Origin of the sequence: Sphingobacterium sp. BS-2, from assembly GCF_046161205.1 — a bacterium.
Taxonomy (GTDB): Bacteria; Bacteroidota; Bacteroidia; order Sphingobacteriales; family Sphingobacteriaceae; genus Sphingobacterium; species Sphingobacterium mizutaii.
This window is the reverse complement of sequence record NZ_JBIXGO010000011.1, coordinates 1-57,671: the sequence shown is the minus strand read 5'-3', so window position 1 is coordinate 57,671 and position 57,671 is coordinate 1. Positions and strand designations below refer to the sequence as shown.

At 39.1% G+C, this 57,671-nt stretch carries 46 protein-coding genes and 5 tRNA genes (1 of these 51 running past the window's edge); 16 read left to right on the top strand and 35 right to left on the bottom strand.

What is annotated here, in order from left to right; translation table 11 throughout:
• Both ACK2WI_RS04765 and ACK2WI_RS04760 read left to right on the top strand, forming a co-directional pair.
• Positions 1-893, top strand: partial view of a TonB family protein gene (locus tag ACK2WI_RS04765; protein ID WP_409149955.1) — the 3' portion only. 292 nt of this gene lie to the left of the window's left edge; 893 of the gene's 1,185 nt are visible here — the last part of the coding sequence; the start codon falls outside the window, past its left edge; it ends in the stop codon at positions 891-893.
• A gap of 57 nt (positions 894-950) precedes the next feature.
• Complete coding sequence (locus ACK2WI_RS04760; protein WP_409149954.1) at positions 951-1,799, top strand: hypothetical protein; 849 nt, start codon at positions 951-953, stop codon at positions 1,797-1,799.
• Between the two features lie 42 nt (positions 1,800-1,841).
• Here the strand turns inward: ACK2WI_RS04760 and ACK2WI_RS04755 are convergent, their stop codons facing one another.
• The 3 genes from ACK2WI_RS04755 to ACK2WI_RS04745 all read right to left on the bottom strand — a co-directional run bounded on the left by ACK2WI_RS04755 (position 1,842) and on the right by ACK2WI_RS04745 (position 3,824).
• Positions 1,842-2,525 (bottom strand): phosphoribosylaminoimidazolesuccinocarboxamide synthase, encoded by a 684-nt coding sequence (locus ACK2WI_RS04755; protein WP_409149953.1) that lies wholly within the window; start codon positions 2,523-2,525, stop codon positions 1,842-1,844.
• A gap of 72 nt (positions 2,526-2,597) precedes the next feature.
• Entirely contained in the window at positions 2,598-2,873 is a 276-nt protein-coding gene (locus ACK2WI_RS04750; protein WP_093100743.1) for a chaperone modulator CbpM, read from the bottom strand.
• Between the two features lie 3 nt (positions 2,874-2,876).
• Entirely contained in the window at positions 2,877-3,824 is a 948-nt protein-coding gene (locus ACK2WI_RS04745) for a DnaJ C-terminal domain-containing protein (RefSeq protein WP_409149952.1), read from the bottom strand.
• 150 nt (positions 3,825-3,974) lie between these two features.
• Here ACK2WI_RS04745 and ACK2WI_RS04740 point away from each other — a divergent pair, with 150 nt between their 5' ends.
• Positions 3,975-4,529 carry a ferritin gene (locus ACK2WI_RS04740; RefSeq protein ID WP_312697836.1) on the top strand — a complete coding sequence of 185 codons (555 nt, stop codon included), beginning with the start codon at positions 3,975-3,977 and terminating at the stop codon, positions 4,527-4,529.
• 54 nt (positions 4,530-4,583) lie between these two features.
• On the opposite strand, the gene ACK2WI_RS04735 is transcribed toward ACK2WI_RS04740, so the two are convergent.
• From ACK2WI_RS04735 to ACK2WI_RS04665, 15 genes are all read right to left on the bottom strand, one after another.
• A complete protein-coding gene (locus ACK2WI_RS04735) occupies positions 4,584-4,775 on the bottom strand; it encodes a hypothetical protein (protein WP_409149951.1) in 192 nt (63 codons plus the stop codon).
• Between the two features lie 13 nt (positions 4,776-4,788).
• On the bottom strand, positions 4,789-5,565 hold the full coding sequence (locus ACK2WI_RS04730) for a hypothetical protein (RefSeq protein WP_312697834.1): 777 nt from the start codon (positions 5,563-5,565) through the stop codon (positions 4,789-4,791).
• Between the two features lie 2 nt (positions 5,566-5,567).
• Positions 5,568-5,921: a GntR family transcriptional regulator gene (locus ACK2WI_RS04725; RefSeq protein WP_409149950.1), complete on the bottom strand. Its 354-nt coding sequence runs from the start codon at positions 5,919-5,921 to the stop codon at positions 5,568-5,570.
• Positions 5,922-6,701: a hypothetical protein gene (locus tag ACK2WI_RS04720; protein ID WP_409149949.1), complete on the bottom strand. Its 780-nt coding sequence runs from the start codon at positions 6,699-6,701 to the stop codon at positions 5,922-5,924.
• Positions 6,698-7,516 carry an ATP-binding cassette domain-containing protein gene (locus tag ACK2WI_RS04715; RefSeq protein ID WP_409149948.1) on the bottom strand — a complete coding sequence of 273 codons (819 nt, stop codon included), beginning with the start codon at positions 7,514-7,516 and terminating at the stop codon, positions 6,698-6,700. Before ACK2WI_RS04715 ends, ACK2WI_RS04720 begins: the two co-directional genes overlap by 4 nt.
• 178 nt (positions 7,517-7,694) lie before the next feature.
• The gene (locus tag ACK2WI_RS04710) at positions 7,695-9,281 is read right to left on the bottom strand and encodes a M28 family peptidase (RefSeq protein ID WP_409149947.1); all 1,587 of its coding nucleotides are present in this window, start codon (positions 9,279-9,281) and stop codon (positions 7,695-7,697) included.
• A gap of 17 nt (positions 9,282-9,298) precedes the next feature.
• Entirely contained in the window at positions 9,299-9,736 is a 438-nt protein-coding gene (gene rpiB / locus ACK2WI_RS04705) for a ribose 5-phosphate isomerase B (RefSeq protein WP_409149946.1), read from the bottom strand.
• A 6-nt stretch (positions 9,737-9,742) separates the two neighbouring features.
• Positions 9,743-10,615 carry a twin-arginine translocase subunit TatC gene (tatC, locus tag ACK2WI_RS04700; RefSeq protein ID WP_093100727.1) on the bottom strand — a complete coding sequence of 291 codons (873 nt, stop codon included), beginning with the start codon at positions 10,613-10,615 and terminating at the stop codon, positions 9,743-9,745.
• A gap of 90 nt (positions 10,616-10,705) precedes the next feature.
• Positions 10,706-12,067: an acetyl-CoA carboxylase biotin carboxylase subunit gene (accC, locus tag ACK2WI_RS04695; RefSeq protein WP_093100725.1), complete on the bottom strand. Its 1,362-nt coding sequence runs from the start codon at positions 12,065-12,067 to the stop codon at positions 10,706-10,708.
• 67 nt (positions 12,068-12,134) lie between these two features.
• On the bottom strand, positions 12,135-12,617 hold the full coding sequence (gene accB / locus ACK2WI_RS04690) for an acetyl-CoA carboxylase biotin carboxyl carrier protein (RefSeq protein ID WP_093100724.1): 483 nt from the start codon (positions 12,615-12,617) through the stop codon (positions 12,135-12,137).
• 66 nt (positions 12,618-12,683) lie between these two features.
• Positions 12,684-13,673 (bottom strand): beta-ketoacyl-ACP synthase III, encoded by a 990-nt coding sequence (locus ACK2WI_RS04685; RefSeq protein WP_093100722.1) that lies wholly within the window; start codon positions 13,671-13,673, stop codon positions 12,684-12,686.
• Between the two features lie 5 nt (positions 13,674-13,678).
• Positions 13,679-14,617 carry a phosphate acyltransferase PlsX gene (gene plsX, locus ACK2WI_RS04680; protein WP_093100721.1) on the bottom strand — a complete coding sequence of 313 codons (939 nt, stop codon included), beginning with the start codon at positions 14,615-14,617 and terminating at the stop codon, positions 13,679-13,681.
• Between the two features lie 104 nt (positions 14,618-14,721).
• Positions 14,722-14,913 carry a 50S ribosomal protein L32 gene (gene rpmF / locus ACK2WI_RS04675; protein WP_093100719.1) on the bottom strand — a complete coding sequence of 64 codons (192 nt, stop codon included), beginning with the start codon at positions 14,911-14,913 and terminating at the stop codon, positions 14,722-14,724.
• Between the two features lie 15 nt (positions 14,914-14,928).
• Positions 14,929-15,465, bottom strand: a complete 537-nt coding sequence (locus tag ACK2WI_RS04670; RefSeq protein WP_093100718.1) for a DUF177 domain-containing protein — start codon at positions 15,463-15,465, stop codon at positions 14,929-14,931.
• A 74-nt stretch (positions 15,466-15,539) separates the two neighbouring features.
• Positions 15,540-16,190 carry an epoxyqueuosine reductase QueH gene (locus ACK2WI_RS04665; RefSeq protein ID WP_093100716.1) on the bottom strand — a complete coding sequence of 217 codons (651 nt, stop codon included), beginning with the start codon at positions 16,188-16,190 and terminating at the stop codon, positions 15,540-15,542.
• Between the two features lie 124 nt (positions 16,191-16,314).
• On the opposite strand from ACK2WI_RS04665, the gene ACK2WI_RS04660 reads away from it, so the two are divergent.
• The gene (locus ACK2WI_RS04660; protein ID WP_093100715.1) at positions 16,315-17,409 is read left to right on the top strand and encodes a hypothetical protein; all 1,095 of its coding nucleotides are present in this window, start codon (positions 16,315-16,317) and stop codon (positions 17,407-17,409) included.
• Positions 17,410-17,443: 34 nt separating this feature from the next.
• Here the strand turns inward: ACK2WI_RS04660 and ACK2WI_RS04655 are convergent, their stop codons facing one another.
• The 16 genes from ACK2WI_RS04655 to ACK2WI_RS04580 all read right to left on the bottom strand — a co-directional run bounded on the left by ACK2WI_RS04655 (position 17,444) and on the right by ACK2WI_RS04580 (position 47,870).
• The gene (locus ACK2WI_RS04655; RefSeq protein ID WP_373865690.1) at positions 17,444-18,304 is read right to left on the bottom strand and encodes a transglutaminase-like domain-containing protein; all 861 of its coding nucleotides are present in this window, start codon (positions 18,302-18,304) and stop codon (positions 17,444-17,446) included.
• Between the two features lie 47 nt (positions 18,305-18,351).
• On the bottom strand, positions 18,352-19,011 hold the full coding sequence (locus tag ACK2WI_RS04650; protein ID WP_185215986.1) for an ABC transporter ATP-binding protein: 660 nt from the start codon (positions 19,009-19,011) through the stop codon (positions 18,352-18,354).
• 153 nt (positions 19,012-19,164) lie between these two features.
• Positions 19,165-21,561 (bottom strand): FtsX-like permease family protein, encoded by a 2,397-nt coding sequence (locus ACK2WI_RS04645; RefSeq protein ID WP_409149945.1) that lies wholly within the window; start codon positions 21,559-21,561, stop codon positions 19,165-19,167.
• Positions 21,562-21,713: 152 nt separating this feature from the next.
• Positions 21,714-24,119, bottom strand: coding sequence for an ABC transporter permease (locus ACK2WI_RS04640; protein ID WP_409149944.1), 2,406 nt, complete (start codon positions 24,117-24,119; stop codon positions 21,714-21,716).
• Between the two features lie 109 nt (positions 24,120-24,228).
• On the bottom strand, positions 24,229-26,619 hold the full coding sequence (locus tag ACK2WI_RS04635; protein WP_409149943.1) for an ABC transporter permease: 2,391 nt from the start codon (positions 26,617-26,619) through the stop codon (positions 24,229-24,231).
• Between the two features lie 325 nt (positions 26,620-26,944).
• Entirely contained in the window at positions 26,945-27,127 is a 183-nt protein-coding gene (locus ACK2WI_RS04630) for a hypothetical protein (RefSeq protein ID WP_409149942.1), read from the bottom strand.
• 523 nt (positions 27,128-27,650) lie between these two features.
• Positions 27,651-30,098, bottom strand: coding sequence for an ABC transporter permease (locus tag ACK2WI_RS04625; protein ID WP_409149941.1), 2,448 nt, complete (start codon positions 30,096-30,098; stop codon positions 27,651-27,653).
• Positions 30,099-30,261: 163 nt separating this feature from the next.
• On the bottom strand, positions 30,262-32,655 hold the full coding sequence (locus tag ACK2WI_RS04620) for an ABC transporter permease (protein ID WP_409149940.1): 2,394 nt from the start codon (positions 32,653-32,655) through the stop codon (positions 30,262-30,264).
• A gap of 496 nt (positions 32,656-33,151) precedes the next feature.
• Positions 33,152-33,463 carry a GIY-YIG nuclease family protein gene (locus ACK2WI_RS04615; protein ID WP_409149939.1) on the bottom strand — a complete coding sequence of 104 codons (312 nt, stop codon included), beginning with the start codon at positions 33,461-33,463 and terminating at the stop codon, positions 33,152-33,154.
• A 665-nt stretch (positions 33,464-34,128) separates the two neighbouring features.
• On the bottom strand, positions 34,129-36,540 hold the full coding sequence (locus ACK2WI_RS04610; RefSeq protein ID WP_409149938.1) for an ABC transporter permease: 2,412 nt from the start codon (positions 36,538-36,540) through the stop codon (positions 34,129-34,131).
• A gap of 189 nt (positions 36,541-36,729) precedes the next feature.
• A complete protein-coding gene (locus ACK2WI_RS04605) occupies positions 36,730-39,120 on the bottom strand; it encodes an ABC transporter permease (protein WP_409149937.1) in 2,391 nt (796 codons plus the stop codon).
• A gap of 204 nt (positions 39,121-39,324) precedes the next feature.
• Positions 39,325-41,685, bottom strand: a complete 2,361-nt coding sequence (locus ACK2WI_RS04600; RefSeq protein WP_409149936.1) for an ABC transporter permease — start codon at positions 41,683-41,685, stop codon at positions 39,325-39,327.
• A gap of 1 nt (position 41,686) precedes the next feature.
• Positions 41,687-42,058 (bottom strand): hypothetical protein, encoded by a 372-nt coding sequence (locus ACK2WI_RS04595; RefSeq protein WP_409149935.1) that lies wholly within the window; start codon positions 42,056-42,058, stop codon positions 41,687-41,689.
• Positions 42,059-43,333: 1,275 nt separating this feature from the next.
• Positions 43,334-44,014 carry an ABC transporter ATP-binding protein gene (locus ACK2WI_RS04590; RefSeq protein ID WP_093098540.1) on the bottom strand — a complete coding sequence of 227 codons (681 nt, stop codon included), beginning with the start codon at positions 44,012-44,014 and terminating at the stop codon, positions 43,334-43,336.
• Between the two features lie 50 nt (positions 44,015-44,064).
• A complete protein-coding gene (locus ACK2WI_RS04585; protein WP_409149934.1) occupies positions 44,065-46,449 on the bottom strand; it encodes an ABC transporter permease in 2,385 nt (794 codons plus the stop codon).
• 167 nt (positions 46,450-46,616) lie between these two features.
• Positions 46,617-47,870 carry an efflux RND transporter periplasmic adaptor subunit gene (locus ACK2WI_RS04580; RefSeq protein WP_093098543.1) on the bottom strand — a complete coding sequence of 418 codons (1,254 nt, stop codon included), beginning with the start codon at positions 47,868-47,870 and terminating at the stop codon, positions 46,617-46,619.
• 570 nt (positions 47,871-48,440) lie between these two features.
• Here ACK2WI_RS04580 and ACK2WI_RS04575 point away from each other — a divergent pair.
• The 4 genes from ACK2WI_RS04575 to ACK2WI_RS04560 are packed head-to-tail and all read left to right on the top strand — an operon-like array spanning position 48,441 to position 52,924.
• Positions 48,441-49,748 (top strand): TolC family protein, encoded by a 1,308-nt coding sequence (locus ACK2WI_RS04575; protein WP_093098544.1) that lies wholly within the window; start codon positions 48,441-48,443, stop codon positions 49,746-49,748.
• 15 nt (positions 49,749-49,763) lie between these two features.
• On the top strand, positions 49,764-51,119 hold the full coding sequence (locus tag ACK2WI_RS04570; RefSeq protein ID WP_312698143.1) for a sigma-54 dependent transcriptional regulator: 1,356 nt from the start codon (positions 49,764-49,766) through the stop codon (positions 51,117-51,119).
• A gap of 2 nt (positions 51,120-51,121) precedes the next feature.
• Positions 51,122-52,441: a PAS domain-containing sensor histidine kinase gene (locus ACK2WI_RS04565; protein WP_093098547.1), complete on the top strand. Its 1,320-nt coding sequence runs from the start codon at positions 51,122-51,124 to the stop codon at positions 52,439-52,441.
• 24 nt (positions 52,442-52,465) lie between these two features.
• Positions 52,466-52,924, top strand: coding sequence for a hypothetical protein (locus ACK2WI_RS04560; protein WP_409149933.1), 459 nt, complete (start codon positions 52,466-52,468; stop codon positions 52,922-52,924).
• 44 nt (positions 52,925-52,968) lie between these two features.
• Here the strand turns inward: ACK2WI_RS04560 and ACK2WI_RS04555 are convergent, their stop codons facing one another.
• On the bottom strand, positions 52,969-54,021 hold the full coding sequence (locus ACK2WI_RS04555) for a BamA/TamA family outer membrane protein (RefSeq protein ID WP_313367956.1): 1,053 nt from the start codon (positions 54,019-54,021) through the stop codon (positions 52,969-52,971).
• A 404-nt stretch (positions 54,022-54,425) separates the two neighbouring features.
• Here ACK2WI_RS04555 and ACK2WI_RS04550 point away from each other — a divergent pair.
• From ACK2WI_RS04550 to nusG, 8 genes are all read left to right on the top strand, one after another.
• A tRNA-Thr gene (locus tag ACK2WI_RS04550) sits at positions 54,426-54,498 on the top strand.
• A 25-nt stretch (positions 54,499-54,523) separates the two neighbouring features.
• Positions 54,524-54,607 (top strand) — tRNA-Tyr (locus tag ACK2WI_RS04545).
• 58 nt (positions 54,608-54,665) lie between these two features.
• A tRNA-Gly gene (locus ACK2WI_RS04540) sits at positions 54,666-54,738 on the top strand.
• Positions 54,739-54,828: 90 nt separating this feature from the next.
• Positions 54,829-54,900 (top strand) — tRNA-Thr (locus tag ACK2WI_RS04535).
• A 72-nt stretch (positions 54,901-54,972) separates the two neighbouring features.
• Complete coding sequence (gene tuf, locus ACK2WI_RS04530) at positions 54,973-56,160, top strand: elongation factor Tu (RefSeq protein WP_093098550.1); 1,188 nt, start codon at positions 54,973-54,975, stop codon at positions 56,158-56,160.
• Positions 56,161-56,394: 234 nt separating this feature from the next.
• A tRNA-Trp gene (locus ACK2WI_RS04525) sits at positions 56,395-56,465 on the top strand.
• Between the two features lie 24 nt (positions 56,466-56,489).
• Positions 56,490-56,684, top strand: a complete 195-nt coding sequence (gene secE / locus ACK2WI_RS04520; RefSeq protein ID WP_093098552.1) for a preprotein translocase subunit SecE — start codon at positions 56,490-56,492, stop codon at positions 56,682-56,684.
• A 20-nt stretch (positions 56,685-56,704) separates the two neighbouring features.
• Positions 56,705-57,250 carry a transcription termination/antitermination protein NusG gene (gene nusG / locus ACK2WI_RS04515; protein ID WP_093098554.1) on the top strand — a complete coding sequence of 182 codons (546 nt, stop codon included), beginning with the start codon at positions 56,705-56,707 and terminating at the stop codon, positions 57,248-57,250.
• Positions 57,251-57,671: the final 421 nt, after the last annotated feature.

Below are 57,671 nucleotides of genomic sequence, written 5' to 3'. Positions count from 1 at the left end.
AACTGAATGTAAAGAATGAGGATAGCAAAATGATTCAGGAACATGAATACATTCATGTAAAACAAGGGCATAGTTATGATATTATGTTTATGGAGATAATCAGGGTTTTTAACTGGTTCAATCCAATTTTAATCTGGATAAGGGAAGAGCTTAAGTATCAGCATGAGTTTATCGTGGACGAGCAATTTTCAGGAAATAAGGTTGCTTATGCGGAATTGTTGGTTGCTTATGCGATGAATGTTCATCCGAATCAATTGAGTCATGAGTTTTCCAATAAATCACTTTTAAAGGAAAGAATTAATATGATTTTTAAAGATAAATCTAATACGAGAAATAGACTGTTTTACCTTTCTATATTGCCGTTAGCAGTGCTGATTTTGGGATTGGTGATTAATTGCAAATCGCCAAATAAGGAAAAAACTGAAAGTGAAGCTGTAATTGCAGAGAGTCCAACTACTGAAGCCTCGGGCGATAGCACTGTAATTATTGAAGAGAACAAAGCACCAACTGTTGCTGAGGAGGGTAATAGATTACCTGATCCTATTGTAACTGATCCTACTGAAGGTAGAGTATACCCTTTTAATGATGTTGAGGTTCTTGCTTTATATCCTGGAGGACTTGATCAATTTAGGAAAGAAGTGTCAATGGGAATCGTATATCCTCAGGCGGCAATCGATGCTGGAGTAAAGGGTAAGATTGAAGTGCTTTTTATGATCAATAGGGAAGGGGAAATCTCAAATATATCTGTATTGAAGGATATTGGTCATGGTACAGGTGAAGCTTGTGTTGCTGCTTTGAAAAAGACTAAAAAGTGGAAACCTGCAATAATGAATGGTAAACCTGTTGCTGTCAATTTTCTCATGCCAATTAGGATGGATCTTTCTCAGACGTAAAATTTCTCTTCTAATTATTCTATAAATAACTTAATAACAGATTTCCATTTAATTTTTATGGCGTTGATTTTTAGGGCTTTCATCAAGTTCCTACTGGGGATTCTTTTGCTTGTACTTTTTTCATGCAAAACGCAGGAATTTACCAAGACCGGCTATTTCACGGCTGAGGTTGATAAGTATTTCAATGAGAAAGAAAAAGTAAATGTATGGCTCTATCGTGCTTTTCAACCAAGTGATACGGGAAATACGGGGCTGAGGAAAGATAGCTTTTATCCCCTTGATCGAAGAATGATGAAAATGGCTGGCTTAGGGAAAAAGGGAGATAAGGTCTTGTTTTCGGTTGTCCCAGAAACAAATCCTCTGTATAATATGATTGCCATCAAACATAAAAAGAAAAGGTTTGATAGGGCAGATTTTGTCAGGAAAGAATATTATAAGGCTCCCTATTATGAAAAGGATTATTCCTCAGAAGGGATGGACATTAAGCATGTCTATATTCCATATGCGGAAAAAGAAGGGTTGAGCCTGTTGTTTTATGCATTAGAAGTGGAAGGCAGCCCTAAGGATAAGCCGTTGGATAAGTTTGAATACTTGGCGAAAATCAATGCCTTGGAACTGTTTGAGCAAAAAGATTATAAAACGACTTGGCAGATATTTGATTGTGAGGATGGAGAAAGGAAAAATTGGACGATACATCCCGATGCGGATTTACTAAAGGATCGGGAAACGATCTATTTAAAATTATTTGACATCTACGGTCCTAATAAGACTATTTCTTTTTTCAAACTGATCAAAAAGAATGATGTAAAAGAGATTCAATTGAAATTATGCCCGAATGAGTATGTGCTGGAATATTATGACGAGAAGGGTGTGATATTGGATAAAAGTGGCTTTAAGGTGTTTTAATTAGATTAGAAAGGTCCTTCTGGGAAGAAGGACCTTTGTTTTTTAGGAAAGAAACAACTTTTCAAGTTCCAATGGAGCGACATATTTGCCATCCTTGTAAACTCTCATGTTTCCTCCGGAAATTTCGTCGATCAGGATAATCTGATTGTTGATTTTATCATGACCGAATTCTAATTTGATATCGTATAGTTCAAGACCTTTTTTTGCAAGTTCATCTTTAACGATGCCACAGATTTTTTTGGTCAAGTCTTTTAATTCTTGATATTGTTGATGGCTCAACAAGCCCAACATAGCTAAGGCATCTTCGGAAATAACAGGATCGCCGCGTTCATCGTCTTTTATGGTTACTTCGACAAAGCTATCCAACGCTTGGCCTTCTTCGCAGTAAGCCGCATATCTTCTAAGAAAGGACCCAACGGCTCTATATCGGCAGATAACTTCCAAACCTTTACCAAATACTTTAGCATCCTTGACGATCATCTGTACTTTCTCGATGTCTGATGAAATAAAGTGTGTTGGCACTCCTAATTTATTCAGGACTTCGAAGAAATAAGTGGTCATTTTAAGGCCAGATCTTCCGGCACCTTCGATCGTTAATCCCACTGTATTTGCTCCAGGATCAAAAACGCCGTTTTCACCGGTCACATCGTCTTTGAACTGCAATAGGATTTGGTTATCACCCAGACTATAAACGTCTTTTGTTTTTCCTTGATAGATTTTTTCCATGATGGTTTCAGTTAATTGAGGCGAATTTATCAAAAATTGATAGAGATGCCTAAATTATCCTTAAAAAGTCCTTTACTTTTCTAGTTTTAAAAGTCGTAATTCACGTTGCAGTTCTTCAATTTTATCGATCAGGTTATTGACTACCTCTATGCCTTGAACATTGAGTTCGAGTTCATAATGCCAGGTAGAGAAACGTTCAACGTGCAGCACCTGTTCTTCTTCCAGAAACTCCTGTTCTTCTTGGATAATAATCTCAATAAGTCCGTTATTATGCAGTTCCTGGATAAAGGTGCGTTCAATATTATTGGTTTTGCAGATGTCGATTACTCTAAATAATGTCTTTTCCATGTCTTATTTCTTTAATGAATCCGCTAATTGTTCTACTATTTTCTTTTGATCCTCGGATAGGTCAGTTGGTAACTTCACCTGGATTTCTGCATATAGGTCGCCAAAGTCCCCATCTTTTTTATACACAGGGAATCCTTTTCCTTTAAGTCGGATCTTTCCGCCGTTTTGGGTTCCTGCTTTAATCTTAACGTTGATTTTTCCGGTTAAGGTATCGACTATAGTCTCGCCACCTAATAGAGCGGTTGGCAGGTCGATTTCAATATTGGTAAAGAGGTCGTTTCCCTTCCGTACGAACTTCGAATCAGGTCTGATGGAGAAAGTGATGTATAGGTCGCCTTTAGGGCCGCCATTGACGCCATCGCCACCTTGGCCTTTTAGTTTGATCTTCTGTCCGTCTTCAACTCCAGCAGGCACTGTGATACGGATGTTCTTGCCGTTGACCGTAAAGGTTTGCTTATGGGTTTGAGAGGCTTGGAGCAGGGTTAGATCAACTGTGGTTTCATAGTCCTGTCCACGGTAGCTTCCTCGTTTTCCAGAAGATCTTCCACCGCCAAATCTAGAGCCAAATAGGTCTTCGAAGAAATCAGAATATTCGCCAGTGTCGTAATTTCCATTGTAATTATTGAAGTCAAAGCCTTCAAAAGGATTTTGGCCAGCTCCTGCTGAACTGCCACGAGAGCCTCTGGAACGGGCATACTCCTGTTGGGCTTTTTCGTATTCCTCACCATGTTTCCAGTTTTCACCATATTGGTCGTATTTTTTCCTTTTCTCTGGATCGGTCAGTACTTCGTTGGCCTCGTTTATTTCCTGGAATCTTTTCTTTGCACTTTCGTCATTTGGATTTAAGTCAGGATGGAACTTTCGAGCCAGCTTACGGTAAGCTTTTTTGATGTCATCTTGACTTGCGGATTTATCCAAACCCAATACACTGTAATAGTCTACAAACGCCATATTGAATATTAATTTAAAAAAAGAACAAGTAGAGTAGGGTTTTGTTTATTAATAGCCTTTCTCAAATTTACAATGTATATGTGTAAAAGTAAAGGGAGAAAAGGTAAACAAAGTGGGATATGAAGTGTTAAAAGATAAAAAGGAATTATTATGGATACCAATAGACTTTCAAAAGCGATGGAAGCATCGTTGATTAAACAAATGACAAAAGAAAACCAAGCATCCCAGATCTATTTGGCTTTGGGTTGTTGGGCAGATACGAAAGGTTATGGCGGTGTTGCGAATTTCTTGTTTCGCCATGCTCAGGAAGAAAGAAATCACATGATCAAGATCATGATGTATATTCTTGAAAGAGGAGGGACACCAAAAGTTGAGGCGGTTGCCGAGCATACGAAGCTGCCTAAATCCATGTCTGAATGTTTTAATATGGTTTTTCAGCATGAGGTGGATAATACAAATGCCATCTATGGATTGGTAAACCAATCGATGGAGGAAAAGGATTGGGCGACTTGGAACTTTGCACAGTGGTTTGTTAAAGAACAGACCGAAGAAGAGAAATTAGCACTGTCCTTGATTGATAAATTGAAGATCGCTGGTGGTGATCGCGCAACGGACGAATCTCTTTTTGAACTGGATAAATACTTGGGAAATGCTCCTGATGATGTGCCGTTGGCAAGAGAATCGACGGCAGACAATCCGGAATAACAATATTTGGCGAATAGCTGAAAATGAAAGGGCAGATAATTTTCTGCCCTTTTCTTATTTATTGATTAACTGCAAGGAATCATGCCATTCCATTGGAGTTTCCATTTTTTGATGGACAGAAAATGTGTTTTTTTCATTGTCTTTGTCAGAGACTTTCTCATGATCAACATGGATCAAGGATTGGAGAAATGGATTTATAGCGATCAAGAGCATGCTGATAAACTTGAACAGGATATTGAAAAACATAGTTTCTCCTTTCTTATTTTGGTTTTTTCGAATTGTAATAATCCAAATTGCCTGAAAGTGCCATGGATTTTACACGTTTATCTTCTGGGTAATTTCCAACGATAATATTGCTGAGCCCTTGGAGTTCGGCGTTTAGGGAGTCAATATGGTTATTGTTTAAAACCTCCAGCATGCCATCGTTCAATTTCACATCAAGCTTACTGAAGCTGATGTTGTCAACATTTACCTTTGATTTTCCTGCTATTTGCATACTAAATGGATTGCTGAAATTTTGGCTTTCTCGAGAATAATTGCGAATTCTTATGGTACTGTTCTTGAGAACCGCAATTTTATTGAGGCCTTTGGCGATACTATCTGTTGGGATTATTTCAATAGATCCATTAAAATTTTCTAAGGTTATACTGTAGGCTTGATCAGGATTTAAGGTGAGTTCAACACTTGAAAATAACTTCTTGGTTGGAGTAACTTGTAATGTGTCGCCGATTTTTTTATGAACAAAGTTTATTACTTGATTACTTAGCTTTGCGGAAATTAAGGTTGTATCTGCATATCCAACGGATAAGAAAGTGTTTTTGTCAAAACCGATAATTTTTATGTGCTTAATGCCATCTAAGGATACTTTCTCTATTTTATCGGTCTGATCAAAGTTTTTGACAAATGCAGAGACCAAATCGCGGGGTTCACGGCTAAGGGGGTCTGCAAATACAATACCTTGCAATGGCTTTATGACTAAGCAGACCAACCAAAGAATGGCAAGGGCGCTAAACAATAATATATTTGACTTTTTCATAATTAGTTCGATTTATAGAGTTCGATTAATTCTTCTTCCGTGATCTTCAATAGTTTTGCTGTCTGGAAGAATTTTGGTGCTTCTACCTGGATGAAATTTTCCTTTTTTTCTTTTAGGATGATCTGAACGGCATTTTCAGCGACAAATAGTCCGAGTCCACGTTTATTGAATATGATTTCATCTTGTTGGAGCTTATCATAAGCTCTCATGACTGTATTGGGATTTACTTCCACAGAGGAGGCAAATTCTCGGACAGAGAGGATCTTTTCTCCAACCTGCCACTCATCTTTGAGGATCTTCTCCATCACGATGTCGATGATCTGCAGGTATATGGGTTTATCTGATTGAAATTGCATCTAGACCTCCTTTTCCTTTAAGAAATAATAAAAACCGAGATAGGTAATTAAGGCAGCGGCAAAGCTCGGTACCCAGCTGTAGAAAGTCATATAGGATAGGTTGGAAATATGATACGAATACCCATCCCAGATCCTTGAACTGATAAAAACTCCCAAAGCCACTCCCGTGAGCAAAATCGCAGCTGAAATTACTAGGCTGTATTTTCTGAAATAGAGTGCAGCAAACAAGAAATAAGGATAAAAAAGGAAGAACAACAATGCCATCGGAGCAGATATGATCGTGAAGCTGCCGATATAAAAGATGCTGTATTTTGAGATTTCAGTGTAGAGTTTGCCTTGGCGGTCTAATGCCGCTATAACCTCATCCCAATACTGTTGCCTGAAATATATTTCAATGATATAATTGAGGCCAAGGATAATGAGGTAATTATATAAGAGAATGAATAGTCCGATCAATAGGTAAGCAGTTAGTTTCTGCCAGGAATTCATCGGAATAGTGAAATCATAACTTTTATAGAATAAGCTAGAAATAAAGGTTAAATGAATGAAAGGCAATCCTACAATCAATGCAAAGCTCCATTTGATATTATTGCTATCCACAAGATTGATCAACATATTGTCATCGATTTCGCTTTTAGGTATCAAGAGGTAGGTTGAAATATCATTGCTAACAAATATCAAGCATATAGAATAGGATATGATTGCAATAACCGGAATCGAAATCAACAAGTATCGATGGGATGCAAAAATGCTGTTTAGATATTGGGAAACTGTCTTCATAATTCTATTGGTTTAGGATTGTTGGTGAATGCATTAAAGAGGAATTCAATGTCCAGTTTGGATTCGTTTTCTGAATGGTTTTTCACTAAATAATAAGGTCCTGATAGTTCCTCTTGGGTGAATAGCGCCTGTTCCGCATCGGTTGTTGATTTGCTGATCTTGAATTTCCTGGATAAATGATAGATGTTTTCATCTAAAACCAGGCTCCCACCTTTCATAATCATCAAATGATCAAAAAGCGTGTCAACATCGCGGATCTGATGGGTTGCAATTAAGAAAATTCGCTCATCATTGATGAACTTAGTAAGCAACTTCCTGAACACAGCTTTGGAAGGGATATCCAATCCATTGGTGGGTTCATCCATCAATAAGACGGAGCTGTTGCAGGCCAAGGCAATGGAAAGATGGACCTTTCGGTGCTGTCCTAAGGAAAGTGCTCTGAGCCTATTGCTGATCGGAATATTGAACTCTTTGATACAGTCCAAGTATTGTTGATGGTCGTACTTGCTGTAGAACGCTCCATAAAGCTTTCCGAATTGTTCGATCCTTAGGTCAGGTAATTTGCTGTGATCTGGTAGGAAATAAACCTCGTTCAGGTAGGCTGCGATTCGTTCGGAACTGCGAAGTCCATTGAATTCAATGCTTCCATCCTTGGGTAACAACATGCCCACGATCAGTTTCAATAAAGTGGTCTTGCCTTCTCCATTTAAACCTAATAAGCCATATATGTTTCCAGGCTTTAAGTTTGTGTTGATATTCCAAAGAATATTCTTGTTCGGTTTATAATAATACGATAATGATTTAATGGTTAACATAGCGTATTGTTTTAGTGTATTAATGTGGTAGTACACTACAAATATACAATCGTAATTTTTATCTGCAAGAAAAAAGTGAAAATATTTTGAAGGATAATTTTCTAAGGGAGAGTTGATTGCATAAAAAATGGGCAGAATTGATATTCTGCCCATTTTTGTATTTTATTGCTCTAATTGCTTATTGTGCTGGAGCTGGTGTTTTATCCACCACTAATTTTTTGTCTCGGTTAGCGATTTCCCAAGCTGTATGGAACACTAGCTTTTCGCGTTTAGCCATCATAGGGAAGTCGATCTTATCTACCGTATCATTTGGTGTATGGTAGTCTGGATGTAAGCCTGAGAAGAAGAAAATGACAGGAATACCATGCTTTGCCAAGTTGTATTGGTCAGAGCGGTAATAGATACGCATTGGATCTTTTGGATCATCATACATGTAATCTAATTCCATTTGTGTGTAGTCCTTATTGGCTTTCTCATTGATCGCTTTCAACTCAGAACTCAACATATCCGACCCAATAGCATGGATGTAATTGTGGTTTCCATTCAAGTGTTTATCATCGATACGACCGATCATATCCATATTCAAACAGGTAACGGTGTTGCTCAATGGGAAGATAGGATGCTGCGAATAGTAGTTTGATCCTAATAGGCCTTTTTCTTCGGCTGCAAAAGCCATGAACAAGATCGTTCTTCTTGGACCTTTTCCATCCTTTTTAGCTGCAGCAAATGCTCTTGCTAATTCCATCACACCTACTGTTCCTGAACCGTTGTCATCTGCACCTGGGAAGAAAGTCCCATCAGGAAGGATTCCGTCATGGTCATAGTGACCTGAGATAATCACAACCTCTTCTTTAAGGTCTGTTCCTTCGATAACTCCTAATACGTTTGGATCATGGAACTCCTCTTTTCTCACGCCCATGGTAGCATCTACTGATGCTTTAAGGTCAAAAGAATTTGGTTTTCCAGTATTGTTGATTGTTTCTTTGATGTTTTCTACTGTGCTGTTTTTAGCTGCTAAGATTTGATTGGCAGTTTCAACAGTAATGTTTGCAACCGGGATATCCATTGTAACCTGGTTGGTCTGGTTTTCATTCGATTTCAATGTAAAACGACCTCCAGTCAAACGGCTTCCAAAACGGCTGATCATCTCAGCATTCTGGGAACTCACAGCTAGGATCATCTGTGGTTTAAGTTTGCTCAATTCCTGGATTCTTTTAAAGCGGCTGGTTGACCAATCAGATGGGGTGGCAGTTCCAGAGATCAAGGATTTGCCGTCTTTAGTTGGTTCGCCTTCATTGATCACCAACACGACTTTACCCGCAATATCCAAGCCTTTAAGATCATTGTATTCATTAGATTGAATGCCGTATCCTACGAAGACAATATCAGAAGCTTTGAAGTCTCTGCTGTTGTTGTTGCCTTGGATAAATAGATCTTTTCCGTTTTCAAGAGCTTTATTGTTGATCGTAAATTTATCTACGACATAAGAGGTTCTTTCCAATTCTACAGGTTGGAAATAGGAGCCGCTTACAGCTGGTTTTAAACCTAATTCTTTGAATACATTCGCAATGTATTCAACGGTTTTTTTACCACCTTCTTGTCCTGTCCCACGTCCTTCAAACTCACGTGATGCAAGAATCGTAAGGTGTTTTTTTGCTGATTCTTCAGTTAACAGGTCAGCATATTTCTTTTGATTTGCCTGTTGAGCTACCGAACAGCTGAAAAGTGTCGGTATCAAAAAAGAAAGAATAAGTAATTTTTTCATTATTGATTTTAAATTGGTTATGCACAAGAAATTTTGTTGACACGATTAGCATGACGACCTCCTTCGAAGTCAGTTGTCAAGAATGTGCGAACAATACGTTTTGCTAAGTCAAGATCAATAAAACGAGCTGGAATACAAACGATATTGGCATCATTGTGTTGACGGGCTAAAGCTGAAATTTCTTCCAACCAGCAAATCGCAGCACGAATGCCTTGGTGTTTGTTCGCTGTGATGGCAACTCCATTTGCACTGCCACAGATCAGGATACCTAACTTATTTTCTTTGTTCTCTACACTTGAAGATACCGGATGGGCAAAATCTGGATAGTCAACAGAATCTGCAGTAGCAGGACCGAAATCCTGAACAGTATAACCTAATTCGTTTAAGAATGTGATTAATGCTGTTTTATATTCAAACCCAGCGTGATCACTGCCAATTGCGATTTTTTTAGACATGATGTGTTATTTTGTATTATAAAATTCTTTTTCCGCGAGTTCCTTCGCTTTTTTGACGTTCGCCGATACCATGATACTCAATTCGTACAAGATAAACATCGGAGCACTTACTGTCAATAATGTGATAACGTCCGCTGTTGGAGTAATGATAGCCGCAATGACCAAGATAATGACGATGGCATATCTACGGCTCGCACGCATAAACTCTGGCGTCATGATACCAATTTTCGAAAGGATAAAGATCAGAATAGGTAGTAGGAAGATAATTCCACAACCTAATGTTAAAGTCGCAATAGTTGATAAATAAGAGTCAATGGTAATCTGGTTAGTGATTTCCTCACTCAAGGATACGTTCGCAAGGAAATTAACCGACAACGGAACTACGATGTAGTAACCAAATAAGGCCCCAATAATGAAGAGCACAGTAGCATAGAATACAAAACCTCTAGCTGATTTCCTTTCTACATCCGTAAGGGCAGGTTTAATGAATAACCAGATTTCGAATAGGAGGTATGGGAATCCCAAAGCAACCGCCATCAAAAGACAGGAGTTGATTTGGAGCATAAATTGCCCCGCCAACTCTGTGTTGATGATATTGAAAGGAATCTTCTCTACACAGAACCCTTCCAGATTCAAGGCTGCTCCAACTTTACACATCATGCGATAGGTCCAGAAGTCCAAGTTCTTCGGGCCCATGATGATCTGGTTGAAAACAAAATCGTAAAATGTAAAGGAAAGGATAGCAAATACGGTAATAGCAATTACAGAACGGATGATATGCCACCTAAGGATTTCTAAATGATCGAAGAAGGACATTTCAGCTTCGATGTTCTTTCCTTTATTCTTAATTGCCTCTATAAGTTTAATATTCTTGGACATGTAGTTTTAATGCGGTGATCTAATCGTAAGAAAACAAAAATACCATTCTTCTCTCGAAGAATGGCATGTTTTGTATATGTAAAGTAAATTTTATACAACCTCCTCATCAGGATACTCCGTAAGGTCGAAAGTTTCCATGAATTTAGTCGTGAAATTACCTGCCCTAAAGTTCGGGTCACGCATTAAACGAAGGTGGAGAGGGATGGTTGTCTTTACGCCCTCAATAACGAATTCACTTAGCGCACGCTCCATGGTATTGATAGCCTCTTCACGAGTTTGTGCTACACAAATCAATTTCGCGATCATTGAATCGTAGTTAGGAGGGATTGTATATCCTGAGTAAACGTGTGTATCTACACGTACACCATGACCTCCAGGTGAATGGAAGTTGGTAATCTTACCTGGTGACGGACGGAAGTTGTTGAATGGATCTTCCGCGTTGATACGACATTCGATTGCATGCATAGTAGGTTCATAGCTCTTTCCAGAGATAGGAATTCCAGCCGCAACTTTAATCTGTTCTTTGATCAAGTCAAAGTTGATTACTTCTTCAGTTACAGGGTGCTCTACTTGAATACGGGTATTCATTTCCATAAAGTAGAAGTTGCGGTGTTTGTCAACTAAGAATTCGATTGTTCCAGCACCTTCATATTTTACGGCTTTAGCACCTAAGATGGCAGCTTCACCCATTTTAGCACGCAATTCTGGTGTAATAAATGGAGAAGGAGCTTCTTCAACTAATTTTTGGTGTCTTCTTTGGATTGAACAGTCACGTTCAGAAAGGTGACATACTGTTCCATATTGGTCACCGATTACTTGGATTTCAATATGACGAGGATCCTCAACAAATTTCTCTAAGTACAAGCCATCGTTTCCGAAAGCAGCACCAGATTCTTGACGTGCAGAATCCCAAGCATTTTCAAACTCTTCATCTTTCCAAATGATACGCATTCCGCGGCCACCACCACCGGCAGTAGCTTTTAGGATTACAGGGTAACCCATGTCCTTAGCGATTTTCAAACCAGTTTTTACATCTGGTAATAAACCGTCAGAACCAGGGATGGTTGGAACACCAGCTTTTTTCATTGTCTCTTTAGCCGATGCTTTATCTCCCATTTTTTCAATCTGGTCAGCGGTAGCACCGATGAATTTGATGCCATACTCAGCACAGATTGCGGAAAATTTAGCGTTTTCGGATAAGAAACCGTATCCAGGGTGGATTGCATCAGCATTTGTAAGTTCAGCCGCTGCAATGATATTTGGAATATTTAAATAGGAATCTTTACTAGCAGGTGGGCCGATACAAACAGCTTCATCCGCGAAGCGAACGTGTAAACTGTCGCGGTCAGCAGTAGAATATACTGCAACACTTTGAATTCCCATCTCTTTACAAGTACGGATAATTCGAAGTGCGATTTCACCTCTATTGGCAATTAATATTTTTTTGAACATAATACTCTTTGATGTAACACTTTATCTCTTAGCACAATAAAAAAAGTTTCTGGAATTACTCCAAAAACTAACTAGGGTCTACTAAGAATAAAGGTTGGTCGTATTCTACAGGTTGAGCATCATTTACCAAAATCTTAACGATCTTTCCTGATACTTCAGATTCGATTTCATTGAACAACTTCATTGCCTCAACGATACAGATAACCTTTCCAGGAGTAACCTCATCACCTACATTTACAAATGATGCTTTGTCTGGTCCTGGAGAACGGTAAAATGTTCCGATAATAGGAGACTTAATAGTAATATATTTTGAGCTTTCGTCAGCAACAGGAGCTTGAGCTGCAGGAGCAGCAGCCACTGGAGCAGGAGCCGCAACAGGAGCAACTGCTGGAGCAACCTGAGCTGCTGGAAGTGTTGCCGTTACGTAAGTAGGCTCTTGATTAGTCTTTATCGTAATTTTAAAATCTTTCTCTTCGATCGATACTTCATTCACACCCGATTTGGAAACGAATTTGATCAGATCTTGAATTTGTTTAATATCCATACTCATATGCTAGTAGGTTTGTTTAATAATTTTAAAAAATAAATAGCTATAAAGGTAATAATAAAATGCAGATTAATACGCCCATCTCAAATAAATAGAGCCCCATGTAAACCCACCGCCAAATGCCGCTAGGATTAGATTGTCGCCCTTTTTAAGTTGGCTTTCCCACTCCCATAAACACAATGGAATGGTCCCGCTAGTTGTATTTCCGTATTTTTGAATGTTTACCATTACTTTTTCCTCAGGTAGTCCCGCACGTTCTGCAGTGGCATCAATGATGCGCTTGTTTGCTTGATGTGGAACTAACCAATTAACATCTTCCGAGGTCAATTTGTTTCTTTCCATAACTTCAACAGCTACATCAGCCATATTGGTTACTGCAAATTTAAATACGGTACGACCTTCTTGGTAAGCGTAATGAAGGCCTGCGTCTACTGTTTCATGAGTAGCTGGGTTCAAAGAACCACCGCCTTTAATGTTTAGGAATTGACCGCCAGATCCATCTGTTTTTAAAACAGCGTCGATCAGTCCGTTTCCTTCTTCATTTGGTTCCAGTAATACTGCTCCACATCCATCTCCGAATAGGATACAGGTATTTCTGTCTTTATAATTGACTACTGATGACATCTTATCGCCACCAACAACCAGTACTTTTTTGTGTTTTCCAGATTCAATGAATTGAGCTCCAGTGGTCAATCCGAAAAGAAATCCTGAACAAGCCGCTTGAAGGTCGAAACCCCAAGCTTTCTTAGCACCAATTTTGTCTGCCAAGATGTTTGCTGTAGCAGGGAATAACATATCCGGTGTGCTGGTACAGAAGATTATTAAGTCGATATCCTCAGCAGAAATCCCTCTTTTCTCCAATAGGCCATTTACCGCTGGCACTGCCAAGTCAGAAGTAGCTTTTCCTGGGTCTTTTAATATTCTTCGCTCACGGATTCCTGTGCGGGTTACGATCCATTCGTCGTTAGTGTCTACCATTGTTTCCAACTCTTTGTTGGTCAGGATATAGTCCGGAACGTAACCATGTACTGCAGTAATAGCTGCGTGAATTTTAGACATATTTTTTAGTTAAATGCAGATTTGATCCTCTCAATGAATTTTGAGGCAATCATATCTCTCGACAATAATACCATATTTTTTATAGCCTTTGGAGTTGAAATACCGTGGCCAATGATTACAGGAGCATTTACCCCTAAAATTGGGCTGCCGCCATATTGCTCGTAATTGAACCTGTCAAAGAATTGGTCCTTGAACCCTTTCTTGAGAGTAACTACATAAAATGATTCAGCTAGCTTCAGTACTACATTTCCAGTGTAGCCATCGCAAACAATTACATCGGCATGATCACTGAACAGATCACGTCCTTCTGCATTTCCGATAAAATTGATCTTGTTGTTTTCTTTTAAAAGAGGGTAGGTTGCGATGGTTAGGTTGTTTCCTTTTTCTTCTTCTTCACCAATGTTCAGCAAGCCGACTTTTGGTGAGGAAATGCCGTATACATGTTCAGCATACAAGCTTCCAAGGATAGCAAATTGGTTCAGCATTTCCGGCTTACAGTCTGCATTGGCCCCAACGTCCAACAGGATCCCAAAGCCATCCTTTAGCTTAGGAACATTGGTCGCGATTGCAGGGCGCAAGACACCTGTAATAGTCTTTACGCTGAACATGGCGCCTACCAGCATTGCACCGGTATTGCCTGCTGAAGAGAAAGAATCAATCTCTCCGTTTTTCAATAAGTCAAATCCCTTGGCTATAGAAGAGTTAGGTTTTTGGCTGATTGCTTTTGTGGGATGTTCGTGCATACCGATGTTCTCAGGTGCATGAACATAGTCAAATTTTGAGGGGTCAGATCCAGCTTCAGCAATAGCGTTTCTAGTGGCTTCCTCATCACCAAAAAGAACAATCCGTTGCGAATCGTCCAGCTGTTTTTGAGCTTCAATCGCTCCTTTGATATTAGAATCAGGAGCAAAATCACCTCCCAACACGTCTAATCCAATCTTCATTCGTTATTATTTATATTATTCAATAATACGCAAAAAACATCCCAAGTGAAAGTTAATAATATAAAATATTATACTTTTTTGGGATGTTTTTAAGAAAGATGTCGTTAGACAGCAGCGGTGTTCTCAATAATTAATTTACCGTTGTAGTATAAGTTACCGTCTACTGTATATGCGTGGTGAGGTCTGTGCACCGCGCCAGTTTCTTTACAAACAGTTAAGCTAGGTAATTCAGCTTTATAGTGTGTTCTTCTCTTGTCTCTTCTAGATTTAGAAGTTTTACGTTTTGGATGTGCCATCTCGTATCTTTTGTTTTAGTTATTTTTAATATTCTTCAATGCTTCCCAACGAGGGTCAATGTTTTCATTGTCCTCCTCAGACGAGCTTTCTTCTTCATTTTGTATTCTGTCCAACATCTCCGGATCACATGCTATCCCATCTCCGTTTTCATTACACTTAGGATAGGGTGGTACTGCTACATTGATGTATTCATACAGCAAAGGAGCAATGTCCAATTCATAATCGTTCTTGGATAAGGTGATCACTTCTTCCGTGTCCTCGTTCCAATCTTCGTCGATGAATTTTACCAAAGCACGTTCCTTAATGTGAACGGGCGAATCAAAGGTCGATAGACAAACATCGCAAGTCAGTTTTATGGTGCCTTGAATGTCGAAATTAGCTATCAACATGTTCTCCTGTTTCTGCAAGTCGACAACCGCTTTCAGATTGCCTTCCTGTATCAAGGAATGTTCGTAACATGCAAAGAACTTCTCGTCGATTTCAAAGTCAAAACTGTGCTTACCTGTTGAAAGACCTGAAAATGGTATTCTGTATTTTTTTAGATACTTCACAATCTTGCATTTGAGCCTGCAAAAGTAACGATTAATTAAGTATAAATGAAATTTATTTTAAAAAATCGTCTAGGCTATTCGTAATAATTTTTTCCTAATTCAATTTTCGGACGATCGTTCGCCATCCTCCATTTATTGGTGTCGCGCAATGAATAAGCACAACCGCAATATTCCTGCATATAAAACCTTTCTTTCTTGCTGATTTCCAACATTCTCGCTGAACCGCCTTTCTTGCGCCAGTTGAATGTCCAATATTCCATGTTCGGATATCGTGAAGCCGCTCTTACCCCACAATCATTGATCTGGCTCATCGTTTTCCAACGCGAGATACCAAGTGAACTCGAGATCACATCAAAGCCATTTTGAGCAGCATATTCAGCCGTTTTCTCAAAACGCATATCAAAACACATGGTGCAGCGAATCCCTCTCTCAGGTTCATGCTCCATGCCTTTTGCCAACTCAAACCAGTGATCTACATCGTAGTCGGCATCAATAAATGGAATATTGTGCTTTTCAGCAAATCGGATGTTTTCCTCCTTCCTTAGATCATACTCCTTCCGTGGATGAATGTTAGGATTATAGAAATAGATCGTAAAATCTATGTTGGAAGCAATCAATGCCTCCATTACCTCACCAGAACAGGGAGCACAGCAGGAGTGAAGCAAAAGCTTTTTCCCTTCGTTGGGCAATTCCAACTTCTCTCTTACAAATTCTTTGTTCTCCATTGCTTTATTATCTATTCTGCAATTTTACGGAAAACCATCTATTTAACCAACTTTAACAATCTTAAAGCCCTGAGAGCACGCCGACAAACGATTATTTTATACATTTGTAATAAATTGATTATTTATGAAACTTAAATACGTATTTGCGCTACTCGCCATTGCCACCCTCATAGGATTTTATTCCTGTGAAAAAGATGATGATGAGCCTACGACAAGCAACTCGATCTCAAGACTATATATATCCTACTCTGATTATAATGAAAACCCTGAATTAACGCCTTTCAACAACGTTGTGTTGTTGCCTAATGCAGATGAGGAAGAGGACATGAGCCTTCGTGCCACTCCTTTTTTAGGAAATGTAAGGGGCGGAAATTCAATCTATTTCAACCCAAGTGCACGCATTATTTTTCAATCTTCATTAAATACCACTGTTACAGACACCTTTGTCTACAAACTGAATATTGGTGAAACTGGCGCTTTGAGCAATGACAAAAATCAAATCCGCCAAGGCGTTTTAAAAGGAGTGCGTGGTTTGGTCTTCCATCCAAGTCTAGATAAGTTGTACACCATCTCTGTTGGTGGCGATGAACCAAGTTACTATGTATTCGACAGACCTCGTGGATTGTCCGAATTCAGAAAACCGGGACAGACCTATCGGTTTAAAAATAATATAGACCCTTGGGATGTGACCATAGTGAAAAGCGGATTGGTGGTGAGTAAATCTGGAACGAATGGGGGAGTTGAAATTTACGACAACTTGGTTATTTCCCGAGATTCCACTGTTGCTTCGGTGGAGCCTTCCAAAGTACTGACCGTTGAGAATGCCAGCAATATCCGTGGTATGTCAGTCGATACGGTAAACAATATGCTTGCGCTGACCGATTTCGTACAGGTAGGAACTGGAGCATCGGCAACTTACCAGGGAAAGATCCTCATCTTTGATGATTATGCGAAAATCAGTGCTGCAACAGGTGTTATTAGTCCTTCACGTATTATTACAGGGATAAACACCAAATTACAGCAACCGGTGGATGTTGAGCTTGATTTCAGAAAAGACAGCAAGTTTATCTATGTGGCTGATCCTGTTTCAAAAGCAGTTTATAGATTTTTAAAGACTGATAATGGAGATGTTGCGCCAAATGCCACTTATCAATATCAGCAAGCTGGTAGGAGCGTTCCTTCGACTCCAAGAGGGATATCCTTAGATGCCAGGAATTAAATCATAAAATAAAAGTATTTGTAGGAAGACGAGGTTAATTAATCTCGTCTTCTTCGATTAAGGTCAGCAGGGTTTCCACCTCCAGTTTCTTTTCCGCGTTATCAACATGCTCATAAGCTGCAATCAGGTTTCTCAATACCCTTTTTATGATTGCGATATTATCACAGGGCAGGGTGTAATTATCAGAAAGCGGTAAATTGAGCTGTCTCAAGAACGCATAGATATCTTCCTCACGCATGATCTGCCCGCGGTTGAAAACATTGATATAAAATTGGACTTTATCCTGATTTTCGCCATCCACATAGGCCAAAACAAAATGTTTGGGAAGATTGACACCATAGATTGGAATATCCAGTTTCTGGGCCACCAAAGCATATATACAGGCCAAACTGATTGGATTCCCTTTTTTTGTTTCCAGCACTTTATGGATGAAGGAATTTTGAGGATCATGATAATTAGAAGTATTGCCAGAAAGCCCAAATTCACGGAATAGGATATTATTCAACAACTTTACCTTCTCCACGGGGCTCATATCATACATCAGGTGGTACCAGGCATTCCTACGGAGTTCCGCGAGTTGGTAGTATACCTGTTCTTCATGAAGATTTGGATATTGGTATCGGTTGATGATCAGCAGGCCTTCCAAGAGGTCCTCGGAATTATTGAGCTTCCATAATTGCAGGTCATTCTTGACCTGGTCATATTGGATTCTATGAATGATATTCTCAATCCGGCCTTGTGAAAGCGGGTCAAAAGAAGATTCCCACGAGTGTTCCAATAAAGGTATAACCTCAGGCCCACATGTGATTAGTTTGTGCTCTATCTCTTGAAAAATCTCCCGGTCGGGATCATCCAAAAGATAGATGAGTGCCTTAATTTCTTTTTCATTCACAATGAAATTTACGAAATAAAAGGCAATCCCAAAAATCCTTCAGCAAATTGTTATTTTAATTGACCATCCAACATATTGATGATGGACTTGCCGTATTCTGCATTCTTCTCAGAGTGAGTCACTTGTATAATGGTCATGCCATCATCGTTCAGTTGTTTGAACAGCTCCATGATTTCCTCCCCTTGTTTCGAATTCAGGTTTCCGGTAGGCTCATCCGCTAACAGCAACCTTGGCGATCCTGCCAATGCTCTAGCGATTCCGACCACTTGTTGCTGTCCACCAGAAAGCTGAGCAGGGAACAGATCCTTTTTGCCCACAATGTTAAAACGGTCCAACATATCTGAAACAATGCTCTTGCGCTCTGAAGACGAAAGGTTCTTGTAGATCAATGGCGTTTCGATGTTTTCATATACCGTTAACTCATCAATTAAATGATACGATTGGAATACATATCCGATATGCGATTGAAACAATTGCGATCTCTTTTTCGCCTTCATATTCAGCACATCCTCGCCCATAAAGTTGTAGCTGCCTTCATCCGGCTCATCCAACATCCCAATGACGTTCAATAAGGTCGACTTTCCCGACCCCGAAGGACCCATAATAGAAACAAAATCACCCTCATTGATCTCCAAATTGATGTCCTTTAAAATAAAGTTTTTGGCCCCGCCAACATTGTACCACTTAAATATGTGTTCTAATTTTATCATGTTTTTTTTATAGTATTTAGTATAAAGTATTTAGTATTTAGACCTTTCCTGCTCCACAGGATCGTCTTAAATCATCTTATCCTTTCCAATCAGGTTAATATCTCATATCTCACATCTCATATCTCACATCCATTCAAGGGCACAGCCCTTGAATTACTCATCCCTCAAGCTATCCACCGGATTCTCTGTTGCTGCCTTTAAAGATTGGAAGAATACGGTAATAAAAAGGATCAATAATATGCTTAAAATGGCAAGACCAAAATACCAGAATTTTATTTCTATATGATAGGCAAAATTGTTCAGCCAAGATTCAATTAAAAGGTAAGCAATTGGCACAGCAATTACGGTCCCAATGATGAATATTTTAAAAAATGGTTTATTGAGTTGGAAAAAGATAGAAGCGATGGAAGCCCCTAAGACCTTCCGGATACTCATTTCTTTTCTTTTGATTGAAACCTGATAAGCCGACATGCTAAACAAGCCCAGACAAGCAACTATGACCGCCAATAACGTAAATCCATTGAATGCCTTTTGCAGCTCTATTTGTTTCTTTTGCAAGCTGGCATAACTTTGATCCATAAACTCATAATCCAAAGGCAATGATTCAGCAGCAGGGTTTTTCAACCATTCCTTTTCCATGGTTTTTATTGCATCCTCAGTTTTTCCTACAGCAGTTTTTACAATAAAGGCTGTTTTAAATCTACCCTTTCCACATTCATCCTTATAGGAGTAAATTGTTGGTTTCACCTTGTTTTCAAATCCATAGGCAATGCTGTTTTGTACCACTCCTACGATTTCAAAATTAGCATCACAACCAGCGATGGTATTACCTATAGGATTGTCTATGTTCCATGCTTTTGCTGCAGCCTCATTAATGACAGCATAATGTTTGGCAGAATCCGTAATTAATTTATCCATAGAGGGACTGTTTCCACCAGACAAGAAATTGATGTTTAATGTCTGGAAAAACTCAGGGTCTATGCCAACATGGTCCAAGTCCTGTTTTTCAGTGTTATAATTAAATTCAAATTGAGGGGGCAATTCCCTAGCCCCAGGAATGGTCGTTGCTCGTGAAGCAGAGATAATACTAGGATTTTGTAGCAATCGCTGCTTGAAATCATAAAAAGTCCCATCAACCTTATTATCATAATACATGGAAACCCCGATAAAATTGATAACCTGTGAAGGTTCAAATCCTTTGTCAGAATCCTTCATGAAATTGACTTGCTGTCGTACGACAAACATGCCAGTTACAAAAATGATCGCAATAATAAATTGGGATATGATTAGAATATTCCGAAGTCGGTTATTCATACCAAGGGAAAGGTTGTTTCCCTTCAATAATCTCACAGAATTAAATCCAGATAGCGAAATCGCAGGATATATTCCAGATATCAAGGTGCAAACTAAAATCCCAATCAGTAGTTGACCTAAAGTTTGAATATTCAGGATATAACTCATCAGATCATCATTAAACCAATTCTGCAAGGAGTTTCCAGTGATGATGAGCAAAACAAAAGATAAGATTGCTGAAAAACTAGTAAGTATCAAGACTTCCAAAAGCAATTGCCGTATCAAAGCAAATCTTGAACTCCCCAAGATTTTCTTGATGGCTAATTCTTTCAGTCGTTGATTGGCTTTTGCCATCATCATATTGGCGAAATTGGCACAAGCCAGGACCAAAATAGTGATTGATAGAACAGCAAGAATCCATACGATGAGGTAATTCGTATTGCTGCCAGCTTTTGGTTTTAAATATAGATTTTGAAGTGGATCCAAATAGACCTTACCTTTAGCAAAGGCCGAACTTTGAATTCTTTCCTTCTTGGAAAACTTGTTGGTAAACAGGTCATTAATTTTACTTGTTAATTGGTCGATATCAGTACCCTTTTTTACTTGGATAAAGGTCTGAACTAGATAAGGGTTACCCTCTTCCTCTGTATCTATTTTTCGAATATAGAGGACATCGCCATCGATAATCGATAGCTTTCTTTCTTGAATCAATCCATAGAACGTATCATGAACCCCCATGGCAAGACTGAGTGCAGGAACTTTCTTGGGTTCACTAAAATCTTGATATTCCTTAAAAAGCAATTTTGCAATCGGCTCTTTGATTAGGTTCGCCTCATTCTGCTCAGCATTCTTGTACAAAGGACCGTTCTTACTTTCGATTTGAAATATCCTGGCTAGCGAAGAGTCTATTGCAAGAGCTTTTTTAATATTGACTGTTGATTCTCCAAATAATGGATAAATACCCCAAGTGAAATCAATCTTTCTTCCGGCATATTGTATTTCTGGGAAATTATCTTTCAGCGTCTGCGCCATCGAAGGGAGCATATCAACACTGTATTCTCCATTGGCCTCCAGTCCAACTTGATAAATTCGATCATAATTGGGATTCCATTTATCATAACTGCTTTCCCTATTAATAAACTGATAAGATAAAATAAACCCTGCAAAACCTAAGGTTAAACCAAGAATATTCAACAACGAGAAACTTTTGTTATTCCATAGATTCCTCCATGCTATTTTCAAATCGTGCTTTATCATATCTTATGCTTAGTATTTAGTATCAAGTAAATAGTATTTAGACCTTTCCTGCTCCACAGGATCGTCTTAAATCATCCTATCCTTTCCAATCAGGTTAATATCTCATATCTCACATCTCAAATCTCACATCCATTCAGGGCACAGCCCTTGAATTACTCATCCCTCAAGCTATCCACCGGATTGGCCTTGGCCGCTTTCAAAGATTGGAAACTCATCGTCAAGAAAGCAATAACAACAGTCGCCAGCGCTGGAATCACAAACATCCACCAAGTTATGTCTATTTTATAAGCAAAATCATCTAACCACTTATTGGATGCCCACCAAGCAATTGGAGAAGCAATCAAAATGGAAATTAAGACCAGCTTAATATAATCTTTTGAAAGTAGACCAACGATTCCTGAAATGGAACTTCCCAATACTTTGCGGATCCCAATTTCTTTAGTTCGTTGGGCGGTAGAGATAGTCACCAATCCGATTAATCCGAGGCAACTCAATAAGATGGTAACCCCAGTGGAAAGGTTGATGATTTTAGAAAACCTATGGTCTGATTCATACAGCTGACGGATATTTTCATCGTAAAATTTAAAGGCAAATGGAGCATTTGGGTAAATATTCTTCCATTCTTTTTCGATCGTCTCTATGGAAGACTTCCAAGTTTTTGGATCAGCATGCAGTTTGACGGAAATGACTTGAAGTTGACCTCTATTCTTAGATATCAACATTGCCACCCCTTCTTTTTCTGTATGAAATGATTTGCTCGTATAATTTGAGGTAACACCTGTAATCGTTCTATCCCTGTCATAGGCACTTACTGCTTTTCCTATTGCTTCTTCGGGACTTTTGAAGCCCATTTCTTCAATAGCCAATTCATTCAGGATGATTCCCGAACTGGTATCCGCCATATTCAAATTTCTTCCTGCTAGCAACTTAATTCCATAAACATCAAAATAATCTTTGTCCACAAACTTGAAAGGTACATTTACCTTCACTACTCCAGTGTCCGCAGTTGAAGAAACAAAGTTCCCCCAATGGTTATCGGACAATGGTAAATGACCTAATGCAACTCCAGCAACCTGACTATGTTTCAACAAAGCATCCTTAAATACATAAGGGTCGACATCAGCATTTTGATCGACCTTATAAGGTAATTGCATCGTAATCAATGCTTGATGGTTAAATCCAAGGTCAGAGGTCATGGTATGTTTCATTTGCATCCCCATGATAAAAGTGGATACGACAAAGCCTTGTGCAATGACAAATTGAAATATGATCAATACCTTTCTGATCGAAATACTACCCACTGATAATTTTCCAATGCCTTTCATTTTGATGACCTCAGAGATCTGAACCTTGTTGATCAGGTAAGCAGGGTAAATACTCGAGGCAATGCTAATGAAAATGACTAAGCCTAGTATGAAAATGCTTACAGGCAAAATATCTGAAAATGAATTCAGGTTTGCTGGTAAATAGGATTCAAAAGCTTTCTCGAAAATTTTCGTCAAAGGCCAAGAAAGCAATAGTGCGCAAATGCAAATACAAAAAGTTTCAATCAAAAAGGATTTGGTAACATCAAAGGGTTGTTCACCCAAGGTTTTCCGGATACCAATTTCCTTGGCTCTATACGGTACTTGGGCTGTAGTCAGGTTGATGTAGTTGATGGTCGCCAATAAGAGTAAAAATACACCTATGCCGATGAATCCATAGACTACTTTAATATTCGAACTATTTTGAAGGTTCTTGTCAAAATGTACCTCGGCAAGCGGAGTTACACCGGCTCCGGCCTTGGTATTCATTTCAGCGAAATCCTTTTTAGTCATTTCATGGATTTTCTTGCTGACTTCGTTGACAAAAGCATCCCTATCATTCGGCGACTTTAATTTTACAAATAAAGTGAAGTTAGACATAAAGGAAACCCAAAGGTCTGAATTCCAATTATCGTCCGATACCTTTACAAATTCCTTCGCCAAGAAACTACTTGGACTTTCCAGATCCTTAACAACCCCAGATACAGAATAGAGAGTCGTGTCATACATTAAGGTCTTTCCCACAACCTCCTTAGGGTCTATATTCGGGAAATATTGGTTCGCTCTACTTTTGGTAAGTATGACCTCATTTGGATGCTGCAATGCTTGTTTGGGATTCCCCGCCAACCATTCATAAGGGACCATTTTGAAATAATCACTTGTGGTTTCAATGATGTTTTCTTGATCCTCAATCTTAAAACTCTCTTTGGAGTCTATACTATTCGTGATTTTCGGAAAATATTTTCTATAAACTGGAACTGAAAGCTCTACGCTCGAAAGGTTCTCCTTAATATATCTGGCTAATGGAGTTGGAACCCCATCAAACCGATCTGTAGAAGCAATCTCCTCGAATACCCCATATACCTTGAATATTTTCTCGCCCTCCGCGTGATTCTTGTCAAAACTCAATTCGTAGTTCACCAGCCTAAAAACGATCCAACAGGCACTGATCCCAATAGCCAAACCAATAATATTCAGGAAGGTAAATAACTTATTCTTCCATAATTTCCTAAAAATCAAATTCAAATTCTTCATAATCTATGCTAAATCAAAAAGTAATTTATTTATTCGCCATCATAACCTTTCCACTATCTCATATCTCACATCTAAAATCTCATATCTATTCAAGAGCATAGCTCTTGAATCATTCATCCTTCAAACTATCCACCGGATTTGCCCTAGCTGCTTTAAATGCTTGACCTCCAATAGTCATAAAGGAAATAACAAGTGTAATCAAACCGGCAGCAAAGAATATCCACCATTCGATATGGATATGGTAAACAAAGTTGCTCAGCCATTTATCCATGGCCCAATATCCTAATGGGATAGCAATGATAAAGGCCAAGACCACCAATTTTATAAAATCAGAAGTCAATAAAGCCACCAACTTACCAACTGAAGCACCCAGAACCTTTCTGATTCCAATCTCCTTAACGCGTTGTTGTGCGGTATAAGCAGAAATCGCAAATAGACCTATACAGGCAATTACTATAGTTACAAAAGCAAAGAGTTGCATAATCTTGGTAGTCTGTTGTTCCTGTTTATAAAGGGCAGCATAATCATCATCCAAGAAATGATAGTTAAAGGTTGTATTTGGTAATATTTTGTTGAATGCCACCTGTATATCCTGTAGGGATTGTGTCGTATTGGCGCCTGCATTTATTTTTACAAAGACATTTCCGAAATAGCTGTATTCAGGAAATAACGCTACTGGTCGAACTTCCTCTTTCAAAGAAGCAAAGTTGAAATTGTCTACCACGGCTCTCACAGGTCCCCTTCTTCCATTGATATTGACGGTCTTGCCAATTGCTTCCTCTGGAGTCCAGCCGATTCTTTCTGCTGCCATCTTATTGATGATGATAGCAACGGAACGGTTTGCAGATGTGTCCCTTGCTTTAATGATGTCCGTTTCGTTCAATGGTTCCCCAGCGAGGATTGGGATTTCAAAAGTCGACAAAAAGTCCCTTTCAATCGGCAATGCTGTAATATCCATACTGAAATTTGGATTCTTACCTTCAGAAGTTTCCAAGGAATATCCACCCTGTACATTGACCGGAGAATCATAGGATGCCGATATATTCTTGATAGACCGATTGTTTCTAAGTTCATTCTTCAGGTTTTCCAGCCCCTTTGTTTTTAATACATCACCGTCTAATACGACAATTTGGGAACGGTTTAAACCTGTATCCATGGTTTGGATAAACTGCATCTGCCTATAGGCAAACAAAGTACAGATTACTAAAAAGATCGAAATGCAATATTGGAAAGTTATCAAGATCTTGGCAATTGGAAACTTTGTCTTATTCGTCTTGAGTTGCCCCTTGATCACGCTGATCGGCTTAAATTGTGCAATGACCCATGCTGGCCAGCCCGAAGCAATGAAATTCAATATGATGAAGAAAACTATAACCGCTAAATAAAAATATGGATTGGTCCATACCTCAAGTTTCATAGGGACACCTAAATACATGCTGAATACCGGCAATAAAAGCCAGGCAAGTAGTATCCCCAGTGCCAAAGCTATGCCTACCATCATTCCGCCTTCCACAATAAATTGATTGAAAATCCCCTTTTTATGAGCACCAATTACTTTACGGACAGCAATCTCTTTAGCTCTCTCCGTAGCATGAGCAAGGGAAAGGTTCGTGAAATTGACCGCCGAGATCAATAGGAGGGCAGCTGCTAAAAAGCCGAAGATATATAGGTACAATAAATTCCCCGAACCAGCTGCTTTTGAATGCAAATGCACCGTTTCAATATTTTCTAGATTGATCTTTATGGTATAACCAGCATCATATTGCTCTTTCAATTGCTGCTTCATAAAGGCATCTACCTTTTCTTGTAATGCCTGCTGATTGACATTTGCTTTCAACAAAATAAAAGTGATGTCATTTGCTGATCCCCACTGCGGTTCTTCTTGATATCTCTCCAAGCCCTTGTTCGACAGCAAAGCCGAGAAACGTATTTCAGTATAAGTCGGCAGATCCTCTATAACTGCAGTTATTTTCCATGGATTTTTGTCAATCAAGATTGTTTTACCGATTGGGTTTTCATTGGCAAAATATTTTTTCGCTAATGATTCAGTTAATACAATCTCATTGGGGTTAGCTAATGCGGAATTTGCATTTCCAGAAAGAACCTTATAATCTAGGACTTTTAAAAAATCCGCATCCACATATTTTAGACCGGACTCTTTTATTGATTCCGAGCCATTTTCAATCAAGGCGGCATTATTGTAGGTATACATCCTGACAGCTTTCTCGATCTCAGGAAATTCCTTTGCAAAGACCGGAGCAACAGCCGTGGGAGTTACCCTCCAATAAGTAAAATCAGCATCCTCCGGAGATTTCACCGAAGAGGTAACCAGCGAAACCCGATCTGAATTGGACAGATATCGATCATAACTCAACTCATGGTAAACATAAGCCAACAGCAGTAAAAAACAGGTTATACCTAATGCTAAACTGCAAATATTGATAATCGAAAAACCCTTGTTTTTACGAATGTTCCGGAAAGCTATTTTTAGATTATTCATGTTAATATTGGTAATGTGTTTCCATTGGAGTACAGGTCTGTTTTATGGAAGCCTTGACTCACAAAAATTGAAATACAATACATTTGCCAGTAATGTAAAGTGCTGGAAAATAGAGTAATGTAATAATTTAAGGTGTTAGACATGTTCGATATCGAACGTTTTTTGTTCGGTACTGAACGGTTGGGGTTCTATAGACATCTGACAATAGACAATAGACACAAGACCCTGGAAAGAAGAGAAATTTGAATTTCACAAAAGGGAGTAATTCTTGGATATTGATGTTTTATCGGTCAATTGCCAATTCAACCCCTAAATGGCAAAGTCATTAAGTTAATAAATAACAAAATTTAGATTCTTCGTTACTTTTGGAGCCCAAAAGTAACCAAAAGGCTTCGGCCCATTTAAGGTGGCTTTTCGCACAATCTTCCGCACATGGATAGAATGCCTTGGTGTCGGGAATATCTTTCAATAGATCATCCCTTTTAATGGGATGATCTATTGAAAGCATTCCAAGGCCAATCCCATCGCGCAGGGCATCGGCATTCTTTCCATTTTTCCGCCACTGGAAATGAGCCGGGGGGCTAAAGAACTTCCTTCGGAAGGATGAAGTTTGTTAACTTTCCGAACCCCCAGTGAGATGAAATATTTTTATGAAAATCCCCTTCTGAATTTATTTCCAATTCTGAACGATCAGTGAAGAATCTGTACGGTTCTCCTCCAAACTACCTTGTCATCCTTGACCGAAGGTCAAGGAGCTGTTCGCTAATACAGCGATGGATGTTTTTCTTTTTCAAGGTTCGCATCTCTCAGAGATGCTTCGTTCCTCAGCATGAACACAAAAAACCTTAAATAATGACATGGCCCTACAGGGTGATATGTGCACTGTATGTTCTAATGTTTTTAATAAGATATTATCAATTATATCTCATTCATAGATCTTGGTCCATCCTCCCATCCTCGTTGGGTGAGCTGTTCCCTGAGCGGAGCCGAGGGGGAGTCGAACCCCAATCCTGGTTCAATTCCCCGTCTACCTACTCCTCTTTCAAGCTATTCACAGGATTGATCCTTCCAATCCTAAGGGCATGATAACAGATGGTTCCAAATGCAATCAGCAAACTCAAGCCTCCAGCTGCTAAGAATACCCAAGGATGGATATCAATTCTATAACTAAAATCTTGTAACCAATTATTCATAGCCCACCAAGCTATTGGAGAAGCAATGAGAATGGCAACTAAAACCAGTTTTATAAAATCTGTAGACAACAATTTAATGATTCCTGGTAGGCTTGCCCCTAGGACTTTTCGGATACCGATTTCTTTAGTCCGTTGTTGGGTAACAAAAGCAGCTAAACCGAACAATCCCAAGCAGGCAATGAAAATGGCGAATACAGCAAAGGTTGAAACGATCGCTTGAGTGCGTTGAACATCGGCATATAGTTTTTCAAAACCTTCATCTAAGAAGGTGTATTGAATTTTCTGATTGGGAGAGAAGCTGCTCCATACTTTATTGATTTCAGCAAGGGTCTGTTCAAGGTTGTTGGTATTTAGCTTAATGGAAATCATATTAGGGCTACCACCAATCATCAAAGCCAATGGTTTTACCGCATCGCCTTTCATATCGCCAAAAATAAAATCTTCAACCACCCCGATGATGGTAAAGGTTGCGAAATTGCGAATCTTCGCTCCGATTGGATTTTTTATACCGAGTTCCTTAACCATACTTTGGTTAACGACGACAGCTGCCGAATCTGTGGGCATCTCCATATTAAAATTCCTACCCTCAATAAGTTTGATGCCAAATGTTTTCAGGTAATCCACATCAACCACCCAGTTCTGTCCCCCAATTCCGACATCCTCATTCTGCCGGCCATCAATCCAATAGGCATTGCCATTCCGTCTTACCCCATCCATCATAACGGGTAAATAATCTCCAACGGAAACCGATGAAACGCTGGAAATACCTTTCAATTCTTCCTTCATCGCCTTTTGTTTTCCATCCAAAGTACTCGTTCCGCGTAAAACCAAAACCTGTTCCTTGTCAAATCCTAAGTCTTTATGGAGTATATATTTTACTTGTTGATTGATGATTAATGTTCCGATAATCAGGATAATGGATGTAGAAAATTGAAAGATTACTAATCCATTCCTGAACCAGTTATTGCCAGATTTTAAATTTAATTTTCCTTTTAATACGGCAATCGGTTTGAAGGATGATAGATATAATGCGGGATATACCCCTGAAATAATACCTATAAAACAACCAAAAAGTAGGAGCGAGGGGATAAACACTAAGTTCTTCCAAGGGAATGACAATGATTTTCCTGCAATTCCATTAAAAGAAGGTAAAAGTAAATAGGCAATGGCGATAGCAATCAATATTGATATTAAGGAATATAATAAAGACTCGGTAATAAACTGCCAGATCAAAGACTTGCGATCTGAACCAATTGTTTTTCTTACACCCACTTCTTTGGCGCGGGTGTTGGCATTTGCTGTGGAAAGATTGATAAAATTAATGATAGCGATGATCAATATTAAAGCTGCTATTCCGGCAAAGATATAGACCAATTGGGCATCACCTCGATTCTGGTTTTCAATCTTATTATTTTGAATGCCCTTTGAATGTAGGTGAATATCCTTTAAAGGTTGCAAGGTCATCTTTGCAGACCTCCATATTTCCTCATTCACTGCCATGCCGGCTTGCATGACCGCAGGACGATAATGATCATCAATATATGATCTGGTTAGTTTTTTCTCTAGTTCAGCGATGTCACTACCATCTTTAACCTTGAAATAGGTCGAATAATTGGAAGCCAACCAATTCTGTTTCTCGCCAGGGTAAGGTTCATGACCACTTAAGGTCATAAAGAAATCAAAGCCGTAAAAATTCGAGTTCGTCGGGATATCATCGATTACAGCGGTAACAGTATAGCCCTTAGATTTATCATTGTTTAGATAAATAGTCTTTCCAGTAGGGTCTCCTTTGAATAGTTTCTCGGCCTTACTTTTAGTAATAACAACCGTACTGGGATTATCCAGAGCATGATTTAAAGTACCATATACTGTTTCCATCGGAAACATGTCCATTATGCCCTGGTCTACATAACAAAAACCTTCCTCACTAAACAATTCAGGGTTTTCATTCGTCGCAACCTGATTACTACCCGCACCAAAAAGCGGATTCGATAATACACGACCAAAAGCTGTAATTTCAGGGAACTCCTCCTTCAATTCAGGCCCAGCAGGTGCAGGCATAGAAACACCCTTCTGTACCACATTATCTCTTGTAATTACCCCTACAACCCTGAAAATCTGATTAGAGTCCTTATAGAACTTATCATAACTCAACTCATGCTGTATATAAAGCACTATCAATAAGCAAATAGCCATGCTAAATGCAAATCCCCCAATCTTGATAAAAGAATAAAACCTCTGATTCTTGAGGTTCCTCCAAGCGATTTTTATATTGTTTTGAAACATTAAAATAGTATTGAGATTTGAGAATTGAGATTTGAGAAGCATAGTTTCAAATTCAATTCAACTAATTAATTAATTTCCTGTTTTCAATAAGAAATATAAAGCTATACCTCTCTCATATCTTATATCTCATATCTCATATCCATTCAAGGGCTTTGCCCTTGAATCACTCATCCCTCAAGCTGTCCACAATATTGGCATTGGCGGCTCTAAAGGCTTGCCAAGCGATGGTAGACCAGGCAATGACAATGGCTAGACCTGCTGCTAGTGCAAACATCCACCACTGTATATCGATGCGGTAGGCATAGGTCTGCAACCAATTATTCATGACCCACCAAGCTAATGGTGCTGCCAGCAAAAAGGCGATGAGGACTAATCTTATAAAGTCTTTTGAAAGGAGTATAATGATACTGGATACCGAAGATCCTAGAACCTTACGGATGCCAATCTCTTTAACCCTTGTATTTATAGTTAGTAAAGCTAGAGCGAATAAGCCTAAGCAAGATATAATAATAGCTATACTTGTTCCGCTTATGACAATTTTTGAAAATGTCCGCTCAGATTGATACAAGTTCTGCGTATTTTCATCAAGGTAGGATGGTTCGACCTTAGCCTTTGGATTTACCTTTTTCCATATCACATTCACCTTATCCAAGGTTTCTGCAAGTTGTTGGGTTTCGACACGAACAAAGATGTATTCCACAGTGAAAACATTAGGATTCACTGAAATGGTTAAGGGTTCGACTTGGGCCCTAAGATCTTGAAAATTGAAATCATCCATAATGCCGATTACGGTACTTTTACCGTTCAGGTCGATTTCCTTACCTAAGATTTTATCAGCACCGCCAAATTGTGCCGCCATCTGTTTGTTGATAACTACAGCATTCGTATCGGTCCCAAAGGAACGGTCAAAATCCCTGCCTCCCAATAATTTGATGCCTAATGTATTTAGGTAATCATAGTCAACCCGGATGAAATTGGTTTGAATTTCCTTGTTTTCATGTTCAAAACCAAAAATGCTCCTTTGCAAAGTGCCATCGCGGCCCTTACCAATATTTACATCCGCTGCACTGACGTTCTTTACCCAAGTTTGTTGGCTTAACTCAGCACGCATCCTTTGAACCATATCTTCTTTATTGACCCCAGCACCAATTGGAATACTGATGACCTCAGTCTTGTTAAATCCCAATGGTTTATTCGAGATATAATTCAATTGGGTGCTGATTACAATGGTCGCTATGATCAAGATAATGGCGATCACAAATTGCAATACTGTTAATGAACTTCTAAGATTTGAAGTTTTTATTTTATTGGATCCCTTTAGAGACTGGATAATATTTGTCCGTGCAGCTTTAAAGGCTGGTAAACCGCCAGCAAGGAGAGAGATTAGCAGAAAAGCCACTAGGAAGATAACCAGGTTCTTGATATTAAATAGATCCATTATTTTCAATTGGTAATTCATGTTGGCATTGAACTGCGGTAAGACCAAATAGGCTATGATCAAACCAACCAACAAAGCAATAAGGCATAAGATAAAAGATTCTAGTGTCAACTGCTTTACAATATCCCAAGTCGTTCCACCTAATGTCTTGCGGGTGCCGATTTCTCTATTTCTACTGATAGCATTAGCTAAGGAGAGATTGATGAAATTGGATGAAGCGATAAACATAATTAAACCCGAGATCAACAATAATATCCAAGGATAGTTGGATGATAAAGAGGCCGCAGGACCAAAATCATTCAGGTGTACTTTTGCCATTGGCAATAGGTGAAAACTGAAATAACTTCCATTGATATCTGCTTTTCCGCCATCACGTTTCAAGCGGTCTATATCATTTTTAAAGAATTGCTCCGTAAAAGCTTTGGTTTCCTTGCTGAAGGTCGCATCATTGACTGCAGCTTTCATTTTTACATAAACTTCATGGTCTGAGTTGTCCCAGGCCTGCATCTGTTCCAGGTAACCAGGTCTGTTTTCAAATCTATAGAGTGAGTTAAAACGAAGGCTTGAATTGCTCGGTAAATCTTTCAGGACCGCGCCAACGGTTGCCGCCTTCCAAACTCCATTTAAATTAACCTCAATCTGTTTTCCTACAACATCGGTTGAGCCAAACAGATTCTTTGCCATATTCTCGGTCAAGACCATATTGTCAAGACCCGAAAGGACATTCTTATTACCTGAAATAAACGGGAAATCGAAAATCTTGAAAAAATCCTCATCTACAAATCTATTGGTTGATGTAAATTCTTTATCACCATTTTTCAGGACTAATTTGCTATTGGCATAACGTGTAATACCTTCAATACTCGGAATATCCTTTTTCAACTGGGGAGCCAAGGGTGAAGGCATCGAAGAGTCCTCTCTTTTTCCAGTTTCCGGTTCTGAACTTTTATAAAGAAGCGCAATCCTCTCTCCATTAGGATGAAAATTATCAAATGACAACTCAAACATTGCTGTCAAAAACAAAACCGTTGATGCTGCAATGGCAATAGCCAATCCTATGATGTGAATAGCACTTAAGGATTTGGTCTTTAATATCGATCTCCAAGCTGTTTTAAGCATTTTAGTAGTATTGAGATTTGAGTATTGAGATATGGAGATAGCAAATTCCATATCATTTTTTTTGCTTTAAACAGCAATTCAATTCATTTGCCATAATTGTAATATGCTGATTACCTGCTGATTGTGTATATCAATAAAGATTGATATGTTCATTATCGGACGATTTGTTGTTCGCAAATGAACGTAATGGTTTGAACCAGGATTGGGGTTAGGCTAAACCAACGGGATTTGAACCAGGATTAAAGGGATGGGAGGATAGACCAAGATCTGGGTAAGAACCAGGATTGGGTTCGGCTCCCTTTCGGCGGTTAGCGAAGCCGAGATGTCGCTCAGCCGTAGAGTATCAGTGGGGTCTAGGTGTTCCTTATTTCTGAGGTGTTCCTTACATCAAAGTCGAGGTGTTCCTTACATCAAAGTCGAGGTGTTCCCTACATCAAAGTCGAGGTGTTCCTTACATCAAAGTCGAGGTGTTCCCCGAGCGGAGTCGAGGGGGGAATTATCCCTTCTTCATATTTTCACAATTAGTTGAATTAATACATTTTGCAGCATCCTTTAATTCATCCAAACACCCGTAGATTAACAACATTTTCTTTTTATTGCTCCAGCCTTGAACTTGTTTTTCCCGTCTGTAGGCATCTCCAATTCTTGGGAATATCTCAAAATAAACCAATTCGACAGGTAATCTCTTCTTTGTATAATTGGCTCCATTGCCAGATTGATGTTGTTCTAATCTGAAGCCTAAATTTTTTGTAGATCCAGCATAGTAGCTGTTATCTGAACAAAGTAATATGTACATATATCCTGTCATGGAAATAAAAATACAATTCAAAGAAAATGTGGAGTTTTCTTTAATGTTAAGTTTTTGATTGTTGTTGGTTGATGTACTCGGCTTCGACTCCGCTCAGCCATCGGAAGGGGTTGGTTGATGTTCTCGGCTTCGACTCCGCTAGCCATCGGAAGGGGTTGGTTGATGTATTCGGTTTCGACTCCCCTTCGAAGGTTATCGAGCGAAACCGAGATATCGCACGGGGCATCGGCATTCTTTCCATTTTTCCGCCACTGGAAATGAGCCGGGGGCTAAAGGACTTCCTTCGGAAGAATGGTGTTTGCTTAGGTAGGCAACCCCCAGCGGGGGTGACATCTTTGTAGAAAATCGGATCGTTAATCGGATAACCCGCAGCGTGGGTGAAATATTTTTCTGAAAAAACCTTACTGAATTCATTTTCAATTCTGAACGATCAGTGAAGAATCTGTACGGCTCACCTCCAAACGACCTTGTCATCCTTGACCGAAGGTCAAGGAACTGTTCGCCAATACATTTATTAAGAGATATCTAGTCTGTCAATTCCCCCCACAATAACCCCCTAGAAAGGTCTTAAGTCTTATGTCTGTTGTGTACAGCCATGCAGCCTTTCCACTCTCTCAAATCTCATATCTCACATCTCATATCTTTCCAAGGGCAAAGCCCTTGAATTACTCATCCCTCAAGCTATCCACTGGATTTGCTTTGGCGGCGAAGTAGGTTCTAGAGGTCAGCACCAGTGTAGCCACTGCCGATAGGCCTATTCCTGCGAGAACAAAAATCCACCATGAGAGCTCGGTTTTATAGACAAAATCGTTCAGCCATTCATGCATAAAATACCAGGCAATTGGGAATGCAATAACAGAAGCGATAATAACAAGGAGCATTAGGTTTTTCAATAGTAAGAATATTATTTGGCTGATAGATGCTCCTAGAACTTTACGGATGCCGATTTCTTTTACACGCTGGTTGGTGATGAATACCGCCAAACCAAACAATCCCAGTGAAGCAATGCTGATGGAAAGCCAAACAGCCCAACTCAGTAGCTTAGATAGGTTCTGTTCGGTTTTATAGAAATTGGCAATAATATCATCGACGAATTTATAGTCAAATGTTTCCTCAGGGTAGAGGCTTTTAAACTTGCTTTCGATTTTACTAATCGCATTTTTCCAAGTTTCAGGGTGGTTTTTATCCAAAGCCACATGCATCATATAGCCCGAATTACTGCTCCAGTACATCGTAGGTCTTACGGCTTCGCGAGCAGAAGAAATATTAAAATCCTTCATTACCCCAACAATGGTTGTTTGGCCATTATTGAATGTTTTGCCAATGGCGTCCTCAGGGTTTTTCAGACCCAGAAGTTCCAACATCTTGACATTGATAATACTTTCTGAAACAGAGTCAAGAACTCGGACGTTTCTTCCAGTTATTAGCGGAATATTATAAACCTTAATAAAGTTCTCATCGCCGTTTCTAGCATCGAAGGTTACCATTTTCTTGTCCGAAGTATTTTGGTCATACGCCATTCCGGAGCTCATGTAACCATTGAATGCCGGCGATTGATTGCCAAAACTAACCGCATTTACTTCAGCTAAATTTTCCAATTCGGTCTTTAGGACCTTTCCCTTTTGTTCACGGTCGAAATTTGGAACGAAAAAGGTCACTACAGCATCCTTATTGAAACCCATATCCATATTAATAGCATAATGGATCTGCTTGGATACCACCAATACGGCAATCAAAAAGACTTGCGCCAGAACAAATTGGAAAATGGTCAATCCTTTTCTTACCCAGGCGCTTCTACTCAGATTACTGTTTTTTGTGGCTTGATTTTTCAAGGCCATAATAGGAGAGTATCCCGTTAGTACCCATGCCGGATAAAAACCCGCGATACAGGTAATAACCAGCAGTTGAAGGACCAAAAATCCTATGATTTCCAAAACTGGAATAGATGAAACGGTAAATCCTTTAGGAAGAAATCCTGCGAAGGCCTGAGTCAGGATAGGAATTAATATTACGGATAATATCGTAGCAAATCCTGCAACTAAAAATGTCTCCAATAGAAATTGTTTTACCAGATTTGACTTCTTTCCACCCAATGTTTTCCTGATTCCAATCTCTTTAGCACGCTCTGTAGATTGAGCCGTAGAGAGATTGATAAAATTAATAGCTCCTAAAGTCAGTAGGAAGACCGCTAACAAGATTAAATTTCTTAAGGTGGATTCTTTTACCGCATTGTAATTGAATTTAATGTCAAAATGGACATCCTTTAAGGGTTGAAGGATAAAATTATCCTTCCAATCATAATCATTTTGCTCTTTGTTCTTACTTAAGATCCCAGCAATTACCTTTTCAATATTTTTAGGCGAAGTTCCAGCTTTTAATAAGAGAATACATTGATTGCCACCATTATAATTACTCCATTGATCCCAAGATTTTATCACTTTCAAGGAAGCATTGTTTTCAACCGTTGAAACAGAAATAATTCCATCATACTTGAAATCAGAATTCTCTTTCATATTAGCTACGACAGCTCCAACAGTCAATTGTATGCTATCAGCAAATAAGATGTTTTTCCCTACCACTTCACTAGCATTAGCCTTTGGGAATAGAACCTCGGCCTTACTTTGGGTAAGAACAATAGTATTAGGCTCTTTTAGGGAGTTGATATCTCCCGCTAAAGAAGCATGTGGAAATATGCTGAAGTATTTTTCATTGCTAAAGGTCAAACCTTCTTCATTTGGAAATACCTTTTCTTCCTGACCTGCTTCCTTTTCGATTTTCAACTTTGCAGTCCCTAATTCCAAATTCGGAACAACTGCCTCCACACCCGTCAATTCCGTTTGCATGGCCCGTATCAATGGAACCAATACCGCGTCGCCTTTATAACCTCCATCACTTACAACCTTATATACACGGTCTCCATGTGGCAAATGTTTGTCAAAACTAAAGTCATAGCGCACCATTAAAAAAATGATCAAGGTCGCACAGATCCCAATGGCCAAACTGATTACACTAATAGAGGTTACCAGTAAATTTTTCTTTAAGAATCTCCAAGCCGTTTTAAAATGATTTCTTAACATTTTGGTCAATATTTAATTTAATATCTTCTTTATTAATTTCCCTAGCAATACCCCGCCAGAATTTCTGTTGTCTTATGTCTATTATCTTATGTCTACAGCCATGTAGCCTTCCCTCTCTCTCAAAACTCATATCTCACATCTCATATCCATTCAATCATCTCATATCCATTCAAGGGCAAAGCCCTTGAATTACTCATCCCTCAAGCTATCCACCGGATTTGCTAGCGCAGCTTTTATAGATTGGAAACTAATAGTTGCCAGAGAAATAAAGATGGCTGCTGCTCCTGCGATCACAAAATAGTACCATTCCATATGGATGCGGTATTCAAAATCTTGAAGCCAGTTGTTCATTGCCCACCAGGCAATTGGTGAAGCAATTAAGATGGATATTAAAACCAGTTTGATAAAGTCCATGGATAGGAGAGAAGTGATCTGAGGAACCGAAGCACCTAAAACCTTTCTTACGGCAATTTCCTTCATTCTAGTTTCCGCCATATAGGCAATCAAAGCAAGAAGCCCCAAACAGGAAATAAAGATGGTCAGTCCAGCAAATAGCATGGCAACCGTCCCTACAGCTTGCGTTTCATTGAATTTACTCTCAAACAACTTATCAATAAAATGATAGGAGAAGGGATATTCTGGATTGTATTTTTTAAATATGCCTTCAATGGTTTTTAAGTTGCCACTAGTTGAATGCGCTGGATTAAGACGATAATGAATGACGTCAAACCATGCATGAGGTCCTAAAATAATGGTTGGTTTACTGTTGTCAAATGGGGAGTCCATGATAAAATCTTTGATTACTCCAACTACAGTCCATTTTCCTCCTACTCCCTCAATAATACTTCCAATAGGATTTTCCAATTTCAAAGCTTTAACGGCAGATTCATCCAATATGATTGCTGAACTGTCCGTCGGAAATTTATATATGTCAATATCTCTACCAGAAACTAAGCTAAACCCAATGTTTTTAATGGCATCAGCATCCGAACTAAACCAGAGATAATTTATTCTTTTGTCCTCTTCAGAAGAAGCGTTCGAAATTATTCCTTGGCCTGATGAATAATAATCTGTAATTGGAGACATGTTCTTGGAAACAGAAATTACTGCTTGACTTGACAATAACTCATTCCTTATATTCAGATAATTTTTAGCAATATTTCCTTCTATTTCAGTGTATAACAAACCATTGGCTTGGTATCCCTGGTCACGCTCCTTACTATATTGAATCTGGTTTGTAACTACCACTGTCGCAATAATTAATATTATGGCGAATGAAAACTGAATGACAACTAAAACAGAACGAATATTTACACCTTTTTTACTGGCGTTAAATTTTCCCTTCAAGGTGCTGATGGGTTTAAATGCCGATAAGAAAAATGCAGGATATGCTCCGGACAATATTCCAGTTAATAACGCAAAGGCAATTAAAAAGAACCAAGTATTTAGCGTAAAAAAGCCAATACTAAGATTTTTTGAAACGAGTTCATTGAAATAGGGCAATGCAATGAAAATAATGATAATAGAAAGTACTAAGGCAAAGAAGCTTATCAAAATACTTTCAGTTAAGAATTGGAATACAAGAGTTTTCTTGTTAGCTCCAATCACTTTTCTGACACCAACTTCTTTGGCTCTTCGTTCTGACTTTGCTGTGCTTAAATTCATGAAATTTATGCAGGCAACTAATAATATAAAACCACCAACCCAAGCAAAAAGCTTAACCAAATCTATCCGACCTGATTCATAATTCCCTCCCTTGCCATTATTATATAAGTAATAGTCCTGAAAAGGGAAGGCAAATAATTCGACTGTACTCTTAGAACCACTCCGAATCATATCTTTATCGGCATTGATGTGATTTCTTGTGAAAGGTTTTATTTTTTCATTAAAACTAGCTAACGAAATTCCTTCTTTCAATAAGATGAAAGTCTTAATAGAATTATTACCCCAGTTTTCATCATAAAAACCTATTTTTTTTCCATATTCCCAAGAAATTAAACCTTCAAAATCAAAACTTGAATTACTTGGATTGTCTTGAATTACAGCTTGAACTTTTACTTGGTTGACTGAATCTATTTTGATAATCTTTCCAATGGGATTTTCTGAACCAAATAGGGCTTTTGCTTTTTTCTCTGTTAATACGATTGAATTTGGGTCTTTTAATAAACCAGTTTTATCACCTGAAATAAAGGAGAAACTGAACATCTCAAATAAACCAGAATCCACAAAAGCTAATTGCGATTTTAATTTTTTGTCCTGGTAAGTGGTTAAAAATAAGTGAAAATTACTATATCTTGAAAAAGATTCAATATCAGGAAATTCTTCTTTCATGGAAGGCCCAAGGATCTTTGGTGTGGCAGGCCAAGCATGTTTTGAACCTTGATTTTCATCTCTGTTGCTCATGATATACAAGCGATCACTTTTCTCATGGTAGCGGTCCATGGTCAGCATATTCTGCAGCCAAAGCATAATCATTAAAGCCCCGGCCATCCCAATCGCCAATCCGATAATATTTATGGCCGTAAACCCCTTATTCCTTAAGAGATTCCTCCACGCTATTTTGATATAGTTCTTAAGCATAACTTCCTTATTTAATGGTTAGCAATAGATGCACTGGCTCCCCGAAGAATCCCTCTAATTAATAACTCGTTTTTCCCCAGCAATAATCCTCCAGAATTTCTATTGTCTTGTGTCTATTGTCTTATGTCTACAGCCATGCAACTTTCCACTCTCTCAAATCTCATATCTCAGATCTCATATCTATTCAAAGGCAAAGCCTTTGAATCACTCATCCCTCAAGCTATCCACCGGATTAGCAATTGCAGCTTTAATCGACTGATAACTCACAGTCAAAATCGTGATCAGCAAAGCCAGTACGGCAGTAAAAGCAAAGATTTCCCAGCTGATATTGATTCTATAGGTATAGGAGTTGAGGTATTTATTCATGGCCCAATAGGCGATAGGAAAGGCGATCAGACAAGCGATTCCAACCAATAAAATAAACTCCTTAGACAATAATCTAGTTACGGAGAATACCGAAGCTCCGAGGACTTTACGGACCCCGATTTCCTTGGTTCTGCTTTCTGCCATATAGGCTGCTAGTCCAAATAAACCGAGACAAGAGATAATGATGGTAAGGCCAGCAAATAGCGCTGCCAGTTTACCTGTTTTTTGAGTTTCCTTAAATTTCAAGGCATAGGCCTCGTCTACAAATTTGTAGTCAAAAGGAAAGTCAGGATTGTATTTTTTGAAGATAGCCTCTGCTTTTTTTAGGGCGTCTGTTGTTGTCAAGTTTGGATTGAAGCGGATATGGATATTGTTCATCCAGCCACTAGCTCCTTCAATAACCAAAGGTTTGACAGGTTCAAATGGAGACTCTTGGATGAAATCTTTAATGACGCCGATGATATGAAATTTCCTTCCTCCATCATCGAATATTTTGCCGATGGGGTCTTGAAAGCCCATGACCTTGGCCCCGGATTCATTGATAATGGCGGCCATCGAATCGGTAGGGAATTTAGTCAAATCAAAATCGCGACCTGCAATTAAGGTAAAACCTACCGTTTCAACAACTCTATCATCACCTGTTTGGCGATTAAAGTCGATAATGCTATTGGGGTCTTTTCCTTCCCAAGTGAAGCCATTCCATCCACTCCAACGTTCTGTCAATGGAGACATTAATCGACTAATTGATTGCGCCACATTCTGGTCTAATAGTTCCTGCTTGATCAGTTGCACATTTTTAGTGATCTCACCGACCTCTGGAACATAGATTAGGTTCTCTTTTTCAAATCCAAAGTCGCGATCTTGGGCATGTTTGATTTGCTTTTGGATCACTACGGTACTCACGATCAATATCAAGGCTATACTAAATTGGGTAACAACCAGTACTTTCCTGGGGTTGATTTTTTGCTGTATGCTATGCAATCGTCCCTTTAACACCTTGACTGGATTAAAGGAAGACAGAAAGAATGCAGGGTAAATGCCAGCTAAAAAGCCAGTGAACAAAACAAACCCAACAAATAGGATCCAAAATCTAAAATCCTGAAATGGTATTTTGAATTTCATGCCCACCAAATCATTAAATGCAGGTAGGACCAAAATGACAATAATAAAGGCAATCAGACCTGAAAAGCAAGCCAGTAATAATGATTCAGAAAGGAATTGGAACACCAAACTTCTTTTTTGTGCGCCTACGACCTTTCGGATTCCAACCTCTTTCGCTCTCTTTTCACTTTGGGCAGTACTGAGGTTCATAAAGTTTATACAGGCAATCAACAGGATTAAAGCAGCGATAAGGGTAAATGTTTTCACCATTTCTATCCTTCCGCCAATTACTTTTCCGTTCTTGTATTTATTGTAAAGATATCTATCAGCAAAGGCGGTCAGAAAACTGACCGTCTTTACTTCGGAGTGTCTTGGAATCAAGTCTTTGATTTGCTCTTGGATTTTTGGGAGATGCTTTTTATCATTGATTTCTACGTATAGATCCACGGAACTATTTCCCCATTGACTATCTGAAAACCCTAATTTTTCCATTAAGGTCCAAGGAACATAGTATTCATAGCCTTGGAATATAAAATTGGATTCTGTTTCCTTTATGACGCCAGTCACTGCTAGCACATTGGTGCTATCCAGTCTGATCGTTTTTCCAAGTACATCTGTAGTGCCGAATAGATTGTTGGCAAGTTTCTCAGATAAGACAATGCTGTTCGGGTCTTTTAATAAGGTGTTTCTATTCCCACTCAATAAGGGTAATTCAAACATGTTCAAAAAGGCTGAATCTACAAATACACCGGTTCCTGCCGGAACTTTTTTATCGCCAATTGTAAATAAAAAACCTCTGGTACCACTTAACCTGGAAACATTCAGCACTTCTGGAATTTCTTCCTTTACCACGGCTGCCATAGGTTTTGGAGTAGAAAACCAAGTTGCGGAATCCTGGTCTGTCGCTTCTTTAGAACCGACAGCATAGAGATTTTCGATTTTTGGGAAATTCTTGTTGAACCCAAACTGAAAATTTACCCATAACAAAATCAGCATTGCCGCCGCCATACCAATGGCTAATCCAACTATATTAATTGCCGTAAAACCCCTGTTCTTCTTAAGATTACGAAAGGCTATCTTGAAATAGTTTTTGAGCATATCAGATCAGGTAATTGATTTGTTTAATGAACTGCGGAAGGTTTGAAGCCTTACGCAAGACAACTATTACCCTATTTCCACTTGCAAGTGGTTTTATTCTAATAATGGTTTCCTTTTTGCATAATCTGCTCAGTTCCATTTCCGAACGTTCGATTCCAGCAACAACTTGCTTCTTAATTGAAAACTCTTTCGTCTCAGCAGCATACCAAATCCCATCAGCGGGGATGTTTTTATTAAATCCATACTGCAGATTTAACATCAACAAAACCATCAAGCTTGATAGGCAACAGATGCCCCAAACTGAGTTTTTTCCCTTTAATCCTTTAACCTTCTTCAGAAGCGTAAAGGTTTTATTTAAATATTGATTTTGCATGGCCTTTGATTAGTGATAAGGTGATGAAACCATAAATTTTTCAATCCATAAATCAATATCCAATTCATTTGCCAAAAATGTAAATAATTCATTATCAATTGATTGTTATTTATTCAGGTATTGTAGTTGTCCGTTATCGGACGGTTGTTTGTTCGGTAATGGACGGGGTTAAAGAGTATTTAGTAGAGAGTATTTAGTATTTAGACCTTGAGCCGGGATGGGGTTAGTATATTATCGCTTGAAAGTCCCCATACAAACCTAAATTAACATCATTTTCAGATTTATGAAATTCCATGGTTTTCATATTCACATGAATAAAATTTCCACATCCCAAACTTCAGTGGGCATGAAATGTTTTTCAATTATTCTCTTCGTTACTTTTACGTGAGAAAAAAAGTAACGAAGAAAATCATGTAAGGTTCAACCTGTCATTGATACGAAGGAAAGATCTTGGGACAATGGTTTGAACCAGGATTAAAAGGATGGGAGGAAGGACCAAGATTATGGTCAAATATCGCTTGAAAGTCCCCCATACTGTAGGGGCGTATTGAATACGCCCGTCCCATACAAACCTAAAATAACATTATTTTCAGATTATAGAATTTCCTTGGTTTTCATATTCTCATGAATTAAATTTCCACAACTCGCGACTATGCAAAAATCCTATTTTGTAAGCAGAAAAGAACGCATTGGCTTACAGTTCCATAATCGAAGATTATGGATGACAGGCAATTGTGTTAGAGAACCGTACAGATTCTTCACTAATCGTTCAGAATTGGAAGTTTCTAGAGAGGGATTCAGAGTAAAATGAAGAATCTATTTTAAATTTTTTCGAAGAATAACACCCTAAATTGCGGTAGTATCCATGGACAGATCAACGGCGGGCGTATTCGATACGCCTACCAACCTTGATTAATATATGGTTGAAAATAGGTAATCCGCCAATAATCTTGGTCTAATATCGCTTGAAAGCCCCCCTATTTTAATTATTTTCAATGAATAACACCCTAAATTGGGGTAGTATCCATGGACAGATCAACGGCGGGCGTATTCGATACGCCCCCCACCAATCTTGATTAATATATGGTTGATAGGCAATCCGCTAATAATCTTGGTCTATCCTCCAATCCCATTAATCCTGGTTCACCCCCCCAAACCTCACACAAAAAAGCCGGCCTTTTAGGCCGGCAATTATATCAAAAGTTTAACAAAGTCTAAATACTAAATACTTACTACTAAATACTCTTTACCAAATACTTTCTACTAAATACTACCCTACAATGCCGTCGTAGTCTCCAATATTACTTGACCATCCAGCATTCGGATCACGCGATCCGAAAACTTTGCATCATGCTCTGAGTGGGTAACCATAACGATTGTTGTGCCGCTTTCATTGAGTTCGGTCAACAGCTGCATAACTTCATTACCATTGCTGGAGTCCAAGTTACCTGTAGGCTCATCGGCAAGGATCAGTTTGGGATTATTGACTACTGCGCGGGCAACGGCAACACGTTGTTGCTGACCACCGGAAAGCTGTTGTGGGAAGTGATTACGGCGGTGCATAATCTGAACTTTCTCCAGTACCTCTTCCACGCGTTTCTTACGTTCTGCGGGAGGGACATTGGTGTAGACCAAAGGAAGTTCCACGTTTTCAAATACGGTCAACTCATCGATCAGGTTGAAACTTTGGAATACAAATCCAATATTGTGCTTACGCAAATCCGAGCGTTTGTTTTCCTTGAAATGAGCAACCTCAATATTATTGAAAAGATAACTACCTTCATCCAAATCATCCAAAAGACCGATAATGTTCAAAAGGGTAGACTTTCCACATCCCGAAGGTCCCATTACTGCAACAAATTCACCTTCCTTAACATGGATATTCACATTGTTCAAGGCAACGGTCTCTACCTCCTCGGTACGGTAGAATTTTTGAAGATTGGTTATTTTTATCATGTGTTTCTTTGTTTAAAATAAATAAATTTCAGTTTTATAATAGGTTAATGTTATTCGTTCCTCAATGTTTTCGTAGGGTTGCTCGTTGCTGCTCGCAAAGCTTGCGTACTGATGGTAAATAGGGCAATGACTAAGGCTAGACCTGCAACCATCAGGAAGATAATCCAAGGCATATCCATGTGGTAATTGTATCCCTTTAGCCAATCTTGCATAAACCACCAAGCGATGGGATGGGCTATTAAACATGAAATCCCAACTAAAATAATAAATTCAGTATTCAACATTCTCACCAAGCGACCTACGGATGCACCCAATACCTTACGGATACTGACTTCACGAGCTCTTTGTTCTGCCGAAAATGCAGCTAATCCCAATAATCCTAGACAGGAAATAATGATGGCCAAAATAGAGAATAGGCTTGCCAACTTTTGCAGCATCATTTCTGAAGAAAAATAGTTGTTAAAATCATCATCCAAAAAGGTATAATTGAATGGGAAATCGGGGTTATACTTCTTCACGATTCCCTCAATCTCTTTCAATACCTTTGGAAAGTCCACCCCCGGTTTCGTTTTGATGTTTAATATCCCTGCTTCTACGCCATAGGCTTGTCCTAAAGCTAAAGGTGCCAATACCAAAGGCTCTGCTTCATCATAAATACTGTTGTAGACATAATTTTTTACAACGCCTGCCACAGTTAATGCTTCCCCTTGAAACTTGATCAACTTCCCAGCCACCCTGCCATCGGGTTGAATCAGTTTCGCCATGCTTTCATTGATTAATACCGAACTGCTATCGCCTAATAGGTTAGGTCTGAACGTCCTCCCATCCATGATTTTCATGCTCAAGGCATCTACGAAATCCTCATCCACAAAGGAAAAGCCAATCAAGATCGAAGACTTTGGATCTTTACCATCCCATTCGAATGAGGAGGTATTGGAACCAACTTGTAAAACACTGCCACGGCTCAATCCTACTGTCTCCACATTGCCGGTGGCTTTCAATTCCTGTTTGATTACAGGGATGTGTTTGGACATATCTCCTAAAATATTCGTCATAATAACCTGGCTACGGTCAAAACCTAAATCCCGGTTCTTGGCAAACTGGATCTGAAGGTATATAACAGAGGTGCATATCATTAAGATAATGGCTGCTGTAAATTGGGTGATGACTAATCCTTTTCGGATAAGATTGCTGCTTCCGGCTTTTCTCTTGCCACCCTTCAATGTGGTCAATGGATCAAAAGAAGAAAGGAAAAAGGCTGGATAACTTCCGGATATAATTCCAACCACTAAAATAATGGCGCTAATAAATCCAATTTGCTGCCAATTGCCAAAATCAATCGCAAGCTCTTTGTTGACCATGGTATTAAATGTCGGTAGACCTAATTTGACCATTCCGATAGCCAAAATGCCGGCGACAAATGCGAAAACAATGGATTCTCCCAAGAATTGCATGATCAAGGAGCCTTTCTTGGCACCAACAATCTTACGCATGCTAACTTCTTTTGCTCTTTTCTCAGACCTTGCAGTCGACAGGTTCATGAAATTGATACAGGCAATTAATAAGACCAACCAAGCGATAGAAGTAAATAATCGAACATTTTTTATTCTTCCATCCTTTTCAATGCCTTGTTCAAAACGATCGTACATGCGCCATCTTTCCATCGGGTAAAGGAAATTCTCCGAATTGGCTTCTTTATCATTGTTGATCTCGGCAATGTAATTCTTAACCTTCGCATTTACTGCATTTAAATCTGCATTTGGCTCTAATTGTACAATGGTTTGGATACTGTTATTTCCCCAGAAATCATATCCAAAATCTTTATTGGCTTCCAGGATTTTGAAATTCAGGAGCCAATCATATCGAAAATTCGTATTTTTTGGAAAATCCTTAGTAACAGCTGACACGGTATAAACTTGATTGTTGTCGAACTTTATGGTCTTTCCAACAGGGTTATCATCATTGAAGAAGCGTTTGGCAGTGGATTCACTCAAAACTATACTGCTTGGGTTATCTAAGGCTGTTTTTGCGTTTCCTGCCAAGAATTCCGGATTGAGGATACTGAGGATTTCTGGATCCACATAATTTCCAGATTGATAGATTTTCTTGTCCCCAACTGTAAATAGTTTAGTATTTCCCCAATCAATCCTGCCTGAATTGAGAATCCCTGGGATATCTTTTTTTAGGGCTTTGGCAAATGGACCTGGTGTAGCGCCAAATACATTGATATTTCCATCATAAGTCTGCTTTGACTTAGCTACATAGATGTCCTTTTTATTGCTGAAATAATCATTGTAGGAAAGCTCGTCTTGAACCCAAAGGAAAATCAATGCTGTTACGGTTATCCCCAACGCTAAACCAAAAATATTCAAGAAGCTATATCCCTTGGTTTTCCAGAGGTTTCTAAAGGCGGATTTTATGAAGTTTTTGATCATAATCTATTTGTTGGTTGTTTTGTCTTTATGCCGAATTACTGTGAGGCTTTCCTAGCCATCACAGCGCTTCGACATGCCTTTATTGTTTTATTTATTCATTTGGTTTTCTTTTCAATAACCGTCGCCTCGAATTAGCGGTTCACTGACGACGGCTAATAGGCAAACACTTATTGCTTTATGTTTAATTCCTGTATTTTATCATAAGTTTCATAACTCGAAACCACCACTTTATCACCAGGTTTCAATCCATTTAACACCTCATAATATTCAGGATTCTGCCTTCCTAATTGTAAATCTGTGCGGTAAGCTGTTTTTCCATCTTTATCCAGTTTGAAAATCCAGTTTCCAGCAGTCTGTTGGTAAAAACCTCCTTTGGCTAATAGTATTGCCTTAGTTTCATCACTTAAGGCTAAGCGGATAGTTAAGGTTTGACCACGACGGATGCCTTCTGGTCTTTCACCGACAAATTCCATATCCACTTGGAATCTTCCGTCTTTGACTTGGGTGTACACCTTTTTGATCCTTAGCTCATAGGTTTTGTTGCCAATGCTAAATTGTCCTTTTAGGTCAGGGAAGATACGGTTGATATAGTGTTCATCAATTTCCGCACGTACCTTGAATCCGGTCAATACATCGATCTGGCCTAGTCGTTCTCCTGGGTTCTTATTTTGTCCAACTTCCGCATCAAATGATGTCAATTGTCCGTCAACTGGAGCACGAAGGATCAAATCCCCAACTTTCTTGCGCATCAGATCCAATGCCTGTTGGGTACTTTGATATGTCTTGCGGTCTTGACTCAATTTTTGGTTGTTGGAAATTTCATCCTGTTTCAAGATCTGCTTGGTCAATTCAACCCTTTCCTTTTGGTAGTTATATTCGTTCAGCGATTTCTGATATTCCTGAGAACCGATCGCTTTCTCTTCCAAAAGTTTTTTGTTCAATTCATATATACGTTTTGATTCCTTGTAGGCCTGTTCTACATCTGCCATTTGGTTTTTGTTGGAAATGGAAGCCTGTTGCGCATTGGTCTGTGCAATTTGAGCTTGTGTCAAAAGGTTCAAGACCTGAGTTTCGTTCTGAACTAAACTCAATTCCATATCTGTATTGGAAAGACGCATAATGGGATCTCCTTTATGCAGGTGTGCCCCATCTTCAACATACTTTTCTTCGACACGGCCTCCAACTGAAGCATCTAGATAGATACTGCTGATAGGAAGAACGGTGCCATTTATAGGAATGAATTCTTGAAATGTATCTTCTTTAACTTCAAAGATGGAAATACGCTCTGCATCAACATTCAACTTGCTGTTTCCACTGGTATAGTAATAACTCGCACCGATCAGCGCAACAATACCTGCAATTCCAGCTACAGTTAGGATCCTTTTGCTATTCCACTTCTTTTGTTCAATTGGTCTGTCCATGTAATTCTATGTTCAAATTTGCAATATGCATATACAAGGTTGTGCCAAAGTTTTAAAATGATGAAAATCAATGTTTTAAATAAAATATGCTAGATGTGACTGTTCGAAAGCGAACAGTAATTGTGCGATGCTGAACAATAAAAAAAGTAGGCTAATAAATGCTAGGACAGATTTGGGATTTCAAGCACTTAATTAAAAAGCTTAAAAATGTCGGGGCTTAGTTTTGTACTGCAGATTATTCTTCAATTAATTGCTTTCATTCGACCCTTGTTCGAGGCAGCTTCGAGAAAAAATTGAACTTCATGCAGTGCATTTTGCGAAAATTCCGAATGTGTCTCGAATTTGGTCAATTATTCATCCAGTCAGGCAAGATCCTTTATGAAAAATTTGAGGGATGCATGGCTAGTCTTCAAAAAATCACCGCTGTTAATCGCTTTCAGTGTTCATAAGCGAACACTTTCATGTTCGGCTTCGAACAGCTAATGCTTTCTTTAATTATTAATATGTTGATAAACAATGTTTTAATTATTTGGCACAGCCTATGGAATGCAGTGGGAAATAAGATTTTAGATGAAAAGAAATTACATATACGTAATCATAATTGTTTGTTGTTTAGTTAGCACGGCAAAAGGGCAGAGTGGTTCTCTGTCCTTGGCCGATTGCATTCAGCAAGCGATACAGAATAATCCTACTTTAAAAAGAAATGAACTGGTAATCGATCGTGCAGATCTTCAGTACAAACAAGCCAAGTATGACCGTTTGCCATCATTGAATGCCAATATCGGTCATGACATTTCTCAAGGTAGGTCCATCGATCCGACTACCAATCAATATATAGATCAGAACAATAGCTCAGGGCGCCAATCCCTGAGCTTAAATGTTCCCATCTTCAATGGTTTCTATATTATCCATAATATCCGAATGCGGTCCAATGCGCTTGATGCTGGCAAACTGGAGTATGAAGGCTTTGTCAATGAACTGAAACTGGACGTTATAGAAGCTTATGTCAAGGTCTTGACCGCACAAGATATGTTGATCCAGACGGAGGGACAATTGGCAGTAACTAAAGAGCAACTAAATAGACATGAGGTCTTGAATAGGGAAGGGGCTACCAATCCGGGTGATCTATATGATATCAAAGGACAATACAGCAGTGACCTGAACACCGTGGAATTAACTAAACAAACCTTGAACAATGCCCGGGTAGAACTGGCTGGTTTGATGAATGTGGACGTCAATAATGTAGGGTCATTAGAAGCAATCGATATCCCTACCGAAATCCAAGCGAAGAGTTCTGAGGAATTATTTCAGCAATCCTTGGATATCCTGCCTCAATATAAGGCCTTGGATTGGAGAATCAAAGAAATGGAGGAAGGCATAAAGCTGGCCAAATCTAATTATTGGCCTAGTGTTTCATTAAGCGGTGGAATGAGCTCCAACTATAGCAAAGAAGGCGGGGCGATATTCAATCAGATCAAGAATAACCTGAGTAAAGGGGTGGGATTGACGCTGTCCATTCCGATCTTTAATCAGTTCAAGAACAGAACCCAGGTTCGTTTGGCCCAAGTATCCTTAGATGATGCGAATTTTAGTAGGGATATTATGCGTAATGATCTAAGGATGAGGACGGCACAAGCGGTTTTCGATCTGAACATTACCCAAAAGAATGTACTGAATCTACGGGACCAAGAAATCAGTTATGCAGAGTCCTTTCGGATTGCAACCGTGCATTTCGAGGCCGGCAACAGCAATTCTGTCATTTATTTAACGGCTAAGAATAAATTAGATGCCACCCGTAGTCAATTGATCATTAGGCAATATGAATGGTTGATGCAAAAATATGTGAATGATTATTATGCAGGTTCATTGAATTTATAATTAACTTAGCTTTAAATGAAAAAAGCGACCATTCTTGTTGTTGATGATGATCAAGATTTATTAACCGCCACACGAATATTATTAAGACCAAACGTCAAAGAAGTACTGGTAGAACATAATCCGGAGAGGTTAATGAATATCCTGGAAAAGAATCCAGTTGATATTGTTATGCTGGATATGAACTACAAAAGTGCCATCAATACAGGTAATGAAGGCTTGTTTTGGTTGTCCAAGATCAAGACGCATTTTCCAAAGGTGAATGTGGTCATGATCACTGCCTATGGAGCTGTAGACCTAGCTGTCAAATCGCTGAAGCAAGGTGCTTCTGACTTCATCGTTAAGCCTTGGCAAAATGAACAGTTGCTCAATACCCTAAACAGTATTTACGAAGAAAATAAACCTAATCAAAAGGAGAAGCAGATCGTCAGTCCCCGTGAACATCATGGAATTATTGGGAATTCTCCCATTATGGAAGAATTGCAATATAAATTGGATAAGGTTTCGCCTACTGAGGCTAATATCCTGATCTTAGGGGAGAATGGTACGGGTAAGGATTTGATCGCTAATGCCATCCATCAGCGTTCCTTACGGTCTAAGAAAGCTTTTGTCAAGGTGGATGTGGGTTCCCTGACAGAAACCTTATTTGAATCTGAACTTTTTGGCTATAAGAAAGGTGCCTTTACCGATGCTCGGGAGGATCGTAAAGGTCGCTTTGAACATGCCGATTCGGGAACTTTGTTTTTGGATGAAATTGGAAACATCAGTTTGCAGCAGCAGGCAAAATTACTCAGTGTACTCCAAAATAGGGCCGTGGTTCCTCTAGGTTCCAGTCAAGCTATTCCGGTGGATATCCGTTTGATCTCGGCTACCAATGTGCCCTTAAAAGTTTTGGCTGACGAGAGTCGGTTTAGGAAGGATTTAGTCTATAGGATCAATACCTTGGAAATCCAAGTTCCTGCATTGAGGGAACGGGTAGGTGATATCCCACTTCTCGCGGAGCATTTTCTGAAATTCTATAATGAAAAATACCATAAGAACATTGGCGGATTGGAAGCGGATGCTATAAATAAATTAAAAGGCTATCATTTCCCTGGGAATGTTCGCGAATTACAATACAGTATAGAACGGGCTGTGATCATGTCTGATCAGCAGAGTATCCGTGCTGAAGACATTTTGTTCTCACCCATAGAACAACAGTTGCCCGATAAACCTATAGTGGACGATTTTTCATCCCATAATCTGGAAGAGATGGAGCGTAAGGCCATCAAATCTGCCATTGAACGCTACAACGGTAATATCAGCAAGGCAGCCAAGGAATTGGGCCTTACTCGTGCGGCATTATATCGTCGATTAGAAAAATATAACCTTTAATAATGACCAAACTGGCTATAGCAGATTTTTTTAAGATGCTGTTCCTTATGGCTTTGGCCGTAGGTATAGCATTTTTGATATTTAAGGGTTTTTATCTTTATGCCGGTCTAGGTTTTTTCTTTTTGCTGATCCTTTCCTATAGGATGTTCTCAAAGCATCGATTTCTTTTGAAACAGATGGTAGAATTTTCCGAAGCGGTGAAGTATCGTGATTTCACGAGAAGGTTTGTGGTGAAAAGGGAAAAATCTGTTGAAGGGCAGTTATATACTGCTTTCAATCAGATCAACGAGGTCTATAAGAATATCAGTATCGATCAGGCATTGCAACACCAGTACCTGAATAAGGTCATCAATATGTTGGATACCGCCATCATATTTTACCATGCTGAATCAGGGAAGGTTATTTGGCTAAACGAAGCCTTTAAGGAGCTTTTTCAAGTTCCGCATCTGGGCAATATTTCAGGTATGCAAAAACGACATCCTGAACTTTATATCAAGACCATGCAGTTGCAGGTGGGCAAGCATCAAATGGAAACTGCCCATTCCAGTAAAGGCAAGATTAAGCTATTGATGCAAAGCTCAGGCTTCGAGACCCAAGATGGTTCATTTCGCATCATTGTCTATCAAAATATCAACGAGGCCATTGACGAAACAGAAACTAGGGCATGGCATAAATTATTGCGGGTACTGACCCATGAAATCATGAACTCCATTGGTCCGATCAGCTCCTTGGCAGAAACCTTACATGATCGTTTAGAACATTGGGAAGGCGAACAGGATATTGAAGATTTAAAGTTGGGTATTTTTACCATCAAGCGCAGAAGTGAGGGACTGTTGCAGTTTGCTAAGAGCTATCGATTGATCAATAAGGTTGATCAGCCTCAGTTTTCCGAGATACTGGTCGTTCAACTTTTTGAAAACATTTATCAATTATTGGAGCCTACCTTGATCCAAAAAAATATAGATGTCGATATCATCATCAAGAATACCCGGATGATATTGAGAGCGGATGTCAATCTGCTGGAACAGGTCATCATCAACTTATTATTGAATGCAATCGAAGCGGTAAAGGAGGAAGAGGAGCCCTATATCAGTTTGTCAGCCATCGAGACCAAGGACCATATCCAATTGAAGATCCAGGACAATGGGGCCGGGATGTCTCCAGAAATCCAAGAACAGATCTTTACGCCATTCTTTACGACCAAAAAGACAGGTACCGGTGTTGGTCTGACCCTTAGCAAGCAGATCATGTTAATGCATGGCGGCAATATCTCTGTGGACAGTGTGGAAGGAGAAGGCAGTACCTTTACCTTGCAATTCTAAAGCAATTTGTATTTTTGTGCCGCAATGCGGTATTACTTCGACTATATCTATCATTTTTTGGTTTCCAACAGCAGGCATGGTACGCATTCCCCCTTTGTGTATGCCTTGACGGAAAAGGTGATCTATAACCCTAGCTATAAATGCCCAAATTTTGTTGAATTTCCTGAAGGTTTCAAACCAAATTATTTTCCATTGTTAAAAAAGATCCTGAGTTTTTGGGAGGTCAATATGTTGATTGATGATCTACAGAATCCAGATGCGCAATCTTATTTGGTAAATGGGAAGGAGGATTCTGAAGTTATCTTGCCATTGATAGATGCTGGGAAAATCATTGTTTTCCATGAGCCCTATAAACAAAAGAGGCAATGGAAAAAACTGATTGCCGACCAGCGAGTGACCGTATCTATCAATTTGTTCCATTTTGGTATCCTAATGAAAAGGGATGGGCAAAGAAAACAAGATTTCCTGCTGAGATATCTTTAGGGCACTGATAAAATAAGTTTAACCCCTCTTTTTATTTTCTCTCATTAAAAAGCCTCACTGATACTTAAGTAAAAGCCAGACTGTCTTTTCTCTCCCGGTCTCTGTTCGCCATAAGCATAGTCTAAACGGATGCTGCTATTGTGTTCAAGGCTGAAGAAATAGCGTAATCCAGCACCGTAGGACGGAATCAGGCGCATATCATGTTGTTTTGAAAAGGTGCTACCCGTACCTAGGAATGCATTGACGCCTATACGAGGGATGAAACGGTATCGCAGTTCTGCTTGCGCAGTAAGGTAATTTTTGTCCTTGTATCGGCCCAGATAATATCCACGCATGGTCATATCCCCACCCAGTTCACGCATGACATAGAATGGTACGTTTTTACCGTAAGTGCCACGGTACAGACCTTGGGCGGCGATGGTGAGTTTTTTATTGATCGGATAAAAGCCACGAACATCCAGTTCGATTTGGTTTCCCGTGAAATTATCCTTTCCAAAGAAGTTAGGGGCAAAGCTATATTTTACCCGGCTATAAAATCCGTTGGTAGAGTATGTGGTGTTATTACGGGTGTCATATAGGGCAGAAACACCAAGGGCTAGGTATTGGCCACCATCTTTACCATACACTTCTGGAGATTCAAAAACACCACCGGCTTCCATATCCTTGAATTCGAAGTTCTCGTAATTTAAATTGACACCGGCATAAAAATTAGGGGCGAATCTCTTTTCCCCATCCAGTTTGATGCGGTAGAGTTTTTGGTCCAGATAATCTTCATCTGCTTTCCAGGTATCATTTCCGAGGCCATAGAAATTGAAAGGCCAATCTCTGAAGCGCATTTCAGTTAATATATGGTAGTCATTGTTCTTAGTCCAGATGTCAGAGGTCAGTTTTATATTCTTTTGTTTTTTGGTGGTCAAGGTACCGATTAGGGTGACGTTTGAGGTTCTGCTATCTAGGTTTTCTTTGTCGATATAGAAATTATAGGTACTTGCGATGCCGTATTCGAATCCAGTTTCCTGTGCATAACCGATGGCAGGCAGGACGACGAAGCTTCCGGATCGGGAAGAATCTTTCTTGGAGGAGACGAATTTTTGCATCAATTTTTGGATGATTCCAGGTTTTTCTTGGGCGTTTCCAAGCTTAGGGGAGATACAAAGGCCGATAAATAGCGATATTAATAGCGAATATTTTTTCAAAGCAATCCGAGTTATTTGTGCAAATATAGGGTATCCTTTGAAATGGAATATGAAAATTATTTACTTGCATATCAATGATATGGTTTTCAGGAGCAAAAAAAATGACCAAATATTTTTGATATGTTCATGGAGTAGCTATCTTTGCAACATCAAATCGGGAAAATGAGTACCGAAAAGGGATTGTTCTTTAAGTAGAAAAAAAATTAAAAATAAAACTTGCGAATATCAGATAAATATTAGATTTTTGCACTCGCTATCCAAAGATAGCCGTTCTTTAAAACAGAAAGTTTTATTAAATAAAGCACGCCTCCTTAGCTCAGCTGGTAGAGCAACTGACTTGTAATCAGTAGGTCATTGGTTCGATTCCGATAGGAGGCTCAAAAACAACGCAAGTTGTAGGTCTGGAGGGGTTCCAGAGCGGTCAAATGGGACGGACTGTAAATCCGTTGCTTCGGCTTCGAAGGTTCGAATCCTTCTCCCTCCACCAAAAAGTTTTCATTCTTCTGGTTGTTAACGGCCAGAATTCCTGAGTGTAAAACTGAAAAGCGGAAGTAGCTCAGTTGGTAGAGCGATAGCCTTCCAAGCTATAGGTCGCGAGTTCGAACCTCGTCTTCCGCTCAATTTATAAAACAAATCTAAGTCTCTGTCTTCTTAACAATTTATTTTTGAAAGGGTAGAGGCTTATATCTGTAAATAAGCTTTTTGAAAGCCGAAGTAGCTCAGGGGTAGAGCACTTCCTTGGTAAGGAAGAGGTCGTGGGTTCAAATCCCATCTTTGGCTCGAATACATAAGTTTTGTAACTTTGTAAGATTAATTAAAAGAAATATTTTATAATTACTAATTCGCATAAACATGGCAAAAGAGAAATTTGACCGTAGTAAACCGCACTTAAACATTGGTACTATCGGTCACGTTGACCACGGTAAAACAACTACAACAGCTGCTATCACTAAAGTTTTAGCTGATAAAGGTTTTTCAGAGGCTCGTTCATTTGATTCAATTGACTCTGCTCCTGAAGAGAAAGAGCGTGGTATCACAATTAACACTTCACACGTAGAATACCAAACAGCTAACCGTCACTATGCACACGTTGACTGTCCAGGTCACGCCGATTACGTTAAGAACATGGTAACTGGTGCTGCACAGATGGATGGAGCTATCATCGTAGTTGCTGCTACAGATGGTCCTATGCCTCAAACTCGCGAGCACATCCTATTAGCTCGTCAGGTAGGTGTTCCTGCGTTAGTAGTTTTCTTGAACAAAGTTGACTTAGTTGATGACGCTGAGTTATTAGACTTAGTTGAGATGGAAGTTCGTGAATTATTATCATTCTACGAATTCCCAGGAGACGATGTTCCAGTAATCAAAGGTTCTGCATTAGGTGCTTTGAACGGAGAGACTCAATGGGTTGATTCAATCATGGAATTGATGGATGCTGTAGATAACTACATTCCAATCCCTCCACGTTTGACAGATCTTCCTTTCTTGATGCCTATCGAAGACGTATTCTCGATCACAGGTCGTGGTACAGTTGCAACTGGTCGTATCGAAAGAGGTGTAATCAACTCTGGTGATCCAGTTGAGATCTTAGGTATGGGTGCTGAGAACTTGAAATCTACAGTAACAGGTGTTGAGATGTTCCGTAAGATCTTAGATTACGGTGAGGCTGGTGATAACGTAGGTTTATTGTTACGTGGTATTGAGAAAACTGATATCCGTCGTGGTATGGTTATCTGTAAACCAGGTTCAGTAACTCCACACACAGACTTCAAAGCTGAGGTTTACGTATTGTCGAAAGCAGAAGGTGGTCGTCACACTCCTTTCTTCAACAAATACCGTCCTCAATTCTATTTCCGTACAACTGACGTAACTGGAGAGATCACTCTAGAAGAAGGTACTGAGATGGTTATGCCAGGTGATAACGTAACAATCACTGTTAAGTTGATCAACGCTATCGCTATGGAAAAAGGTCTACGTTTCGCTATCCGTGAAGGTGGTAGAACAGTAGGTGCTGGTCAGGTAACTGAAATCATTAAATAATCCCAAAGGATTATCTAAATAAAAGATAAGCTAATTGGCTCCGGCTAATTAGCTTATTTTTTCTGAATTATTCGTTTTTATTGAGCCTCAAATACTTAGCGAAGTAGGGGAGTTCGGTAGCTAAAAAAGAATAGTTTGACCAGAAAGAAATCTTGCGGAAATCGCAAATAAATTGAAATAATATTTGCTGCAATGGGGTCTAAAGCCTATATTTGCAACATCAAAAAAATCTACACGGGCATAGTTCAATGGTAGAATAGAGGTCTCCAAAACCTTCGATCTGGGTTCGAATCCTAGTGCCCGTGCTAATAAAAATAGAAACTTAAAAAATGGCAAAAGTACTTGATTTTATTAAGGACTCTTATACAGAGGTTACTGAGAAAGTGACTTGGCCTACTTGGGCGCAATTACAAAGTCATGCGGTTATTGTACTTATTGCATCTGTTATTATTGCCTTGGTGATTTTCATAATGGATAAAGCATCAAGTAATGTAATGGAATTGCTGTACAATACAGCGTCTTAATTTTCTAATCCAACAGTATTATGGCAGATCAAAGTTTAAAGTGGTACGTTGTGCGTGCTGTTAGCGGAAAAGAGAAGAAGGTAAAACAATACCTTGAAGCTGAAATCAACCGCTTGGGCATACAACATTTGGTTACCCAAGTATTGATCCCTATGGAGAAATACTACCAAATGCGCGATGGCAAGAAAGTTGCCAAAGAACGTAACTACTACCCTGGGTATGTTTTGATCGAAGCCGCATTGGACGGTGAGATCGAACACGCAATCAAAAACGTAAATAGTGTAATCGGATTCTTAGGTGATAAAGCAGGTAATGCAATCCCTCTACGTCCAGCTGAAGTTAACCGTATTTTAGGTAAGGTTGACGAAATGGCTGAGCAAGGTGAATCAATCAGCGTTCCGTACTACGTTGGTGAGACCGTAAAAGTAAACGACGGTCCTTTCAACGGATTTACAGGAGAAATCGAAGAGGTACATGAAGATAAGAAGAAATTAACCGTAATGGTAAAAGTATTCGGTCGTAAAACTCCTCTAGAGCTGAACTATATGCAAGTTGAAAAAGAGTAAGATCTTTTTAGACAGTAGACAAAAGACATTAGACATTAGAAGCCCTATCCAGTTGGATAGGGCTTTTTTTTGTGGTTCGACTCCGCTCACCAACCAAGGATGGAAGGATGGGACAAGATCATAATAATTATTTTTCGGATTAGATATCACGTTTGGTAGGGGCGAATTGAATTCGCCCGTTGGTATTTGAACCAGGATGTGGTTCGACTCCGCTATTAGATTTGTAAAAGAGATTTATATTAAATTTATATATCAGAAAACCTGAAGAATTGAGGTTAACTAGTTCGTCTCGTATGTTCATGACTTATCTTGAGGATTAGTCATCAATTCTTCTTTGTTTTTGGTGCAATTTAGAATGCTAAGTTTTAAGTATTATTAATAGCGATAGCATTAACCCTGAGGTTTCCAGACTCTTACCTAC

Coding starts and splice junctions, on each gene's coding strand:
- ACK2WI_RS04760 (WP_409149954.1), top strand. CDS start 951: ATGGCGTTGATTTTTAGGGCTTTCATCAAGTTCCTACTGGGGATTCTT.
- ACK2WI_RS04755 (WP_409149953.1), bottom strand. CDS start 2,525: ATGGAAAAAATCTATCAAGGAAAAACAAAAGACGTTTATAGTCTGGGT.
- ACK2WI_RS04750 (WP_093100743.1), bottom strand. CDS start 2,873: ATGGAAAAGACATTATTTAGAGTAATCGACATCTGCAAAACCAATAAT.
- ACK2WI_RS04745 (WP_409149952.1), bottom strand. CDS start 3,824: ATGGCGTTTGTAGACTATTACAGTGTATTGGGTTTGGATAAATCCGCA.
- ACK2WI_RS04740 (WP_312697836.1), top strand. CDS start 3,975: ATGGATACCAATAGACTTTCAAAAGCGATGGAAGCATCGTTGATTAAA.
- ACK2WI_RS04735 (WP_409149951.1), bottom strand. CDS start 4,775: ATGTTTTTCAATATCCTGTTCAAGTTTATCAGCATGCTCTTGATCGCT.
- ACK2WI_RS04730 (WP_312697834.1), bottom strand. CDS start 5,565: ATGAAAAAGTCAAATATATTATTGTTTAGCGCCCTTGCCATTCTTTGG.
- ACK2WI_RS04725 (WP_409149950.1), bottom strand. CDS start 5,921: ATGCAATTTCAATCAGATAAACCCATATACCTGCAGATCATCGACATC.
- ACK2WI_RS04720 (WP_409149949.1), bottom strand. CDS start 6,701: ATGAAGACAGTTTCCCAATATCTAAACAGCATTTTTGCATCCCATCGA.
- ACK2WI_RS04715 (WP_409149948.1), bottom strand. CDS start 7,516: ATGTTAACCATTAAATCATTATCGTATTATTATAAACCGAACAAGAAT.
- ACK2WI_RS04710 (WP_409149947.1), bottom strand. CDS start 9,281: ATGAAAAAATTACTTATTCTTTCTTTTTTGATACCGACACTTTTCAGC.
- rpiB (WP_409149946.1), bottom strand. CDS start 9,736: ATGTCTAAAAAAATCGCAATTGGCAGTGATCACGCTGGGTTTGAATAT.
- tatC (WP_093100727.1), bottom strand. CDS start 10,615: ATGTCCAAGAATATTAAACTTATAGAGGCAATTAAGAATAAAGGAAAG.
- accC (WP_093100725.1), bottom strand. CDS start 12,067: ATGTTCAAAAAAATATTAATTGCCAATAGAGGTGAAATCGCACTTCGA.
- accB (WP_093100724.1), bottom strand. CDS start 12,617: ATGAGTATGGATATTAAACAAATTCAAGATCTGATCAAATTCGTTTCC.
- ACK2WI_RS04685 (WP_093100722.1), bottom strand. CDS start 13,673: ATGTCTAAAATTCACGCAGCTATTACTGCAGTACATGGTTACGTTCCG.
- plsX (WP_093100721.1), bottom strand. CDS start 14,617: ATGAAGATTGGATTAGACGTGTTGGGAGGTGATTTTGCTCCTGATTCT.
- rpmF (WP_093100719.1), bottom strand. CDS start 14,913: ATGGCACATCCAAAACGTAAAACTTCTAAATCTAGAAGAGACAAGAGA.
- ACK2WI_RS04665 (WP_093100716.1), bottom strand. CDS start 16,190: ATGGAGAACAAAGAATTTGTAAGAGAGAAGTTGGAATTGCCCAACGAA.
- ACK2WI_RS04660 (WP_093100715.1), top strand. CDS start 16,315: ATGAAACTTAAATACGTATTTGCGCTACTCGCCATTGCCACCCTCATA.
- ACK2WI_RS04650 (WP_185215986.1), bottom strand. CDS start 19,011: ATGATAAAATTAGAACACATATTTAAGTGGTACAATGTTGGCGGGGCC.
- ACK2WI_RS04645 (WP_409149945.1), bottom strand. CDS start 21,561: ATGATAAAGCACGATTTGAAAATAGCATGGAGGAATCTATGGAATAAC.
- ACK2WI_RS04640 (WP_409149944.1), bottom strand. CDS start 24,119: ATGAAGAATTTGAATTTGATTTTTAGGAAATTATGGAAGAATAAGTTA.
- ACK2WI_RS04635 (WP_409149943.1), bottom strand. CDS start 26,619: ATGAATAATCTAAAAATAGCTTTCCGGAACATTCGTAAAAACAAGGGT.
- ACK2WI_RS04630 (WP_409149942.1), bottom strand. CDS start 27,127: ATGCTTTCAATAGATCATCCCATTAAAAGGGATGATCTATTGAAAGAT.
- ACK2WI_RS04625 (WP_409149941.1), bottom strand. CDS start 30,098: ATGTTTCAAAACAATATAAAAATCGCTTGGAGGAACCTCAAGAATCAG.
- ACK2WI_RS04620 (WP_409149940.1), bottom strand. CDS start 32,655: ATGCTTAAAACAGCTTGGAGATCGATATTAAAGACCAAATCCTTAAGT.
- ACK2WI_RS04615 (WP_409149939.1), bottom strand. CDS start 33,463: ATGACAGGATATATGTACATATTACTTTGTTCAGATAACAGCTACTAT.
- ACK2WI_RS04610 (WP_409149938.1), bottom strand. CDS start 36,540: ATGTTAAGAAATCATTTTAAAACGGCTTGGAGATTCTTAAAGAAAAAT.
- ACK2WI_RS04605 (WP_409149937.1), bottom strand. CDS start 39,120: ATGCTTAAGAACTATATCAAAATAGCGTGGAGGAATCTCTTAAGGAAT.
- ACK2WI_RS04600 (WP_409149936.1), bottom strand. CDS start 41,685: ATGCTCAAAAACTATTTCAAGATAGCCTTTCGTAATCTTAAGAAGAAC.
- ACK2WI_RS04595 (WP_409149935.1), bottom strand. CDS start 42,058: ATGCAAAATCAATATTTAAATAAAACCTTTACGCTTCTGAAGAAGGTT.
- ACK2WI_RS04590 (WP_093098540.1), bottom strand. CDS start 44,014: ATGATAAAAATAACCAATCTTCAAAAATTCTACCGTACCGAGGAGGTA.
- ACK2WI_RS04585 (WP_409149934.1), bottom strand. CDS start 46,449: ATGATCAAAAACTTCATAAAATCCGCCTTTAGAAACCTCTGGAAAACC.
- ACK2WI_RS04580 (WP_093098543.1), bottom strand. CDS start 47,870: ATGGACAGACCAATTGAACAAAAGAAGTGGAATAGCAAAAGGATCCTA.
- ACK2WI_RS04575 (WP_093098544.1), top strand. CDS start 48,441: ATGAAAAGAAATTACATATACGTAATCATAATTGTTTGTTGTTTAGTT.
- ACK2WI_RS04570 (WP_312698143.1), top strand. CDS start 49,764: ATGAAAAAAGCGACCATTCTTGTTGTTGATGATGATCAAGATTTATTA.
- ACK2WI_RS04565 (WP_093098547.1), top strand. CDS start 51,122: ATGACCAAACTGGCTATAGCAGATTTTTTTAAGATGCTGTTCCTTATG.
- ACK2WI_RS04560 (WP_409149933.1), top strand. CDS start 52,466: ATGCGGTATTACTTCGACTATATCTATCATTTTTTGGTTTCCAACAGC.
- ACK2WI_RS04555 (WP_313367956.1), bottom strand. CDS start 54,021: ATGCAAAAATTCGTCTCCTCCAAGAAAGATTCTTCCCGATCCGGAAGC.
- tuf (WP_093098550.1), top strand. CDS start 54,973: ATGGCAAAAGAGAAATTTGACCGTAGTAAACCGCACTTAAACATTGGT.
- secE (WP_093098552.1), top strand. CDS start 56,490: ATGGCAAAAGTACTTGATTTTATTAAGGACTCTTATACAGAGGTTACT.
- nusG (WP_093098554.1), top strand. CDS start 56,705: ATGGCAGATCAAAGTTTAAAGTGGTACGTTGTGCGTGCTGTTAGCGGA.